This is a genomic window from Cellulomonas sp. URHB0016 (assembly GCF_054057935.1).
Genome location: NZ_JBSRZU010000001.1, coordinates 2,577,378 through 2,633,846, shown reverse-complemented (window position 1 = coordinate 2,633,846; position 56,469 = coordinate 2,577,378). Strand labels below are relative to the sequence as shown.

50 protein-coding genes, 1 pseudogene and 2 riboswitches (2 of these 53 running past the window's edge) are annotated in these 56,469 nt (G+C 74.0%); of the genes and pseudogenes, 19 read left to right on the top strand and 32 right to left on the bottom strand.

The window, feature by feature from the left end; genetic code table 11:
- On the bottom strand, positions 1-289 hold the 5' portion of the coding sequence (locus ACVW07_RS12080; RefSeq protein WP_456819486.1) for a hypothetical protein. It extends 347 nt beyond the left edge of the window; the window shows 289 of its 636 coding nt (coding positions 1-289); its start codon is at positions 287-289; its stop codon lies beyond the left edge, outside the window.
- A 175-nt stretch (positions 290-464) separates the two neighbouring features.
- On the opposite strand from ACVW07_RS12080, the gene ACVW07_RS12075 reads away from it, so the two are divergent.
- Complete coding sequence (locus ACVW07_RS12075; RefSeq protein WP_456819485.1) at positions 465-914, top strand: nitroreductase family deazaflavin-dependent oxidoreductase; 450 nt, start codon at positions 465-467, stop codon at positions 912-914.
- 3 nt (positions 915-917) lie between these two features.
- Here the strand turns inward: ACVW07_RS12075 and ACVW07_RS12070 are convergent, their stop codons facing one another.
- The 5 genes and pseudogenes from ACVW07_RS12070 to ACVW07_RS12050 all read right to left on the bottom strand — a co-directional run bounded on the left by ACVW07_RS12070 (position 918) and on the right by ACVW07_RS12050 (position 5,210).
- Positions 918-1,655: an MIP/aquaporin family protein gene (locus ACVW07_RS12070; protein WP_456819484.1), complete on the bottom strand. Its 738-nt coding sequence runs from the start codon at positions 1,653-1,655 to the stop codon at positions 918-920.
- Positions 1,656-1,667: 12 nt separating this feature from the next.
- On the bottom strand, positions 1,668-3,143 hold the full coding sequence (locus ACVW07_RS12065) for an amino acid permease (protein WP_456819483.1): 1,476 nt from the start codon (positions 3,141-3,143) through the stop codon (positions 1,668-1,670).
- Positions 3,144-3,245: 102 nt separating this feature from the next.
- Positions 3,246-3,692 (bottom strand): DUF2809 domain-containing protein, encoded by a 447-nt coding sequence (locus tag ACVW07_RS12060; protein ID WP_456819482.1) that lies wholly within the window; start codon positions 3,690-3,692, stop codon positions 3,246-3,248.
- Between the two features lie 55 nt (positions 3,693-3,747).
- Positions 3,748-4,140 (bottom strand): MerR family transcriptional regulator, encoded by a 393-nt coding sequence (locus ACVW07_RS12055; RefSeq protein ID WP_456819481.1) that lies wholly within the window; start codon positions 4,138-4,140, stop codon positions 3,748-3,750.
- Positions 4,141-4,195: 55 nt separating this feature from the next.
- Positions 4,196-5,210, bottom strand: a pseudogene (locus ACVW07_RS12050) (aldo/keto reductase).
- A gap of 340 nt (positions 5,211-5,550) precedes the next feature.
- On the opposite strand from ACVW07_RS12050, the gene ACVW07_RS12045 reads away from it, so the two are divergent.
- The gene (locus ACVW07_RS12045) at positions 5,551-6,315 is read left to right on the top strand and encodes an HNH endonuclease family protein (protein ID WP_456819480.1); all 765 of its coding nucleotides are present in this window, start codon (positions 5,551-5,553) and stop codon (positions 6,313-6,315) included.
- 3 nt (positions 6,316-6,318) lie between these two features.
- Here ACVW07_RS12045 and ACVW07_RS12040 read toward each other — a convergent pair whose 3' ends face one another.
- The 3 genes from ACVW07_RS12040 to ACVW07_RS12030 all read right to left on the bottom strand — a co-directional run bounded on the left by ACVW07_RS12040 (position 6,319) and on the right by ACVW07_RS12030 (position 8,949).
- Entirely contained in the window at positions 6,319-7,041 is a 723-nt protein-coding gene (locus ACVW07_RS12040; protein WP_456819479.1) for a M50 family metallopeptidase, read from the bottom strand.
- Between the two features lie 56 nt (positions 7,042-7,097).
- Positions 7,098-7,784 (bottom strand): LmeA family phospholipid-binding protein, encoded by a 687-nt coding sequence (locus tag ACVW07_RS12035; protein ID WP_456819478.1) that lies wholly within the window; start codon positions 7,782-7,784, stop codon positions 7,098-7,100.
- A 61-nt stretch (positions 7,785-7,845) separates the two neighbouring features.
- Entirely contained in the window at positions 7,846-8,949 is a 1,104-nt protein-coding gene (locus ACVW07_RS12030; RefSeq protein WP_456819477.1) for a GmrSD restriction endonuclease domain-containing protein, read from the bottom strand.
- Between the two features lie 171 nt (positions 8,950-9,120).
- Here ACVW07_RS12030 and ACVW07_RS12025 point away from each other — a divergent pair, with 171 nt between their 5' ends.
- Positions 9,121-9,537, top strand: coding sequence for a hypothetical protein (locus tag ACVW07_RS12025; RefSeq protein ID WP_456819476.1), 417 nt, complete (start codon positions 9,121-9,123; stop codon positions 9,535-9,537).
- A gap of 126 nt (positions 9,538-9,663) precedes the next feature.
- On the opposite strand, the gene ACVW07_RS12020 is transcribed toward ACVW07_RS12025, so the two are convergent.
- From ACVW07_RS12020 to ACVW07_RS12010, 3 genes are all read right to left on the bottom strand, one after another.
- A complete protein-coding gene (locus ACVW07_RS12020) occupies positions 9,664-12,837 on the bottom strand; it encodes an AAA family ATPase (protein WP_456819475.1) in 3,174 nt (1,057 codons plus the stop codon).
- The gene (locus ACVW07_RS12015; RefSeq protein WP_456819474.1) at positions 12,837-14,003 is read right to left on the bottom strand and encodes an exonuclease SbcCD subunit D; all 1,167 of its coding nucleotides are present in this window, start codon (positions 14,001-14,003) and stop codon (positions 12,837-12,839) included. Before ACVW07_RS12015 ends, ACVW07_RS12020 begins: the two co-directional genes overlap by 1 nt.
- Before the next feature lie 123 nt (positions 14,004-14,126).
- A complete protein-coding gene (locus ACVW07_RS12010) occupies positions 14,127-14,477 on the bottom strand; it encodes an STAS domain-containing protein (protein WP_456819473.1) in 351 nt (116 codons plus the stop codon).
- A gap of 163 nt (positions 14,478-14,640) precedes the next feature.
- Here ACVW07_RS12010 and ACVW07_RS12005 point away from each other — a divergent pair, with 163 nt between their 5' ends.
- The gene (locus ACVW07_RS12005; RefSeq protein WP_456819472.1) at positions 14,641-15,036 is read left to right on the top strand and encodes a PPOX class F420-dependent oxidoreductase; all 396 of its coding nucleotides are present in this window, start codon (positions 14,641-14,643) and stop codon (positions 15,034-15,036) included.
- Positions 15,037-15,039: 3 nt separating this feature from the next.
- On the opposite strand, the gene ACVW07_RS12000 is transcribed toward ACVW07_RS12005, so the two are convergent.
- A complete protein-coding gene (locus tag ACVW07_RS12000) occupies positions 15,040-15,537 on the bottom strand; it encodes an aminoacyl-tRNA deacylase (protein ID WP_456819471.1) in 498 nt (165 codons plus the stop codon).
- A gap of 116 nt (positions 15,538-15,653) precedes the next feature.
- Between ACVW07_RS12000 and ACVW07_RS11995 the strand changes: the two genes are divergently transcribed.
- From ACVW07_RS11995 to ACVW07_RS11985, 3 genes are all read left to right on the top strand, one after another.
- The gene (locus ACVW07_RS11995; protein ID WP_456819470.1) at positions 15,654-15,962 is read left to right on the top strand and encodes a hypothetical protein; all 309 of its coding nucleotides are present in this window, start codon (positions 15,654-15,656) and stop codon (positions 15,960-15,962) included.
- A gap of 125 nt (positions 15,963-16,087) precedes the next feature.
- The gene (gene hrpA, locus ACVW07_RS11990) at positions 16,088-20,872 is read left to right on the top strand and encodes an ATP-dependent RNA helicase HrpA (RefSeq protein WP_456821073.1); all 4,785 of its coding nucleotides are present in this window, start codon (positions 16,088-16,090) and stop codon (positions 20,870-20,872) included.
- A 34-nt stretch (positions 20,873-20,906) separates the two neighbouring features.
- Positions 20,907-21,071, top strand: coding sequence for a hypothetical protein (locus ACVW07_RS11985; protein WP_456819469.1), 165 nt, complete (start codon positions 20,907-20,909; stop codon positions 21,069-21,071).
- A gap of 136 nt (positions 21,072-21,207) precedes the next feature.
- Here ACVW07_RS11985 and ACVW07_RS11980 read toward each other — a convergent pair whose 3' ends face one another.
- Together ACVW07_RS11980 and ACVW07_RS11975 are read right to left on the bottom strand one after the other, a co-directional pair.
- Positions 21,208-22,008, bottom strand: a complete 801-nt coding sequence (locus ACVW07_RS11980; RefSeq protein WP_456819468.1) for an ABC transporter permease — start codon at positions 22,006-22,008, stop codon at positions 21,208-21,210.
- Positions 22,008-22,958, bottom strand: coding sequence for an ATP-binding cassette domain-containing protein (locus tag ACVW07_RS11975; RefSeq protein WP_456819467.1), 951 nt, complete (start codon positions 22,956-22,958; stop codon positions 22,008-22,010). Before ACVW07_RS11975 ends, ACVW07_RS11980 begins: the two co-directional genes overlap by 1 nt.
- Positions 22,959-23,053: 95 nt before the next feature.
- Between ACVW07_RS11975 and ACVW07_RS11970 the strand changes: the two genes are divergently transcribed.
- From ACVW07_RS11970 to ACVW07_RS11960, 3 genes are all read left to right on the top strand, one after another.
- Positions 23,054-24,481, top strand: a complete 1,428-nt coding sequence (locus ACVW07_RS11970; RefSeq protein ID WP_456819466.1) for a TetR/AcrR family transcriptional regulator C-terminal domain-containing protein — start codon at positions 23,054-23,056, stop codon at positions 24,479-24,481.
- Positions 24,478-25,095 (top strand): DNA-3-methyladenine glycosylase I, encoded by a 618-nt coding sequence (locus ACVW07_RS11965; RefSeq protein WP_456819465.1) that lies wholly within the window; start codon positions 24,478-24,480, stop codon positions 25,093-25,095. Before ACVW07_RS11970 ends, ACVW07_RS11965 begins: the two co-directional genes overlap by 4 nt.
- A 63-nt stretch (positions 25,096-25,158) precedes the next feature.
- Positions 25,159-25,377 (top strand): hypothetical protein, encoded by a 219-nt coding sequence (locus ACVW07_RS11960; RefSeq protein ID WP_456819464.1) that lies wholly within the window; start codon positions 25,159-25,161, stop codon positions 25,375-25,377.
- Positions 25,378-25,389: 12 nt separating this feature from the next.
- Here ACVW07_RS11960 and ACVW07_RS11955 read toward each other — a convergent pair whose 3' ends face one another.
- Together ACVW07_RS11955 and ACVW07_RS11950 are read right to left on the bottom strand one after the other, a co-directional pair.
- Positions 25,390-27,036, bottom strand: a complete 1,647-nt coding sequence (locus tag ACVW07_RS11955) for an ABC-F family ATP-binding cassette domain-containing protein (RefSeq protein ID WP_456819463.1) — start codon at positions 27,034-27,036, stop codon at positions 25,390-25,392.
- 164 nt (positions 27,037-27,200) lie between these two features.
- Positions 27,201-28,508 (bottom strand): hypothetical protein, encoded by a 1,308-nt coding sequence (locus tag ACVW07_RS11950; protein WP_456819462.1) that lies wholly within the window; start codon positions 28,506-28,508, stop codon positions 27,201-27,203.
- A 397-nt stretch (positions 28,509-28,905) separates the two neighbouring features.
- Positions 28,906-29,002: riboswitch (SAM riboswitch) on the top strand.
- 70 nt (positions 29,003-29,072) lie between these two features.
- Here ACVW07_RS11950 and ACVW07_RS11945 point away from each other — a divergent pair.
- Entirely contained in the window at positions 29,073-30,098 is a 1,026-nt protein-coding gene (locus ACVW07_RS11945; RefSeq protein ID WP_456819461.1) for a methylenetetrahydrofolate reductase, read from the top strand.
- A 14-nt stretch (positions 30,099-30,112) separates the two neighbouring features.
- Positions 30,113-32,437 carry a 5-methyltetrahydropteroyltriglutamate--homocysteine S-methyltransferase gene (gene metE / locus ACVW07_RS11940; RefSeq protein ID WP_456819460.1) on the top strand — a complete coding sequence of 775 codons (2,325 nt, stop codon included), beginning with the start codon at positions 30,113-30,115 and terminating at the stop codon, positions 32,435-32,437.
- Positions 32,438-32,899: 462 nt separating this feature from the next.
- Here metE and ACVW07_RS11935 read toward each other — a convergent pair whose 3' ends face one another.
- From ACVW07_RS11935 to gcvP, 5 genes are all read right to left on the bottom strand, one after another.
- The gene (locus tag ACVW07_RS11935; RefSeq protein ID WP_456819459.1) at positions 32,900-33,334 is read right to left on the bottom strand and encodes a (deoxy)nucleoside triphosphate pyrophosphohydrolase; all 435 of its coding nucleotides are present in this window, start codon (positions 33,332-33,334) and stop codon (positions 32,900-32,902) included.
- A 125-nt stretch (positions 33,335-33,459) separates the two neighbouring features.
- Positions 33,460-33,693: a LuxR C-terminal-related transcriptional regulator gene (locus ACVW07_RS11930; protein ID WP_456819458.1), complete on the bottom strand. Its 234-nt coding sequence runs from the start codon at positions 33,691-33,693 to the stop codon at positions 33,460-33,462.
- Positions 33,694-33,954: 261 nt separating this feature from the next.
- Positions 33,955-34,323, bottom strand: coding sequence for a glycine cleavage system protein GcvH (gene gcvH, locus ACVW07_RS11925; protein WP_456819457.1), 369 nt, complete (start codon positions 34,321-34,323; stop codon positions 33,955-33,957).
- 40 nt (positions 34,324-34,363) lie between these two features.
- Positions 34,364-35,596 (bottom strand): glycine cleavage system aminomethyltransferase GcvT, encoded by a 1,233-nt coding sequence (gcvT, locus tag ACVW07_RS11920; RefSeq protein WP_456819456.1) that lies wholly within the window; start codon positions 35,594-35,596, stop codon positions 34,364-34,366.
- A 29-nt stretch (positions 35,597-35,625) separates the two neighbouring features.
- Positions 35,626-38,595: an aminomethyl-transferring glycine dehydrogenase gene (gcvP, locus tag ACVW07_RS11915; protein ID WP_456821072.1), complete on the bottom strand. Its 2,970-nt coding sequence runs from the start codon at positions 38,593-38,595 to the stop codon at positions 35,626-35,628.
- A 247-nt stretch (positions 38,596-38,842) separates the two neighbouring features.
- Positions 38,843-38,942, bottom strand: a riboswitch (glycine riboswitch).
- A gap of 530 nt (positions 38,943-39,472) precedes the next feature.
- Here gcvP and ACVW07_RS11910 point away from each other — a divergent pair.
- From ACVW07_RS11910 to ACVW07_RS11890, 5 genes are all read left to right on the top strand, one after another.
- On the top strand, positions 39,473-39,961 hold the full coding sequence (locus ACVW07_RS11910; RefSeq protein ID WP_456819455.1) for a MogA/MoaB family molybdenum cofactor biosynthesis protein: 489 nt from the start codon (positions 39,473-39,475) through the stop codon (positions 39,959-39,961).
- Complete coding sequence (locus tag ACVW07_RS11905; RefSeq protein ID WP_456819454.1) at positions 39,958-40,380, top strand: molybdenum cofactor biosynthesis protein MoaE; 423 nt, start codon at positions 39,958-39,960, stop codon at positions 40,378-40,380. The genes ACVW07_RS11910 and ACVW07_RS11905 overlap by 4 nt, the downstream gene beginning before the upstream one ends.
- Complete coding sequence (moaA, locus tag ACVW07_RS11900; RefSeq protein ID WP_456819453.1) at positions 40,377-41,384, top strand: GTP 3',8-cyclase MoaA; 1,008 nt, start codon at positions 40,377-40,379, stop codon at positions 41,382-41,384. The genes ACVW07_RS11905 and moaA overlap by 4 nt, the downstream gene beginning before the upstream one ends.
- 137 nt (positions 41,385-41,521) lie before the next feature.
- Complete coding sequence (locus tag ACVW07_RS11895; protein ID WP_456819452.1) at positions 41,522-43,261, top strand: hypothetical protein; 1,740 nt, start codon at positions 41,522-41,524, stop codon at positions 43,259-43,261.
- Positions 43,255-44,583 carry a hypothetical protein gene (locus ACVW07_RS11890; RefSeq protein WP_456819451.1) on the top strand — a complete coding sequence of 443 codons (1,329 nt, stop codon included), beginning with the start codon at positions 43,255-43,257 and terminating at the stop codon, positions 44,581-44,583. The genes ACVW07_RS11895 and ACVW07_RS11890 overlap by 7 nt, the downstream gene beginning before the upstream one ends.
- Before the next feature lie 117 nt (positions 44,584-44,700).
- On the opposite strand, the gene ACVW07_RS11885 is transcribed toward ACVW07_RS11890, so the two are convergent.
- From ACVW07_RS11885 to ACVW07_RS11845, 9 genes are all read right to left on the bottom strand, one after another.
- Positions 44,701-45,462, bottom strand: a complete 762-nt coding sequence (locus tag ACVW07_RS11885) for a hypothetical protein (RefSeq protein ID WP_456819450.1) — start codon at positions 45,460-45,462, stop codon at positions 44,701-44,703.
- 104 nt (positions 45,463-45,566) lie between these two features.
- A complete protein-coding gene (locus tag ACVW07_RS11880) occupies positions 45,567-46,202 on the bottom strand; it encodes a DUF6318 family protein (protein WP_456819449.1) in 636 nt (211 codons plus the stop codon).
- Between the two features lie 193 nt (positions 46,203-46,395).
- A complete protein-coding gene (locus ACVW07_RS11875) occupies positions 46,396-46,635 on the bottom strand; it encodes a MoaD/ThiS family protein (protein WP_456819448.1) in 240 nt (79 codons plus the stop codon).
- Complete coding sequence (locus tag ACVW07_RS11870) at positions 46,632-47,651, bottom strand: NTP transferase domain-containing protein (protein WP_456819447.1); 1,020 nt, start codon at positions 47,649-47,651, stop codon at positions 46,632-46,634. Before ACVW07_RS11870 ends, ACVW07_RS11875 begins: the two co-directional genes overlap by 4 nt.
- Complete coding sequence (gene moaC / locus ACVW07_RS11865; protein ID WP_456819446.1) at positions 47,651-48,136, bottom strand: cyclic pyranopterin monophosphate synthase MoaC; 486 nt, start codon at positions 48,134-48,136, stop codon at positions 47,651-47,653. Before moaC ends, ACVW07_RS11870 begins: the two co-directional genes overlap by 1 nt.
- Positions 48,133-49,359 carry a molybdopterin molybdotransferase MoeA gene (locus tag ACVW07_RS11860; RefSeq protein WP_456819445.1) on the bottom strand — a complete coding sequence of 409 codons (1,227 nt, stop codon included), beginning with the start codon at positions 49,357-49,359 and terminating at the stop codon, positions 48,133-48,135. The genes moaC and ACVW07_RS11860 overlap by 4 nt, the downstream gene beginning before the upstream one ends.
- A gap of 113 nt (positions 49,360-49,472) precedes the next feature.
- Positions 49,473-50,747 (bottom strand): ThiF family adenylyltransferase, encoded by a 1,275-nt coding sequence (locus tag ACVW07_RS11855; protein WP_456819444.1) that lies wholly within the window; start codon positions 50,745-50,747, stop codon positions 49,473-49,475.
- 171 nt (positions 50,748-50,918) lie between these two features.
- The gene (locus tag ACVW07_RS11850) at positions 50,919-52,727 is read right to left on the bottom strand and encodes an MSCRAMM family protein (RefSeq protein ID WP_456819443.1); all 1,809 of its coding nucleotides are present in this window, start codon (positions 52,725-52,727) and stop codon (positions 50,919-50,921) included.
- A 172-nt stretch (positions 52,728-52,899) separates the two neighbouring features.
- Entirely contained in the window at positions 52,900-54,060 is a 1,161-nt protein-coding gene (locus ACVW07_RS11845) for a pyridoxal phosphate-dependent aminotransferase (RefSeq protein WP_456819442.1), read from the bottom strand.
- 408 nt (positions 54,061-54,468) lie between these two features.
- Between ACVW07_RS11845 and ACVW07_RS11840 the strand changes: the two genes are divergently transcribed.
- Complete coding sequence (locus ACVW07_RS11840) at positions 54,469-55,464, top strand: magnesium and cobalt transport protein CorA (RefSeq protein ID WP_456819441.1); 996 nt, start codon at positions 54,469-54,471, stop codon at positions 55,462-55,464.
- An 18-nt stretch (positions 55,465-55,482) separates the two neighbouring features.
- On the opposite strand, the gene ACVW07_RS11835 is transcribed toward ACVW07_RS11840, so the two are convergent.
- Positions 55,483-56,001, bottom strand: a complete 519-nt coding sequence (locus ACVW07_RS11835; RefSeq protein WP_456821071.1) for a low molecular weight protein-tyrosine-phosphatase — start codon at positions 55,999-56,001, stop codon at positions 55,483-55,485.
- 346 nt (positions 56,002-56,347) lie between these two features.
- Here ACVW07_RS11835 and ACVW07_RS11830 point away from each other — a divergent pair, with 346 nt between their 5' ends.
- Positions 56,348-56,469, top strand: the start of a protein-coding gene (locus ACVW07_RS11830; protein ID WP_456819440.1) for a PadR family transcriptional regulator. 559 nt of this gene lie beyond the right edge of the window; only the first 122 of its 681 coding nucleotides appear in the window; it begins with the start codon at positions 56,348-56,350; its stop codon lies off the right edge, out of view.

Genomic DNA, 56,469 nt, shown 5'->3' with positions numbered 1-56,469 from the left:
TGCCGAAGATCATGCCGCCGTACCAGATGATCCCGCCGTTGGCGCCGGACGCGATGATCGTCGAGATCGCACCGCCGAGGAACAGGGCGATGCCGAACCAGAACGTGCCGACGGCCTGACGGTGGTTGCGGCGCGCCTCCGTGGCCTCACCGGCGACCGGGGCGTCGTCGTCGACCCACAGCTGCCAGCCCGGGGGCGGCTCGGGCAGCGTCGGGTCCGGGGTCCAGGACGGGTCGGTGGGCCAGCCGTCGGCGGGGGTGGGCCAGTTCGGGGGCGGGTTGAGCTTCATGCGGCGAGGTCCTTCGGGGCTTTTGCGTACGGGGGTCGATGGAGGTTAGCCGCGACCATGAACCTGTGTCCCCGCTTTGAGCCTCCTGTGGATGACCGCTTCGAGCCCGGCTCGTGCGACACCGGTGAGCGACCGCGGCGGGAATGCCGGTCCGCAGCGGACAGTTGCCACCGACATGCCCCTCACCGGTGAGTACGAACCCAGCACGCAGGCCTGGGCCCGCACGCAGGCGGAGACCTACGAGCGGTCCGACGGCCGCGAGGCCAACACCCTGAACGGGAAGCCCGTCATCGTCCTGACCACGGTGGGCGCCCGCAGCGGCAAGCTCCGCAAGACGGCCCTCATGCGGGTCGAGCACGACGGGCGCTACGCCGTCGTCGCGTCGAAGGGCGGGGCACCCGAGCATCCGAGCTGGTACCACAACCTCGTCGCGCACCCGCACGTGGAGCTGCAGGACGGCGCCGTGAAGAAGGACTACCGGGCTCGGGAGCTCGACGGTGACGAACGGGCGACGTGGTGGGAACGGTCCCTGGAGACCTGGCCCGCCTACGCCGACTACCAGACGAAGACGGACCGCCTGATCCCCGTGTTCGTGCTGGAGCCGTTCGACCCCGACGAGGGCTGAGCCTCAGCCGAGCAGCAGCTTCCAGCCGCCCACACCGACGAGCCCGCCGAGGATCGGCGCCACCACCGGGACCCACGAGTAGCGCCAGTCCGACGGGCCCTTGTGGCGCAGCGGGATCAGCGAGTGCACGATGCGCGGTCCGAGGTCGCGGGCGGGGTTGAGCGCGGGGCCCGTCGGGCCGCCGAGCCCGGCGACGAGCCCCCACACCAGGAACCCGATCGTCACGTGCGCCAGCCCGGGCTCCGTCGCGGTGAGCGGCGAGTGCACGATCCCGAGCGCGCAGGAGAACAGGACCACGGACCCGAGCAGCTCGTTGAGGAAGCCGTTGAGCCTCGACCGGGCGGCGTTGACCGTGGAGAACGTCGCCAGGATGTCGTCGGGGTTCGTCGTCAGGTCGTAGTACGGCTTGTGGGTCGCGACGATCGCGAGCTGCCCGGCCATCGCGCCGAGCATCTGCGCCGCGATGTACGGCGCGACCTCCGACCACGGGAACAGCCCCCACGCCGCGAGCCCGATCGTGAACGCCGGGTTGATCTGGTTGCCGCTGATGCCGCCGAACATGACGGCCGGGATCATCACACCGAACCCGTACCCCATGGCGATGAGCGACCAGCCGCCGCCGAAGCCCTTCGAGCCTTTGAGATGGACGTTCGCGACGGTCCCGTTGCCGAGGATGAGCAGGATCGCCGTGCCGATGAACTCGCAGGCCAGGCGCACGGCGAGCGAGTACGACGGGTCCATGGGCACACCCTGTCAGTCGGCGGCCCGCCTGGCCAAGCTGTGCCGGTAGGAGTACGTCGCGTAGATGACGCCGCCCACCACGAGCCACGCCGCGAACCGCAGCCAGGTCAGCGTGGTGAGGTTGAGCATCAGCCACAGGCAGGCGGTCCCGGCGAGGACGGGAAGCCACGGCGACCACGGCACCCGGAACCCCCGAGGCAGCTCCGGGTGGCTCCGGCGCAGCAGCGGGATCCCGAAGCTGACCAGCACGAACGCCGACAGCGTCCCGATGTTGATCATCTCCTCGAGGAGCTCCACCCTCGACAGGCCGGCGATGAGCGCCACCACGACGCCCGCGCCGATCTGCAGCCGCACCGGGGTGTGGAACCGGGGCGACGTGCGGGACAGGCCGCGCGGCAGGAGCCCGTCGCGGGACATCGCGAACACCACCCGGGTCAGGCCGAGCAGCAGCACCATGAGCACGGACGTGAGCCCCACGAGGATCCCGACGCTGATGATCTTCCCCGCCCAGTCGGCTCCCACCAGCACGAACGCCGTGGCCAGCGACGGCGAGTCGGACGCCGCGAGGTCCTGGTACGACACCATCCCGGTGACCACGATCGTCACGAGGATGTAGAGCACCGTGACGACGGCGAGGCCGCCCAGGATGCCGCGCGGGATGGTCCGCTGCGGGTCGCGCGCCTCCTCCGCGGTGGTCGCGACCACGTCGAACCCGATGAACGCGAAGAACACCAGCGACGCCCCGGACAGGATGCCGATCACGCCGTAGGTGCTGGGCTCCAGGCCGGACAGGAACGCGAACAGCGGCTGGTCCAGGGCGGTCGTCCCCGGCGGCGCCGGCTGCGACGGGGGGACGAACGGCGTGTAGTTGGCCTTGTCGACGTAGAAGAAGCCCGCCACGATCACGAACACCGTGATGGCGACCTTGAGGATGGTGAACACGCTGTTCACCTCGGCGCTGAGCTTGGTGCCGACCACCAGCAGGGTGGTGAAGACGGCGACGATCACCACCGGCCCCCACTCGACGTCCACGGGGCCGACGTGCACGGTGGTGGCGATGTCGACGCCGAACAGCCCGAACGCGTCGGACAGGTACACGCCCCAGAACTTCGCGATGACGGCCGACGCGAGCAGCATCTCGAGGATGAGGTCCCACCCGATGACCCACGCGACCAGCTCGCCCATCGTCGCGTAGGAGAACGTGTACGCCGAGCCCGCGACCGGCAGGGTGGACGCGAACTCGGCGTAGCACATGATCGCCAGGCCGCACACGACCGAGGCGATGACGAACGACAGGATCACGGCCGGTCCCGCGTAGTTCGCGGCGGCCGTGGCGCCCACCGAGAAGATGCCGGCGCCGACCGCGACCGCGACCCCCAGCACCGCCAGGTCCCACGCGGACAGGGTGCGGGTCAGTGACCGCTCGGCCTCGTCGACGGACGCGAGCGAGTCCTCCACGGACTTGCGGCGGAACACGCTGGACGACATCGGACCCCCCGAGGCTCGTTCCCGGTCCGAGCATGCCGGTCACAGGGGCGCCGGGCACGTCGGGCCCCGGTCCGGCGGGCCAGCCGGGCCGTCGGACCGAGGTCAGCCGGCGTGCCGGCCGGTGGCGGCCGGGTCAACGGCGCCCGCGTCGTCACCGCGGGGCCGGACCGTCCCCGGACGCCGGGCCACGCGGTCGACGAGCGCCGCGAGGGCGGCCGCGACCGCGTAGACGACGAGGTCCACGGCGTTGAACGTCGTGCCCGTCACGTACCGCAGGGCCGGAAGCCGGTCGACGAGCGCCGCCGGGACGCCCGTGAGCTGCAGCAGCTCGACGCCCACGCAGAGCACGGTGGCCACCGCGGCGGCCGCCCACGGCGCGAGCCGGGGCGCCACCACGAGCACGAGCACGTACACCAGCACCGCGTACAGCGCGTCCCCCGCCGGGTCGGCCCAGAGCCCGGCACCCAGCGTGGCCACGGCCAGCCCTGCCGCGACGACCGCGGCAGCGACGGCCGCCAGGACGGCACGGGATCGGGGAACGACGGTCACGCCCCCGACGGTACGTGGCGGGCGGCCACGCCCCGACGGTGCGTGGCGCGAGCGCTCAGGCAGTGCAGCTCTGTGCCCGCTCCTCGTAGAGGGCGATCTTGAGGTCGATCGCGTCGAGGTGCGAGGCGACCTCGGCGAGCTGCCGCCGGACCCGGTCGCGGTGCGCGCGCAGCAGCGCGAGCCGGGCCTCCTCGTTGCCGTCGCCGGCCCGGACGAGGTCCGCGTACGCGCGCACCTCACGGATGGGCATGCCCGTACCCCGCAGGCGCGAGACCATCCGGATCCAGCCGAGGTCCTGCTCGGTGTACCGGCGGTGGCCCGACGGCGCCCGGTCGACGGCCAGCATCAGCCCGTCACGCTCGTAGTAGCGCAGCGTGTGGGTGGTGAGGCCGGTGACCTCCGCCGCCTCGGCGATCGTGAGGCTGGTGTCCGCGATCGCGAGGCTCATGGTCCCGATGATGGCTCGCCGGGCACGCCCGCCGTCAACACCGTCTCGCCACCCGTCACGACTGCACGAGGCTCATGTCGAGGTACCGGTCGCCTTCCGCCGCGCCCGCGGGGACGGCGTCCGCCAGCGCGGCGAGGTCGTCGGGCGTCAGGACCAGGCTCGCCGCGACGACGTTCTCCTCGAGGCGGTGCACGCGGCGCGTCCCCGGGATCGGCACGACGTCGTCGCCCTGTGCCAGCACCCAGGCGAGAGCGAGCTGCGCGGCGGTGACCCCCCGGTCGGCCGCGAGGGTCCGGATCCGGTCGACGAGGCGCAGGTTGGCCTCCGCCGCGTCGCCCGTGAACCGCGGGAGGGTGCGACGCCAGTCGTCCGCCGCCAGGTCGTCGGTCGACGCGATCGCGCCCGTGAGGAACCCGCGGCCCAGCGGCGAGTAGGGCACCAGCCCGATACCGAGCTCGCGCAGGGTGGGCAGGATCGTCGCCTCGATGTGGCGGGTGAACAGCGAGTACTCGGTCTGCAACGCCGTCACCGGGTGCACCGCGTGCGCGCGCCGGATCGTGTCCGCGGACGCCTCCGACAGCCCGTAGTGCCGGATCTTGCCCGCCGCGACCAGCTCCGCGAGCGCCCCGACCGTCTCCTCGACGGGAACCTTCGGGTCCATCCGGTGCTGGTAGATAGAGGTCGATGTGGTCCACGCCGAGCCGCTGCAGGCTGCCGTCCACCGATGACCGGACGTTCTCGGGGCTGCCGTCGACGAAGGTCCGTGTCGGGTCGGCGGAGTCGCGGGTGATGCCGAACTTGGTCGCGAGGACCACCTCGTCGCGCCGTCCCCGCAGGGCCTTGCCGACGAGGCGCTCGTTGGTGTGGGGGCCGTACATCTCGGCCGTGTCGAAGAAGGTGACGCCGAGGTCCACGGCCCGGTGCAGGGTCGCGATGGACTCCTGCTCGTCGGCCGTGCCCTCGTCGGAGCGGGCGCCGTAGAAGGCGGACATGCCCATGCAGCCGAGGCCGAGGGCGGAGACGTCGAGTGCCGTGCCGTGCGCGGCGCTGCCGAGGGTGCGGGTGGGGATGCTCATGCGTCGAGCCTCGGGGTTGGAGCGCGCTCGAAGTCAAGCGGTGAGGCGACCACAGCCTCGACGGCAGGGGTTCGTACGCGCAGGTGCCGGGTCGGCGTGAGGTTGCCGGGCGGCCGATGGGCAAGAGTCGCGGGGCGGCCGGGAGCGGGTCACGGGGCGGCGCCGTGTCGCCCGGTGTCTCGGCATCGCTCCGTGTCTCGTCGCAGGTCGGTGTCCCGTCGCAGGTCGGTGTCCCGTCGCAGGTCGGTGCCTCGTCGCAGGTCGGTGCCTCGTCGCAGGTCTCGTCGCAGCTCGGTGTCTCGTCGCATCGACCCGCGAGAAGGGAGGAGCTCTGGTGGTCGGCAGTCCTTGGACGGACGATGGAGCGCGCCACGGGCCGGCACGCCGGACGGACGACGGAGCGGGCCACGGGCCGGCACGCCGTGCAGCGACCGGCTGGGCCGTGCTGCTCGTCGGGTGCCTGGTGGTCGGCCTTGGCGCTCCCGTGTGGTCCCGGAGCCGGGCCGCCGCCCGGTACCCGGTCGACGCCCGGGACGTGGCCGACGGTGCGGTAGCGCTCGGGACGCTCGACGTCCGTCCCCTCGCGCCGGACGCCGGCTACGACCGCTCCCGTTTCGGCACCGCCTGGGCGGACGTCGACCACAACGGCTGCGACACCCGCAACGACGTGCTCCGTCGCGACCTCACCGCCGTGGTGGTGGACCCGACGACGCGCGGCTGCGTGGTGCTGCGGGGCACGCTCGACGACCCGTACACGGGCGCCACGATCCCGTTCGTGCGCGGCCCCGGCTCGGCGGCCGTGCAGATCGACCACGTCGTGGCGCTCGACGCCGCATGGCGGAGCGGCGCCCGGCAGTGGAGCGCCACGCGCCGGGAGGCGTTCGCCAACGACCCGGCGAACCTGCTGGCCGTCGACGGCCCCGCCAACCAGGACAAGGGCGCCGCGGACGCCGCCGGCTGGCTTCCGCCCGACCCGGGCTACCGGTGCGTCTACGCCCTGCGGCAGGTCCGGGTGAAGGCGGCCTACGGGCTGTGGGTGACCGGCGCGGAGCAGGAGGCTCTTCGCGGTGCGATCGACGGCTGCGCGGTGGCGCGGTGAGCCTCAGCCGACCTGGAGCCCCACCAGCCACACAGTGCCCACCGCCAGCGCACCGACACAGAGGAGCAGCAGGACCCCCACCCAGAACAGCGCAGGCAGGTGCGTGAGGCGGGCGAGCAGACCGGCGTCCGACGTGTCGGCGGCTCCGCGGCGGCGGCGGCGCTGCGCCTGCATCTCGAGCACGGCCCGCGGCGCCCCGAGCAGGAAGAACCAGGTCACCGCGTACGCGAACGTCGACTGCACCGCCGACGACCCCCACACAGTCACAGCCAGCACGACGGCGGCGCTGACCAGCACCGACCACAGGCCGTACCAGTTGCGGATCTGCACCAGCACGAGCGCGACGACCACGAGCAGCAGCCACAGCAGCGCCACCGCATACCCGTGCGACAACAGCCAGGCGGCCCCCACACCGAGGACGGCCGGCCCGAGGTAGCCCGCAGCAGCCGTCGCGACCATCCCCGGCCCGCGCGGCTTCCCGACCGACACCGTCAGCCCGGAGGTGTCCGAGTGCACGCGGATGCCGGACAGTCGCCGCCCCACCAGCACCGCGACACCGGCGTGCGACGCCTCGTGCACGATCGTCAGGCCGTGCCGGGTGAGGTGCCAGAGCACCGGGACGGAGAGGCACACGAGCACACCCGCGGCGGTGAGGAGCACGACCGTCGTCGACGGCACGGGCTGTGCGGTCGTCACGTCGTGCCAGGCGTCGGTCAACCAGTCCACGGGGCGTCCTTCGTCGGTCGGCACCCGCCGTCCGTGCGGCGCGGTGGGGAGGAACCCTACCGACCGGCGTCGGCCGCCACGGGCAAAGTCACGTCCGTTCCGATGGCCGTGATCCGCACCCCGTCCGCCACCACCGTCGCCTTGCTGAGCACCAGACCCTCCGGCAGGCCGCTGACCGGGACCTCCAGGTCCGTGAGCCTGCTACGGACGCTCGACGGCAGGTCGTCGACCGTGATCGTCAGCCCCGCGAGACGCAGCCCGCCCACGTCGACGAGCAGCCGACCGTCCTCGACGCGCGGCGTGAGCGTCGCCGAGAGCTTCAGCCCCAACACCTGACCCGACGCCGTCAGCGCGTCGCCCTCGACGGCCACCTGCACGTCGAGGTCCGTCCGGTCCGCGACCACCTGCTCGATCGACGCGGTCGGCAGCGTCGCCGCGATCGAGCCGGACCCGACGGTGTACGGCTCGGTCGTCGACACGTCCTGCGCCTCGACCTGGACGTCCACCGCGTCGATCCCCTCGAGCGTCATGCCGTCGACGTGACCGCTGACCTCCTCGAGCGACCCCCGCAGCAGCTGGGTCAGGAACGGGAACCCGCCGATCGTCACGTCCGGGGTCCCCTGCACGCCGTCGAGGTTCAGGTCGATCGTCTCGACCGCACGGTTCTCCGCCTCGGCGGCGGCGACACGGTCGGCGACCACCACCCCGGCACCGAGCACGACCAGGACGATCAGCCCGATCATCGGGCCACGGGCACTCACGGTCGCGCTGCCTGCGTCGGAGTCACGGGCCCCACCGTAGGGCTCACGGACGGTCCTCACATCCGATGCCGTCGCCGTTGCCGTCCAGGTGGGCCGCGTATCCGGGGTCCCCGACGTGCACCGGGGCGGCGCCGGCCGCCCAGGCCTGCGCGCAGTCGGCGAAGACGACCGCCGGAGGTGCGGGCGGATCAGGCACCGGGGTGGCCTGGGCGGTCGGAGCGGGGACGCCCGGGGCCGGGGAGGCCGGCGGAACTGGCGACGGGACCGTCGAGCCGGGTGGGACCGTCGAGCCGGGTGGGACCGTAGAACCGGGCGGGACCGTTGAACCGGGCGGCAGCGGCTCGTCCGGACAGGTCGACAGGACCGAGACCATCGCGTCCCGCTCCGCGGCGGTGACCCACAAGCCGTAGGCGTACTTCACGGCGACCTGCCGGGCGACGTACGCGCACCTGAACGCCTTGTTTGGCGGGAGCCAGGTCGCCGCGTCCCCGTCGCCCTTCTGCGCGTTGAGCGGGCCGTCGGCGGCGAGGAGGTTGAGCGGGTCGTTGCCGAGAGCCGCGCGGCGGCCGGCGTCCCACTGCTGCGCACCCTTCTGCCAGGCGTCGGACAACGCCACCACGTGGTCGATCTGCACGGCCGACGAGGTGTCCTGACCGCGCACGAACGCGATCGACCTCCCCGAGTAGGGATCTGCCAGCACGCCGGCCAGGACCACGCAGTCGTGCGTGCCGGGCTTGAGGACCGCACCCGTCAGGTCGCGCCGCAGCACGTCGTTCCGGGTGTCGCAGCCGTTGCGGTCGAGGTCCTGCCACGGCGGGCCGAACTGGTCCCGCGTGTACCCGGTCTTGGGCGCCCGGCCCTTGACGGGCAGCAGCGCCAGGGACCCCAGCGCCGACGCGGGGCTCGCGCCCGCAGCCGTGGCGGCGACGGCCGCCGCGGCGTCACCGGCCACCGTGACCTCGGGAGTCGTGGCGGGGGCGAGGTTTCCAGCACCGGCCGCGTCCGACGGTGGGACGACGAGCTCCTGACACCCGGTGGCCAACCCGATGACGGCGAGCAGCGCGACCACGAGCGCCGTGCCCCGACCCCACCGTCCGGGGTAGCACGACGCCGGCCCACGACGGCCCGGCCCCTTCGGTGCGGTCATCGGTCGGCCGGTGTCGGCGCAGGACGCGTGCGCAGGGAGCCGAGAACCTGCGACCGGACCCGAGTGGCACGCGGCGGATGGGAGGTGCAACCCGACCGAGACCCTATTTTGTGGCGCGCGTCACACCCCCGACCTAGCCTGGAGCCACGCGCTCGAACGAGGGACCGCACGATGGCGTCGCTACTTCTCCTGGTTGTGCTCTTCACCCCAGCGCTCGTGTTCAGCGCGCTGTGGGCGCTGTTCCCGAGCGTCGACGATCCGCCCCGGTGGCGGGTCGCGCTCGCGACGCGGCTGGAGCAGTGGGCGAGCCGGCTGCGCCGCCAGAAGGCACCTGTGTACGACCCGTTCGCCACCCTGCGCGTGCAGGAGCGGCTCGGCGCCGTGGCGGACCACGTCCGTGCCCTGGAGCTGGAACCACGGACGTTCGCCCGGGCGGAACGGATCATCGCGTCCCAGCTCGCGTACGACGACCTGCTCGCGGAGGCCTGCCACCTCGCGGGCGTCGAGGTCGAGGCCCGGCCCAAGGGAGACCCGGCCGAGCGCTTCCGCGAGGAGGTCGAGCTCGCGTCCCGCGGCTGGACGTGGTGAGTCCGGCTGGCACGAGCTCGCCCGCCACGAGGGCGGCCGGCAACAGCGCAGCTCGCACGGGCCCGGCCGGCACGGGCCCGGCTGGCACCGGCGCGACTGGCCCAGGCGCGCCTGGCACGAGCGTGGTCAGCCGGCACGGACGACGAGGGTGCTCGGACCCTGGGGGGTCGGACGGACCTCGACGCGGTCGGCGATCGACTGCTTGAGCGCCTCGACATGGCTGACGACCCCGACCATCCGGCCGCCCGCGCGGAGCCGCCCGAGCTCGGCGAGCACCTGGTCGAGCGTGTGCGGGTCGAGCGACCCGAAGCCCTCGTCGACGAACAGCGTGCCGAGGTCGACTCCCCCCGCCTCGGCAGTCACGACATCGGCCATGCCGAGCGCGAGACACAGCGACACGTAGAACGTCTCACCGCCGGACAAGGTGCGCGGGTCGCGTGACTGCTCGGTGTGGTGGTCCAGGACCCGCATCGCGAGCCCGGTGTTCCGGGAGCGGACGTCCTCCTTCTCGTCGGACCGTTCGAGCTCGTAGCGGCCGTCGGACATGACGAGCAGCCGGTCGTTCGCGGCCGCGACCACGTCCTCGAACCGCCGCATCAGCACGAACGTGGCGAGCGAGAGCCCCGTGCCGTTGTCCCCGCCCGCCCCCGCCGCGAGCCCGGCCATGCGGGTGACCGGGGCGGCGTCGCGCAGGCGCCGGGCCAGCGTCTCGGCGGTGGACCGCACGGTGGCCCCGGCCCGGTCGGCTGCGGTGGCGCGGTCAGCGGCGAGCGACGCCGCCCGCGCTGCGCCGTCGGCGACGGCCGCGGCGTCGCGCTCGGCCGCACGTGCGCCGTCGAGGTCCACGGTGGCGTGCTCGGTGAGGACCGCGAGCTCGGGTTCGGCCAGGGCCGCCGCGGTCCGGTCGGCCGCCGAGCGGTACGCGGTGACGAGACGGTCGAGGTCGGTGAGCACCTCGGCGGGGACCAGGGCGTCACGGGCGGCGTCAGCCGACGCGAAGCCGGCCTCGGCCAGGCCGGTCACGAGCTCGTCGTGCCGCCGAGCAGCCTCCTCGTCGGCCGCTTCCCGGTCGGCCAGCGCCGTGAGCAGGTCGGCGGTGACCTCGACCCGCTCCTCGAGCGCCGCATGCCGGGCGGCGACCGTGGGATGGTCGGCGCGCGCCGCGATCACCTCCGTCTCGGCAGTGCTGAGCAGTGCGCGCTCGGCGTCGAGCGTCGCCGCCCGCGACGCACGGTCCTGCTCCACGAGCGCCCGGGCGTGCTCGCGGCTCCGGGTCGCCTCGTCGAAGCCGTCCAGCTCCGGTGCAAGGCGCGCCACGGCCGTGACGTGCGCGCGGCACTCGTCCAGGAGCCCGGTGGCCGACGTGACTGCGAGCGTCGCGGACTCCTCGGTCGCAGCAGCCACCTGCGAGGCCAGTCCCGCCATCCGCTCGGTGAGCACGTCCACCTGCGAGCGCGCGGCGCTCAGCGCCGACTCCGCGGCCGCCCTCGCCCGCTCGGCGTCCTCGACCTGCGCCCCCGACACGTGGTCGGCCGACAGCACCGCCTTGTCGGGGTGCTCGACGCCGCCGCACACCGGGCAGGCCTGTCCGCCGGTCAGCGACGCCGCCAGCTCGCCCGCGAGCCCGGCGATCCGCGCCTGCCGCAGGTCCCGCTCGTGCTCGACCGCGAGCGCTGCCACCCGAGCGGCGTCCGTGCGCCCACGCTCCGCGACGGCCAGGGACTTGTGGGCCGCCCCGAGCGCTCGCACGGCGTCCAGCTGGTCCTCGGCGACCCGCAACGCGGCCTCGTGTTCTCCGAGCCGCGCCGCAGCGGCCCGAGCAGCGTCGAGCCGGGCCACGAGCGCCTCACGCTCGGCAGGTCGACCGGCGAGCCACACGTCGTGCGCGGCCAGCTCGGCCGCCAGGTCGTCGAGCTCGTCGAGCCCGGCACGCAGCGCGCGGCGGCGGTCCTCGAGCCCTTCCTCGACCTCGACCACGCGGACCAGCACCGCGGCGTCGGCGACCGCCTGCCTGTGGGCGTCCTGGAGCCGGACACGAAGGCCGGCCACGTCGGGCCACCATCCACGAGACCCGGGCGAGTCGCCCGACCTCGCCGTACCGGACCCCGAGCCGGCCGTACCGGACCCCGACTCTGCGCCCACCAAACGGTCAGCGGGCTCGACCAGGTCCGCAGGTGCGACGTCGAGCGCCGCCGACAGGGCCTTCCGCGCGCCCGCGGCCGCGACCTCGGCCGCATCAGAAGCCACGAGCAGCGGACGGACCGACCTGGCGGCACGACCCGCCGTCAGCCGTGCGACCGCCTCGGCCTGGACGTCCTCCTGCGCCACGAGCGCAGCCCGCTCCGCGCGGAGCCGGTCCCGCCGCTCGAGCAACGCCGCCGTCGCGGTCGCGGTCTCGAGCGCCGTCCGGGCTGTCCGGCGCGCCTGCTCGGCCGCGGCGGCCACCGTCCTGCCGGAGGTGGCGAGGGCCGCCAGGCGCTCCGCGTGACGGCCGACCGCGTGGGCCACGTCGGCCGCGAGCGACTCCGCGGCACGACCCTGTCGCGACGCCTCGTCGACGGCGGCCCGCAGCTCGTCGCCCTCGGTCACGTCGAGCCGGGCCGCGCCGACGAGGTGCGCGACCGCCTCGTCGAGCGACCCGCGCGCGTCCTTGACCGCCTGCGCCGACTGGGCCCGCATCTCTGCCAGCCGCACCTGCAGGCGCTCGTACACCTCGGTGCCGAAGATCTTCTGCAGCAGGACCCGGCGCTCCTTGTCCGGGTCGGACCGCAGGAAGCGCGCGAACTCGCCCTGGGGCAGCACGACGGTCTGCACGAACTGCGTCCGGTCGAGCCCGACGGCCCGCTGGAGCTCGGCACCGACCTCGTCGAGCCGGTTGCCGAGCGGGACACCGACGGCGTCGAGCGCGGCCGGCCCGGCGTGCACGGCGGCGTCGGCGGGCAGCCGCCACGCCTTCACGGTGGCCTGCGCCGTGGTCGTGCCGCTGCCACGCTTCTTGGCGCGCTGGAACGCGGGTGTCCGGCGGACGCGGTACAGCCCCGACGACACCTCGAACACCAGGTCGACGACGCTCTCCACGTGGTCCGGCGCGAAGGCCGACCGCAGGCGGTCGTCGCTCGCGTCGCTGGAGGCGACCTTGCCGTACAGCGCGAAGACGATCGCGTCGATGAGGGTCGACTTGCCGGAGCCGGTCGGCCCCTCGAGCAGGAACAGTCCTGAGGCGCCGAGCTCGTCGAAGTCGATGGTGTGGCTGGCGGCGAACGGCCCGATCGCCTGCAGGGTGAGCGAGCGGATCTGCATCAGGCGCTCCGTTCCACGTCGGCGACCTGCTCGTACGCACGGCGCAGGACGGCGAGCTCGTCGGCCAGGGGCGCCGAGCCGGTGACGTGGTGCACGAAGCCGGCGGCGACGTCCACCGGGTCGTGCGCCGACGTGACCTCGGTGGCGCGGCTCGCCCGCGGCCCACCGTCGGCGGCACGGTGCTGCACCACGAGGGCGTGCGGGAACCGGTGCCGGACCCGGCGCACGAGGTCCTGCGGCCGGTGCGCGTCGGTCACGGTGACGCGGACCCAGTCGTCGACGTGCGCCTCGCCGGGAGCCCCCAGCAGGTCGTCGAGCAGACCCGTTACGTCGGCCAGCCGGCGCGGCACGGGCGCGGGGACGAGCTCCACGGCCACCTCACCGGTCCCGGACAGGTCGACGAGCACGGTCGACTTGGCGTGCTGCTGCTCGGAGAAGGAGTACGCGAGCGGCGACCCGCTGTAGCGCAGCACGGTCCCGTCCGACCCGCCCACGCGCTGCGGCCCGTGCAGGTGCCCGAGCGCCACGTAGTCCACTCCGGCGAACACCCCGGCGGGCACGTGGTCGACGCCGCCCACCCGGATGTCCCGCTCCGACTCGCTCGCGAGCCCCCCGACGACGAAGGCGTGCGCGGCGACGACGGTGCGTGACCCGCCGGGCCGACCGGCCACGTCCGCCCGGATCCGGCGCATCGCCGCAGCCGTGACCGCCTCGTGGGACCGCGCCAGCGGCGGGGCGCCCGCGTCCGCGAGGGACGCCCGCGCGAAGTCCGGGTCGAGGTACGGCACGCCGTAGACGAGGACGTCGCCCTCGTCGTCGGGCAGCACCACCGGCTGGGCGAGGTCCGCGACACACGTCCGCAGGCGCACCCGGTCCCGCATCAGCGCGGACCCGAAGCCCAGGCGGGTCGCCGAGTCGTGGTTGCCCGACGTGACGACGACCGTGGCGTGCTCGGTCAGCCGCGCGAGCACGTCGGAGAGCAGGGTGACGGCCTCGACCGGCGGGATGGCGCGGTCGTAGACGTCCCCGGCGACCACGACGACGCCGACGGACTCGGCGCGCACCACATCGACCAGGTGGTCCAGGTACGCCGCCTGGTGGTCGAGCAGGTCGACCCCGTGCAGCGACCGGCCCAGGTGCCAGTCCGACGTGTGCAGCATCCGCATGCCCCGGACCGTAGCCGAGGGGTCCGACACTCCCCGAGAGGCCGCCCGGCCTGTCCCCGACTCGCCGTTGCCACGCCGGTCCCGAGCGGCTCAGCGGGCCGCCCGGGGTCGCGTCACCAGGGGTCAGTGCGAGGCGGCGGGCTCCGGCTCGTGCGGGAGCTCGCCCGACAGGCCGACCATCTCCAGCACGTCCCTCAGCACGCGCCCGGGGTCGTGCAGGCTGACGGGGATGCCCGCCTCCTGTGCGGCGAGGTGCAGCTGCAGCACGAACGCCAGGCCCGACGAGTCGATGAACGTGGCCTGCGACGAGTCGACGACGACCGGCAGCCCGCTCATGAGCGTCAGGCCCATGGACTGGCTGGCCTCCTCGCGGAGCGCCGCGTCGATCTCTCCCGCCAGGACGACGACCGTCCGGACCTCCTGCGCTTCCACCCGGATGGTCCCGGCGGCTGCAGAATGCTCGATCAGCTCCATAGCTCCTCGGCTCGTGACACCAGCGCGTCCGGTACCTGTTTCACGGAAGCCGGCGCCATGACGGTACCCGTAAGTATCGATCGCGCGACCCGAATCCGCCCGATTCCTCCGATTCCCACAGGATCGGGCGGCGCCTGTGGGTGCTCCCCGCTAGCGTCGGCGCATGGCACGCACCGACCTCCCCGAGAGCCACGCCGACCTGCTGGAGCGGCCGCTGTACGCCCACCTGGCCACGGTCGGCCCGGACGGCGCCCCGCACTCGAGCGTCATGTGGTTCGTCCGGGACGGCGACCTCATCCGGTTCACGCACACGACCACGCGCCAGAAGTACCGCAACGTCCGGGCCGACCCCCGCGTGTCGATCTCGATCCACGACCCGGACAACCCGTACCGGGCGCTCGAGGTGCGCGGGGTCGTCGAGAGCATCGAGCCCGACGACGGCCGCGCCCGGTTCTACCAGAGCCTGATGGAGCGCTACGGCGCTCCTGTCCACGACCCGGAGGACGCCCCCACTCGCGTGATCATCTCCGTGCGACCCACGGGCTACCTCGCCCGCTGACCGTCACTCCGGGTCGGTCACGTCCGCCACCGTCGCGGAGAGCGCCTTCGCCAGGTCCGCCCCCTCGACGGTCGCCGCGACCCCGAACGCACCGGCACCGATCGACACCGGCCTGCCGGGGATGCGCGAGTCGGCGACCACCGGCCACTCCCGCAGGGAGCCGAACGGGGTGATCGTGCCCCGCTCGTACCCGGTGACGTCCTTCGCGGTCGCCGCGTCGGGCATCGACAGCCGGCTCACGCCCAGCAGGGACCGGAGCTTCGGCCACGAGATGGTGCGGTCACCGGGCACGAGCACGAACAGGAAGTCGTCGTCCCCGCGGCGCACCACGATCGTCTTGACGATGCCCGACGGCTCGATGCCGCGCGCCTGCGCCGCCTCGGCGAGCGAGCCGACCCGGCCGTGCCGACTGAGGCGGAAGCCGACGGCTGAGGCCTCGAGGGCCGCGACGGCGCGACGCTCACCGTCGGAAGCGGGCTGGGCGAGGTCGTCGTCGCTCATGGCCGCCACTGTAGGCACGGTGGGCGCGCCCGTCCGGGTGGACTGTGGACGAACGGCCACGCGTCGGTGGCGTTCCTCGCTACGGTCCGACCGTCCACACCATCTCGACCCGACGGGTGCCTGACGTGATCTTCTTCGGCTGGGGGCGCAACGCCAAGCGCCAGGCGCTCTCCGACCAGCACGTGCTGCTGCTGCACTACCAGTACCTGCACGTCTTCTGGCTGTTCCGGATCACGCTGCCGCGCGGCTACAGCCTCGCGACGCTCGGCGAGCACGGCTGGGCGACACGGAGCCTGACGGCCCAGGAGATCGCGCACGGTGGCTACGACGGCCTCACGGTGCACTGGTGGTGGCGCTGGGGACTGCTGATCGGGCTGGCCTGCGTGGCGCTGATCGGCCTCGCGTCCTCCCTGGCAGGCAGCTGACGGTCCGGCGGACACCTGGCAGTGGTCGGCCGGACGCGAAACAGCGCGCGACCTGATCGGGGCACCTGGGAGAATCGGTCGTCGTGACCTCCTCCGCCGCCCCACCCGCCGAACCGTCCGGTCCGGTGGACGGTCGTGCCCGGGGCGCGGGTGCGGGTACCGGTCGCGGTAGCGGGACCAGCGCCGGAAGCGGAGCGGGCGCCGGTGGCCGGACGGGTGCCGGTAGCGGAGCGGACGCCGGAACCGGAGCGGACGCCGGAACCGGAGCGGGTGCCAGTGGCGGGACGGGTGCCGGTAGCGGAGCGGGCGCCGGTGGCCGGACGGGTGCCGGTAGCGAAGCGGACGCCGAGACCGGGACGAGTGCCGGTACCGGGGCAAGGGCGGGTGCCGAGGCGGACGGCGCCCCCGGTGCCCCGCGCCGGCGCGGGCCCGGGCGGCGCGGTCGCGGCGGCCAGGGTTCGCGACGACGCCCTGACGACGGCGCTGCTCCCCGCACCGCGCAGCGTGAGCCCGGCGACCGAGGCACCCGCCGTCAGGCGGACGACCGGACGACCCGGCGCCAGGCCGACGACCGCAGCACCGCCCGCCGCGCTCGGGCCGCCGCGCACCGGGCAGCTGTGGTGCTCCCGCCGATCGTCTACCCCGAGCAGCTCCCGGTCAGCGCCCGGCGCGACGAGATCGCGGCGGCGATCCGCGACCACCAGGTGGTCGTCGTCGCCGGTGAGACGGGCTCCGGCAAGACGACGCAGCTCCCGAAGATCGCCCTCGACCTGGGCCGTGGCCGGGCGGGCCAGATCGGTCACACCCAGCCCCGACGGATCGCCGCCAGGTCGGTGGCGGAGCGGATCGCCGAGGAGATCGGCACGACGCTCGGTGAGCTGGTCGGCTACCAGGTCCGGTTCACGGACGAGTCGAGCGAGAACACGCTCGTCAAGGTCATGACGGACGGCATCCTGCTGGCGCAGATCCAGCGGGACCCGATGCTGTGGTCGTACGACACGCTGATCATCGACGAGGCGCACGAGCGCTCGCTCAACATCGACTTCATCCTCGGCTACCTCACGCGGCTGCTGCCTCGCCGGCCGGACCTCAAGGTCGTCATCACGTCGGCGACGATCGACTCCGCCCGGTTCGCCCGGCACTTCGCCGGCCCGCCCACGGACGAGCACCCGGACGGCGTCCCGGCCCCGGTCGTCGAGGTCACGGGCCGCACCTACCCGGTGGAGGTCCGGTACCGGCCGCTGTCCCCGGACGTCGAGGTCCCCGAGGGCGACGCTCCCCGGCGCACGCGGCAGAAGGCCACCGAGGACCGTGACCTCATGACGGCCCTGACGGAGGCCGTCGACGAGCTCGCCGCCGAGGGTCCGGGCGACATCCTCGTGTTCCTGTCGGGCGAGCGGGAGATCCGCGACGCGGAGGAGGCACTGCGGACGTCGCTCGGCGCGCGCGTGACGGACCCGCGGCACCCCCAGCCCGTCGAGCTCCTCCCCCTGTACAGCCGGCTGTCGGCCGCCGAGCAGCACCGGGTGTTCGAGCGGCACCCCCACCGCCGGGTGGTGCTGTCGACGAACGTCGCGGAGACGTCGCTGACGGTGCCGGGCATCCGGTACGTCATCGACCCGGGCACGGCGCGCATCTCGCGGTACTCGAAGGCGACGAAGGTCCAGCGCCTGCCCATCGAGCCGATCTCGCAGGCGTCCGCGAACCAGCGCTCCGGACGCTGCGGCCGTGTCGCGGACGGGATCGCGATCCGGCTGTACTCGGAGGACGACTTCGCGTCGCGCCCGATGTACACGGAGCCGGAGATCCTCCGCACGTCGCTCGCGTCGGTGATCCTGCAGATGATCGCGGTCGGGGTCGCGGCCTCGCCCGACGACGTCACGAGCTTCCCGTTCGTCGACCCGCCCGACGTCCGCGCGGTCCGGGACGGCGTGCAGCTCCTCACCGAGCTCGCCGCGCTGGAGACCGTCGACGGCACGACCCGCCTGACGGAGACCGGCCGTGCTCTCGCCCAGCTCCCGATGGACCCCCGGCTGGCCCGGATGATCGTCGAGGCCGGGCACCGCGGCGTCGCCCGCGAGGTCATGGTGATCGCCGCGGCGCTGTCGATCCAGGACCCCCGCGAGCGGCCCGCCGAGGAGCGGGACAAGGCGGACCAGCTGCACTCCCGGTTCGCCGACCCGACGTCCGACCTGCTCGCCTACCTCAACCTCTGGATGTACCTGCGCGAGCAGCAGCGGGACCTGTCGGGCAACGCGTTCCGCCGGATGTGCCGGTCCGAGCACCTCAACTACCTGCGCGTCCGCGAGTGGCAGGACGTGGTGACGCAGCTGCGCGAGCTGGCGAAGCCGCTGGGCATCCGGGTCGCGCCGCCGCACCCGAGCATGCCGGCCGAGGGAGCGCCCGAGCCCTCCGACCAGCCCGTCCGCGGCGCCCTGCGCCTGGAGTGGGACGCCGACCGCATCCACGTCGCGGTCCTGTCGGGCCTGCTCTCGCAGATCGGCATGCAGGAGGCCACGGAGGTCGCGGCCCCCGCCCGTGGCCCGGCCCGGGGCGGTGGGAGGACGGACCGGCGGGCCCGCAACGAGTACCTGGGCGCGCGCGGTGCCCGGTTCGCGATCTTCCCGGGATCGGGCCTGGCGAAGCGCCCCCCGGCGTGGATCATGGCGGCCGAGCTCGTGGAGACGTCCCGCCTGTGGGCCCGCGACGCGGCGCGCATCCAGCCCGAGTGGGCCGAGGAGGTGGGCGCCCACCTGGTGAGGCGCACCTACTCGGAGCCGGCGTGGTCGACGAAGCAGGGCGCAGCGGTCGCCTTCGAGAAGGTGCTCCTGTACGGCGTGCCGATCGTGGCCCAGCGTCGCGTGCTGTACGCGAAGGTCGACCCGGAGCACGCCCGCGAGCTGTTCCTGCGGCACGCCCTCGTGCAGGGCGAGTGGACCACGCACCACGCGTTCTTCCACGAGAACCGGCGGCTGCTCGCGGAGGCGGAAGGGCTGGAGGCACGGGCCCGACGACGCGACCTGGTGGTGGACGACGACGTGCTGTTCGCGTTCTACGACGAGCGTGTGCCCGACGACGTGGTCTCCGCCCGGCACTTCGACCAGTGGTGGAAGACGGCCCGACGCACCCATCCTGACCTGCTCACGTTCACGCGTGAGCTCATCGTCGGCGGGGACGCCCACGCGATCGACGAGTCGGCGTTCCCGTCCCAGTGGCTCCAGGGCGACCTGAGCCTGCCGCTGACCTACCAGTTCCAGCCTGGTACGGAAGCGGACGGCGTCACGGTCCACATCCCGCTGACCGCACTGGCGCGGCTCACCCCGGACGGGTTCGGGTGGATGGTCCCGGGCGTGCGCGAGGAGCTGGTCACCGCCACGATCCGTTCCCTTCCCAAGCCCGTGCGCGTCCAGCTCGTGCCCGCCCCGGACGTCGCCCGCGGCGTCGAGGCGTGGCTCGCCGCGCACACCGCGTCCTGGGAGGACACCGTGCGTGCCGGGGATGCGGCACCGTCGTTCCGGGACATGTTCCACCGCGCCGTCCGCGAGTTGCGCGACGTCGACGTGCCCGAGGACGCCTTCGACGACGAGCGGCTCCCCGCCCACCTCCGGATGACGTTCCGGGTGGTCGGCGACCGTGGTGGTGTGGTCGACGAGGGCAAGGACCTGCAGGTGCTGCAGCGCCGGCTCGCCGCCCGCACGCAGGAGGCCGTCGACTCCGCGGTGCGGACGGCCGTCCGGGCGGCGATGGAGGAGGCGCGCGCGGCGGGGACGTCGGCGAGGCCGGCGGCGGGTTCGTCGCCGGTCGGCGCCGGTTCGGCCGGCACCGGCCCGTCCGGCTCAGGGTCGTCGGGTACAGGCCCGTCCGGCACAGACCCGTCCGGCACAGGGTCGTCCGGCACAGGGTCGTCCGGCACAGGATGGTCGGGCACGGGGTCGTCGGGCGCAGGCCCGTCCGGCGTGCGCGCGGGCGCCGACGGCCAGCCCGCCGGCCCTTCGTCGAGCCCGCACCCGGTACCCCTGGTGACCTTGGAGCGCACCGGCCTGCGCGCCTGGCCCGCCGATCTCCCCGACGGCCGCCTCCCCGAGGTTCTCGACGCCGCGCCGCAGGTCCGCGCGTACCCGTCCCTGGTCGACGAGGGCACGTCGGTCGCGGTCCGCGCGCTCGCCGACGAGAGCACCCGCCCGGAGGCGTCCCGCCGTGGCCTGCGCCGCCTGCTCCTGCTGGACGTCGGGCTGCAGCCGGCCCGCATCACGTCCCGCTGGACCGGCACGCAGGCCCTCACCCTCGCAGCGAGCCCGTACCCGAGCACGGACGCGCTGGTCACGGACGTGCAGCTTGCCGCGATCGAGCGCCTGGTCCGCGAGCAGCTCGGCGACCGCACCCCCGCGGACGTCCGCGACACCGACACGTACACGACCCTCCGCGCTGCGGTCCGCGACCGCCTGGAGGACACGGTGCACGCGGTCGTCACCGACCTCGTCGCAGTACTCACCGCCTGGCGCGAGCTCGACGCGGACCTGCGCCGCTCCGCGAGCCTGGCCCTGCTCGCGACGGTCCAGGACCTGCGCGACCAGTCCGTCCGCCTCGTCCACGACGGGTTCGTCTCGGAGGTCGGCGCCGACCGGCTCCCCCATCTGGCCCGCTACCTGCGCGCCGCGCGCGTCCGGCTGGAGAAGGCGTCGGCGAACCCGCAGCGGGACGCCGACCTCGCGTGGCAGGTCCACGACGTCGAACAGCTCGTCGACGACGCCGCGACCGCCGCCCGCCCGGGCACGGACCGGGCGGCGGCCGTCGACGACCTCCGCTGGTTGGTGGAGGAGCTCCGCGTCAGCCTGTTCGCCCAACAGGTCGGCACACCCGTCCCGGTCTCCGCGACCCGCATCCGCAAGGCCCTGGCCGCTCTGCCGTGACCTCGTGTTCAGAGGTGCCTCGGGGCCGTCAACCGTGAACATCGTCGAGGGTGATTCTCCGACCGGCACGCGCGGCACCGCCACCGACGTCCCCGTAGGCCGCCTGTGGCTCGATCGGCCGACCTTCGGGTCCTGGGAGCAGCTCGCCGACCCGGACTACGGCCTGCCCACCGACGCGGACTACGCCGCCCGCCGCTGACGCGTCACACCGGTGACGCCCCCGCTGGCCACCCGGCACGTCGACGCCCACGGGACCACCCGCCGTGCTGCTGTTCCGCTCGCCGGCGTGGGAGCAGAAGAGGGCGGCGGCGGCCGACCGTGCGGGCGCGGGGGCGTCAGGCGGCCCGGCGGAACAGCACTCCGGACGCGACCCGGCTCACCAGGAGGATCCCGACGAGCCAGGCGAGGGCCTGCCACGCCGCGGACCCGACGGGCATCCCGAGCAGCAGCCCCCGCACGGTGTCGGTGACGGGCGTGATCGGGTTGTGCTCGGCGATGGTCGAGAGCGCGGACGGCATGGTGTCGATCGGCACGAACGCGCTGGACAGGTACGGCACGAACAGGATCACGAACGTGAACCCGCTGGCCGCCTCGGGCCCGGACACGACGAGCCCGATGGCGACGCCGACCCAGGTGAGGGCCAGGGCGTACAGGGCGATCATCCCGAGCGCGCCGAGCCACTCCAGGGGCGACGCCTGCGGGCTGAACCCGACGAGGAACGCGACACCGAGCACGAGCGCGGTGGACACCGCGTTGCGGACCATGCTCGCGACGACGTGCCCGGTGAGCACCCCGGTGGCCCGGATCGGCATCGACCGGAATCGGTCCATGATGCCGTTGGTCTTGTCCGTCGCGACCTCGACGGCGGTGTTCGCGGCGGCGTACCCGGCGGTGAGCAGGACGATGCCGGGCACCACGAAGTCGACGTAGTCGCCGCCGGAGTCGATCGCCCCGCCGAACACGTAGACGAACATCAGCAGGAGCATCACCGGCAGCAGCACGGAGATGAACACCGCGTCGACCTGCCGGGTCGAGCGGCGCACGCACCGCCAGATCAGGGCGTAGGTGTCCCGGACGTGCAGGCTGCGCGGCTGCGAGGACAAGAGGAGGTCGGGCGCGAGCGCGGTGGTGGTCATCAGGACTCCCGGGCGGCGGAGGGGGTGGTCGGGTCGGGCGTGGCGGCGCCCGCCGGCACGAGCGCGTCGGCGCCCTCCGGCTCGACGGGCCGCCCGGTGAGGTGGAGGAACACGTCGTCGAGCGTGGGCGAGCGGACCTGCCAGCTCTCCACGTCGACGCCGCGCCGCTCGATGTCGGCGAGGATCCGCCGCACGTCGGGCACGGACCCGTCGGTGGGCAGCAGCTCGGCGGCGCCGGACCGCAGCACGACCTCGACGTGCGCGGACCCGACCGACCGCTTGAGCTCCGCGGCTGTCCCGTCGGCGATGACCCGCCCGTGGTCCATGACGGAGATCCGGTCGGCGAGCTGGTCGGCCTCCTCCAGGTACTGCGTGGTGAGCAGCACCGTCGCACCGTCCGCCACCACGCCGCGGATGACGTCCCACAGGTCGTTGCGGCTGCGCGGGTCCAGCCCGGTGGTCGGCTCGTCGAGGAACACGACCTGTGGGCGGCTCAGCAGGCTGACGGCGAGGTCGAGCCGGCGCCGCATGCCGCCCGAGTAGGTCTTGACCACGCGACGGGCGGCGTCGCCCAGGTCGAACAGGTCGAGCAGCTCGGCGCAGCGGGTGCGGATCTGCCGCGACGGCAGGTGCCCGAGCCGCGCCATGAGGCGAAGGTTCTCCTGACCGGTGAGCAGCTCGTCGACCGCCGCGTACTGGCCGGTGAGGCTGATGGCCGCCCGGACCCGCGCCGGGTCGCGGAGCACGTCGGCGCCGGCGACGTGCGCGGTGCCGGCGTCGGGCCGGAGCAGGGTGGACAGGATGCGGACGGTCGTCGTCTTGCCGGCGCCGTTGGGGCCGAGCAGGGCGAGCACCTCGCCGCGGCCGACGTCGAGGTCGACGCCGTCGAGCACGGTCACGTCGCCGTAGGCCTTGCGCAGGCCGCGGGCGACGACGACGGGAGCGGTCATCTCGGGTCTCCTTCTCGAAGGACAGTTCTGTGTACGACATAAACTGTGTGTGTAAGTCATACACAGTTATAGGATCGGCCGTCAAGGGAGGTCCCGTGGACGAGCAGCAGGATCCGGACGCACGCCGAGAGACCGAGGCGCTGCGCCGCGACCGCGTGAAGGCCGAGCGCGTGGCCCGGCGCGAGGCCGACAGGGCCCGGAAGGACACGGAGAAGGCCGCCCGCGCCGCCGAGCGTGATGAAGCGCGTCGCCGCCAGGACGCCGAGCGGCTCGAGCGCGACCTGGCGAAGGCCGATGACGACATCCAGCGCGAGCGGGCGAAGGCGGAGCAGGACCTCGAGCGTGAGCGGGCGAAGGCCGACCAGGACATGCAGCGCGACCTGGCCAAGGCCGAGCAGGACATCCAGCGCGACCTGGCCAAGGCCGAGCAGGACACCCTGCGTGAGCGTGAGCGTGCCGAGCGGGAGCAGGTCAAGGAGGCCGAGCGCCGCAAGGCCGAGAGGGAGCGGGACGCGCGGGACGCCGCCCGCGAGGCCGGCCGGGCCCTGCGGGAGGCGGAGAAGGCGGCCCGTGCGGCGGCGCTCGCCCAGCAGAGGGCCGCCCGGGAGGCCGAGAACGCCCGCCGGCAGGCGCTGCGCGCGGAGCAGGAAGGCGCGCACGAGGGTGCGCGGGCCGGCGCTGAACCCGCTGCTCCCCTCGACCTCACGAGGCTGCCCGCCGACATCGCCGTCCTGTGGCGCACCCCGGAGCCCGCCCGACGAGGGCCCCGACCCAGCCTCACGCTCGAGCAGATCGCCGACGCCGGCATCGCCCTGGCCGATGCGGAGGGGATCGGTGCCGTGTCGATGGCCCGCCTCGCCGAGTCGCTCGGCTTCACCACGATGTCGCTCTACCGGTACGTCGCCTCGAAGGACGAGGTGCTCGCCCTCATGACCGACCGGGCGGGCGGTCGCGCACCGTCCGTCGGTCCCGAGGTCGGCGGCTGGCGCGCGCGGCTGGAGCTGCTCCTCGGGCTGTCGCAGCCCGTGGTGCGGGCGCACCCGTGGATGGCGCAGACGTCGTCGGTGCTGCACTCTCTCGGGCCGAACCGACTCACCTGGATGGAGGCGATGCTCGCGGCGCTCGACGACGTGCCCCTGTCCGAGGCCGAGAAGCTGCAGGCGGTCGGGGCGCTGTCGGGGCACCTGCTCGAGGAGCTGCGGATCGTCGACGCCCTCACCGAGCGGGCCCGTGAGACCTCGTCCTCCGAGGTCGCGGTGACGGGCGACGTGATCCGCATGCTGGCCGGCGCCGACGAGCACCCGGCGCTGCTGCGGGCCGTCGACGCCGGCGCGTTCGACGTGTCCCCGGTCCCGGCCGACGACGAGACGCTGGGGTTCGGCATGGTGCTGCTGCTCGACGGCATCGAGCGGCTCATCGAGCGGGCGTCGAGCCGTCCACAGGCCACGGCCGAGGGGACGGACGCACCGGGCGACGACGAGACCACCATCGTGTCGGACAGCGCAGGCACACTCGCCTCATGACCACGGACGTCCCGCCGCCTCCGGCCGGCCGCTGCTTCGGCGACGGCAACCCGCTCTACGAGCAGTACCACGACGAGGAGTGGGGCAGGCCGGTCCACGGCGAGCACGCGCTGTTCGAGCGGCTCGTCCTCGAAGGCTTCCAGTCGGGCCTGGCCTGGATCACCGTGCTGCGCAAGCGGCCCGCGTTCCGGGAGGCGTTCGCCGGCTTCGACGCCGAGGTCGTCGCACGGTTCGGGGAGGACGACGTCGCCCGGCTCATGGCGGACGCAGGCATCGTCCGCAACCGCGCGAAGATCGACGCCACCATCGCCAACGCCCGCGCGTTGCGCGCCCTGCACCAGACCGGCCGGACGCTGGACGCGGTGATGTGGTCGCATGCGCCCGACCGGGCCGAGCACGTCCGGCCTGCCACCTGGGTCGAGGTCCCCGCGTCCACGCCCGAGTCGAAGGAGCTCGCCAAGGAGCTCAAGTCGCTCGGCTTCCGCTTCGTCGGGCCCGTCACCGCCTACGCCGCGATGCAGGCGTGCGGGCTGGTCGACGACCACCTGGCCACCTGCCCCGCCGCCGTCGTGGCGGACGGCTGCTCCGTCCGGGCGGCTACTCCCACGGGGTGACGGGTTGGGTGAAGCAATGAGCCGGATGTCCGCAGGTCAGGGCGACAGGACTACAGTCCCCGCATGAGCGAGATGCCCGAACGTGAGGGGCGACTCGACGCCATCCGTGCGGCCGAGGACGCCCTGCGGGTCCCTGCGGACCCCGACCCCCTGATCCTTGCTGCCGTCCGGGAGGGGCTCGACGCCGTGCCGGCCGGGTCCCCGACCTCCTGGTTCGACGTCCCGAGCCAGCGCAACCGCGCCCGTCCGGCAGGCACGCTGCACAACCGCCGGAGCCGCTGAGCCGTCAGCGGCTCACTCCGGCGTGACCTCCGTGACCTGGCCGTCCTCGACGTGCCAGCGCCGGGTCAGCCGCACGGTCTCCAGCATCCGGCGGTCGTGCGTGACGAGCAGGATGGTTCCCTCGAACGAGTCCATCGCTGCCTCGAGCTGCTCGATCGCGGGCAGGTCGAGGTGGTTCGTCGGCTCGTCGAGCACCAGCAGGTTCACACCGCGCGCCTGCAGCAGCGCCAGCGCCGCCCGGGTGCGCTCACCGGGCGACTGTGACGCCGCCGGCCGGTCCACGTGGTACCCGCCGAGCCCGAACTTCGCGAGCAAGGTCCGCACGTCGGCGGTCGTCCACTCGGGGACCTCGCGCGCGAACGCCGTCACCAGCGACTCGTCACCCTCGAAGGCCCGCCGGGCCTGGTCCACCTCGCCGACGAGCACCCCGGCACCCTGGTCCACGACGCCCGACGTCGGCGCCAGCCGGCCGAGCAGCAGCGCGAGCAACGTCGACTTGCCGGCGCCGTTCGGACCGGTGACGGCCACGCGGTCCTTCCAGTCGAGCTGCAGGTCCACCGGCCCGAGGACGAAGTCGCCGCGACGGACGACCGCGTTCCGCGCCACCGCGACGACGGCACCGGACCGGGGTGCCGTCGCGATGGACATCTGGAGCTGCCACTCCTTGCGCGGCTCCTCCACGACCTCCAGGCGGTTGATGAGGTTCTCCGTCTGCCGGGCCTTGGCCGCCTGCTTCTCGGAGGTCTCGCCGCGGAAGCTCTTGACGTGCTTGTCGTTGTCGGACGCCTTGCGGCGCGCGTTCCGGACGCCCTTCTCCATCCAGGCCCGCTGCATCCGGGCCCGCGCCTGCAGCGACCCGAGCCGGGCGGAGTAGTCGTCGTACGCCTCCCGCGCACGGCGGCGGGCGATCGAGCGTTCCTCCAGGTAGGCGTCGTAGGTGCCGCCGTAGGCCGTGACGCGCTGCAGGCTGCGGTCGATCTCGACGACCGTCGTGACGGTGCGGGACAGGAACTCGCGGTCGTGGCTGACCACCACGATCGGCGCCTCGGACCGCTGCACGAACTCCTCCAGCCGGTCGAGGCCGGCGGCGTCGAGGTCGTTCGTCGGCTCGTCGAGCAGGTACACGTCGTAGCGGGACAGCAGGAGCGCCGCCAGCCCGACCCGGGCCGCCTGCCCACCGGACAGCGCGGTCATCGGCAGGTCGAGGTCGACCGCGAGGCCGAGGTCGTCGGCCACCGACCCGAGGCGCGACTCGAGGTCGGCGCCGCCGAGGGCCAGCCAGCGTTCGAGCGCCTCGGAGAACTCGTCGTCGGCACCGGGCGCCCCGCGGCCCAGCGCGTCCGCGGCGGCGTCCATCTCCTCCTGGGCCCGCGTGACGCCGGTGCGCCGCCCGAGGTGCTCGCGGACCGACTCACCGTCGACGCGCTCGACCTCCTGGGCGAGGTAGCCGAGCTGGGCGTGCGCGGGCGAGACCGCCACCGAGCCGGCGTCGGGGGTGCGCAGGCCGCCGAGGATCCTCAGGAGGGTCGACTTGCCGGCCCCGTTGGGTCCCACGAGCCCGATGACGTCGCCCGGGGCGACGACGAGGTCGAGGTTCGAGAAGAGCTCACGATCGCCGAACCCGGCACCGATCCCCTTGGCCTGGACGGTCGCTGACATGGGCCCATCCTCTCCCGCGGAGCCCACCACCCGACGACCGTGTCACCCGGCTGCTGTGTGACGAGCGATCACCCCGCGTCCTGCCGGACCAGCTCACGGTCAGCAGGAACCGCCGACCGGGGTGCCGGACCCGGTGGCGGAGACGTCATCACCTGGTCGAGCCGCTACCTGACGATGAACCGATGGATCGGCGTGGGGCTCGTGTTGCCTGCCCTGTCGACGGACTCCACGTACAGGACGTGCGGGCCTGCCGTCGTCGGCGTGTACGAGATCGTCGCGCTGCCACCGAGCGACACGGCCGCGGTCTGGTCCATGGCGTCGCCGTCGAACGAGTACTTGTACGCGACGACGTCGCTCGAGGAGCCCGGCGACAGGGTGAACTGGCCGGTCAGCCCGATGCCGCCGCCGGCGACGTCCTTGTCGTACACACCTGGCTGGCCCTGGACCGGCGTGATCGACGGCGAGTCGGGGGCGACGAGGTCCACGGTGAGCTCGCAGGGGACCGTCGAGATGCCCACACCGGACCGTGCGTCGAACGCAAGGGCGCGCCAGCGGTACGTGTGCCCGTCCCGCAGGACCTCGGCGTTCACGGTGACCTTGTGCTCCGCGCCCGAACCCTGAGGAGCGGTGCTCCCGGTCCAGACGACACCCCGCGCCGCGCCGTCGATCACGTCGAACACGTCGAACCGGCCGTAGAGCGAGGTGCCGTCCGGGTGGGCAAGCGTCGCCACCAGTGTCGGCGTCTCCGAGCGCATGAACGGCCGGCCCTCCCCCATCACGCACGCAGTGCGCGGATTCTCCGTACGCAGACCGGCCGGCGGGTACGGTCCGTGCTTGGTCTCCGCCCTGGTGCCCCCGCGCCACGGGAAAGGCCGCAGCTGCGTCGTGACGGTGTCACCGCACGAGGAGCCGGCGGCGTCCGCCGTGCTGCACAGCCCGACGCCCTCGGCGTACGCCGACCCCGCCGTCGCGTCCTGCTGCAGCGAGGCGCTCACGCCCGGGTCGACGGAGACCGGCCGGACGGTGTCCGGGTCGGTGAGCAGCATGTCGCCGAGCGTGGCCACGACCGCCCTGTCGGACACCTCGACGGGTGCCGCCGCGACGGTCTCGGCACCGACCGGTGCCGACGCGAGGCGCGCACGGCCGCCGGTCGCCTCGGCCGCGCGCTGGACAGCCGGCTCGTCGGCGAGACGCTGCCGCGCACCGGTGCGGAGGCGGGGCCCGGCCGACGGAGGGCTCGAGGCGTCCCACGAGGTCGACGGCGGACTGGTCCGAGCCGTCTCGCCCGACGCGCTGAGCGCGTCGAAGCCGGCGCCGTCCGGGTCGCATGCGAGCGCGTCCACTGCCGCGTCGGTCTCGACCGATCCCGGGCAGCCCGGGAGAGGGGCCGTCGCCCCGCTCGTCAGGGGCGCGGCCGACGCCGTCGTCCCCACGAGGACCAGGGCCAGCAGCGGCACGAGTCCCTTCCTCACGACTGCACCCGGCACGATGACCTCCTCGACGACACGCGGCCGGGACGTGACCGCACCGTCCGCCGGCAGGACGACCCACCGCGCAGCGGAACATCTTCGGTGCGGATACTAGGAGGTACTGGACGCCCGTATGGGTCGCTTGCCGATGTTCCATGTCCCAGCGGTCCGGGGTGCCGACGCCGATCGGGCCCGTGGCCTCGGCGCCTGGCGCCGCCACAGACCGGAGCGCTTCGTTACCCTGGGCCGGGACGGCCGCCGTCATCCTGCCCGGGCCGGCGAGCGGAGTGCGGCGGCTGGCGGGCAGACGGCCGCATCGGCGGAGGGACACGCAGCGGACACCTCCGTCTCACAGAGCGAACATGGTTGCTCAGCATGTGGTCGTCGCGTAGCATCGCGGCAACCATCCAGAGCGGCCGAGAGACCTGGCTCGACGACGCCGCAGCAACCCCCCTCCTCGTCGAGGGTGTGGGTGCTTCCGCCAGGGTCGATGGAGAGCGACATGTCTGTGCCTGACCCCCGACCCCGCACCCGCCGGTGTCACCACCGGTGCGCCCGGGCTGCCCTGTGAGTGCGACGACGACCGCCGCGACCGCGAGCGAGCGTGTGACCGGCGTCCACGTCGCCGAGTCGCCGCGCCCGCGCGCTGCCGTGGACCGGCCGACGGTGTCGTTCGAGCTGTTCCCGCCGCGCAACCCCGACGCCGCACCGCGGCTGTGGGCGACCATCCAGGCGCTCGAGGCGGTGCACCCCGACTTCGTGTCCGTCACCTACGGGGCCGCCGGCAAGACACGGCTCACCACGCGCGCGTTCGTCAGACGGCTGCTGCGCGAGACGTCGCTGAACCCGATCGCCCACCTGACCTGCGTCGGGACCTCTCGCGAGGAGATCACCACGATCGTCGAGGAGTTCCTCGACGAGGGAGTCCGGTCGTTCCTCGCGCTGCGCGGCGACCCGCCCACCGACCAGGACGACTGGCAGCCGCACCCCGACGGCCTCAACACGGCGAGCGAGCTCGTGGAGCTGCTCCGCGACCTCGAGCAGCAGCGGTGCGCCGACAGCCCCTCCCAGGCGGTCCGTGCCCGCGTCCGGCCGCTGTCGGTCGCCGTCGCCGCCTTCCCGCGCGGCAACGCGGCCACCGGCGGCACCCGCGCGCAGGACGTCGCGAGCCTGCTCGCCAAGCAGCAGGCCGGCGCGGACTTCGCGATCACGCAGGTGTTCTTCGACGCCGACGCCTACCTCGGTCTCGTCGCTGAGGCACGGGACGCGGGCGTCACCATCCCGATCATCCCGGGCATCATCCCGACCACCGACCCGGCCCGCCTGCTGCGCGTGCAGGAGCTCACCGGGGTGCCGGTGCCGCCCGACCTGCTGGACCTGCTGGGCTCGGCCGACGACGAGCTCGACCGGCACCGCCGGGGCATCCGCGCCAGCGTCGACCTGGTCCACGGCGTCCTCGACGGCGGGGCACCCGGCATCCACGTCTACACGTACAACCAGCACCACGCCGCGCTCGACCTGCTCGAGGGCGCCGACCTCGACGGAGGAGCTCGGACCCGCCGTCACCCCAATCCGTCAACGACCGACCTCTGAGGGACCGACACACCATGACCAGCACCCCCACGTTCCCCGCCGGCTCCGTCCTGGGATACCCCCGCATCGGGCCGCGCCGTGAGCTCAAGAAGGCCATCGAGTCGTTCTGGGCCGGCCGTTCCACCGCGGACGAGGTCGAGGCCGTCGCCGCCGACCTGCGCCGCCGCACGCGCACCCGCCTGGCCGAGCTGGGCCTGCGGACCGACGTCCCCGCCATCCCGAGCGCCTTCTCGTTCTACGACCACGTGCTCGACGCGTCGGCCGTGGTCGGCGCCGTGCCGGCCCGCTTCGCCGACCTGGTCGACGAGAACGGCCGCCTGGACCTCGCGGGCTACTCGACGGTGGCCCGTGGCCGCGGCGACGACCTGCCGCTCGAGATGACGAAGTGGTTCGACACGAACTACCACTACCTGGTGCCCGAGATCGGCCCGGACACCGCGTTCCGCTACGCGAGCGACCGCCCGGTGCGCGAGTTCACCGAGGCACTGGCCGACGGCGTGCTGACCCGCCCGGTCATCGTCGGCCCGGTCACCTACCTGGCGCTGGCCAAGGCCGCCGAGGGCTCGCCGGAGGGCTTCGCACCCATCGACCGCCTGCAGGACCTCCTGCCGGTGTACGCCGAGCTGCTGCGCGACCTCAAGGCCGCCGGTGCGACGTGGGTCCAGCTCGACGAGCCGGCCCTGGTGTCCGACTCCATCGAGGTGCCGGCCGACCAGCTGCTCGCCGCGGTCGTCGAGGCCTACCGCGCACTCGCCACCGACCTCACCGACCGCCCGGCGATCTTCGTCGCGGCCCCCTACGGCGACCTGGGCCCGGCGCTTCCGGTGCTCGCCGCCACCGACGTCGAGGCCATCGGCATCGACCTGGTCCGCGGCCACGCGCCGTCGGAGAAGGTCCCCGGCCTGGAGACGAAGACGCTGGTCGCCGGCGTGATCGACGGCCACAACATCTGGCGCGCGGACCTCGACGCCAAGCTCCAGGTCCTCGAGCAGCTCGAGGGTCTCGGCGCCGCGGCCGTCGCGGTCGGGTCGTCGACGTCGCTGTTCCACGTCCCGCACGACACGGCCGACGAGCCGAACCTCGACGCGACGCTGAAGAGCTGGCTCGCGTTCGCCGACCAGAAGGTCGGCGAGGTCGTCACGCTCGCCGAGGGCCTCACCGAGGGCCGCGAGGCGATCCACGAGCAGCTCCTCGCCGCCACGGACGCCGTGAACTCGCGCCGCACCGCCCCCGGCGTCGTGCGCCCCGAGGTGCGCGAGCGCGCCGCCGCCCTCACCGAGGACGCGTTCACCCGCGGCACGTGGGAGTCCCGCAAGGAGCAGCAGGCCAAGCGCCTCGACCTGCCGCCGCTGCCGACGACCACCATCGGCTCGTTCCCCCAGACCACCGAGATCCGCGTGGCCCGTGCCGCGTTCGGCCGGGGCGAGCTCACCGCCGAGCAGTACGAGGACGAGATGAAGGCGGAGATCCGCCGCGTCGTCGAGCTGCAGGAGAAGATCGGCCTCGACGTGCTGGTGCACGGCGAGCCGGAGCGCAACGACATGGTCCAGTACTTCGCGGAGAACCTCGACGGGTTCGCCGTGACGCAGAACGGCTGGGTCCAGTCCTACGGCTCGCGCTGCACGCGCCCGTCGATCCTCTGGGGCGACGTGTCCCGCCCGGCGCCGATCACGGTGGCGTGGGCGCAGTACGCGCAGTCGCTGACCCACAAGCACATGAAGGGCATGCTCACGGGCCCTGTGACGATCCTCGCGTGGTCCTTCGTCCGCGACGACCAGCCGCTCGGCGACACGGCCAACCAGGTCGGCCTGGCGCTGCGCGACGAGATCGCCGACCTCGAGGCCGCCGGCATCGCGGTCATCCAGGTCGACGAGCCCGCCCTGCGCGAGCTGCTCCCCCTGCGCGTCGAGGACCACGCGGCCTACCTCGACTGGTCGGTCCGCTCGTTCCGCCTGGCGACGGCCGGCGTCCGCGACGACACGCAGATCCACACGCACCTGTGCTACTCGGAGTTCGGCGAGATCATCGGCGCCATCGACGGCCTCGACGCGGACGTCACGTCCATCGAGGCGGCCCGCTCGAAGATGGAGATCCTCGGCGACATCTCCGCGGCCGGCTACCCCCGTGCGGTCGGCCCGGGCGTCTACGACATCCACTCGCCGCGCGTGCCGTCCGAGGGCGAGGTCGAGGAGCTCCTCACGGAAGCCGTCAAGGCGATCGCGATCGACCAGCTCTGGGTGAACCCGGACTGCGGCCTCAAGACCCGCCGCTACGAGGAGGTCGCCCCCTCGCTCGAGCACATCATCGAGGCGACGAAGGCGGTCCGCGCGACGCTCTGACACCCCTCCTGACGACGACGAAGGCCCCGGCTGCGCGATGCGGCCGGGGCCTTCGTCATCCCCGCGACGAGCTCCGCCACCGCGGCGCGCCTCGGCCGAACGGGTGACATCGAGAGTGAACGGGCAAGGAAAACGGGCGATCTCGGGCCCCGAGGGCCGAATCCGACCGGTCGGCGGCCCTTACCTGGCGGCGACGGCTCATCTTTCGGGCGGCGATGCCGATGAGTCAGTCACGACGCATGGACAGGGGCCACACGGCGGTCCACGCGGTGTCCGGCAACGACGCACGACGGAAGAGGGCCGCCGATATGGCGAAGTGTGAGGAGTGCAGCTCCAACGTTCAGCAGTGCACGAAGTGCGAGGGTGCCGGCCGCATCCGCTGGAAGGGCGAGTGCACGCTGTGCAAGGGCACCGGGTCCGTCTGCTCGGGCAACTCGAACCACCGCTGGTGACGACGCGCGCTCAGCCGAGGAGATCGACGTCGGCAGCGCGCCCCGCCAGCATCTCGACGATGCGGACGTCCGCATCCAGCCAGGGCACGTCCAGCCACTGGCCCCGAGGAAGCCACCGCAGCTCGTCGTGCTCGACGAGCGGTGCCGGCGTGCCCTCGACGAGCTCCGCGAGCCACAGCCTCATCACGTAGTCGTCGGTCAGGCGCCACGCGCCGTCGTCCGGCCCGGCCAGCTCGGCGCCCAGGGCGATCCGCACCCCGAGCTCCTCACGGATCTCGCGGTGCAACGCCTCCTCCGCCGTCTCACCGGCGTCGACCTTGCCGCCGGGGAACTCCCACCGCCCGGCGAGCCGAGCCGGGACGGCACGGCGGGCGGCGAGCAGCACGGACGGGTCATCCAGGTCGTCGACGATCGCTGCCGCCACGACGAGAACGGGTGCGGTCATGCCGCGAGTATCCCAGTCGACGACGACGAGGATGCGGGGGCATGACGACGGCCCGGTCGCCCGGGCCGTCCCAGAAGAGCCTGCCGGCGGATCAGACGGAGGTTCAGCGCATGCTCAGCGGACGTTCAGCGGATTCCGTGGGCCACGGCCCAGGCCACCGCCTCGGTCCGCGTGGAGACACCGATCTTGCGGTAGACGCTGCGCACCTGCGACTTCACGGTGTTGCGCGTCACGAACAGCCGCGTGGCGATCTCCTCGAGCGTCACGTCCTCGGCCAGCTCTGCCAGGACCACCCGTTCGCGGCGCGTGAGCGCCTCAGTCACGGTCCCGACGGTCCCAGTCGTCTCCAGCATGGTCATCGTGTCCTCCGGTTGCGCGTGGATGCCGTCTTCTCCGGCTCCGCTGTGGGCGGCGTACCGGATGAGAGGTGACATCCCGGGCGTCATGACGCCGGTTTGGTCATCTCGTCAACACGAACTTGGTGGAACCCGATCTCGCTGCCTCCCACAATGAACGAGGCACCGGCACAGAGATACATCAGCCGTGCTACGGACATGTGTCGTTCACCCGTTCGGTGCGCGTCGATGTCGGGAACATCCGTGTGTGCGAGAACCCGGGCGTCAGGCCGGGGACTGGGCGGCGTACTCCTCGGAGGTCAGGAGCGGGCCCGTGCCGGACACCTCGACCTTGAGCAGCCAACCGGCCCCGAACGGGTCGGAGTTCACGACCGACGGGTCGTCGATCGCCGCCTGGTTCACCTCGACCACGGTGCCCGTGACGGGGGAGAAGAGCTCGGACACCGACTTCGTCGACTCGATCTCGCCGACCACCGATCCCGCGGTCAGCTCCTCGCCCACGGCCGGCAGCTCGAGGTAGACGATGTCCCCGAGCGCGTCGGCGGCGGTCGACGTGATCCCGACCTTCGCGGGCGACCCGTCCTCGAGCCACTCGTGCTCGACGGTGTAGTGCAGGTGGGTGGGCAGGCTCATCGGGTGCTCCAGTGCTCGGGTGCCGGCGGCGACGTGATCGTCAACGAGGACGACGGTAGAAGGGAAGGGCCACGACGCGCACGGGTTCGGGCCGGCCGCGGACGTCGACGGTCAGCTCGGTGCCGGGCTCTGCGAACGCCGGGGCGACGTACGCCATCGCGACGGGGTGGCCCAGCGTCGGGCTCGGTGCGCCGGAGGTGACGGTCCCGACGACCACGGTGCCGGCCGACGTGCCCGCCGCCGTGTCGGCCCCCGCACCCGCAGTGTCGGCCCCCGTGCCCGCCGTGCCGGGCCCGGTGCCGGGCCGGGTGCCCGGCTCCGACGGTGCGAGGACCGGGTAGCCGTGCCGCGCGGCCCGGCGGCCGAGGCCCTCCAGGCCGACGAGCGTGCGGGTCGGCTCGGCCTGCGCGCGTGCCTCCAGCGCTGCCCGGCCGACGAACGGGAGCGGGTGACCCGCGTCGTCCACCTTGTCCAGCCGGACCACGCGGCCGAGGCCCGCGTCGTGCGGGGTCGTGGAGCGGTCCAGCTCGTTGCCGTACAGCGGCATGCCCGCCTCCAGGCGGAGGCTGTCGCGTGCCGAGAGGCCGGCCGGGACCAGGCCGTGCGGCGCGCCGGCCGCCAGCAGGGCCCGCCAGAGGGCCGGCGCCTCCCCGGCCGGGACGAACAGCTCGAAGCCGTCCTCGCCGGTGTAGCCGGTGCGGGCGACGAGCGCGTCGACGCCGGCGACCGTCGCGTCGGTGGCCGTGTAGTACTTCAGGGCGGAGACGGCCTCGACCTGGCCCGCCTCGGTCAGCGAGGTGACGATCGCCTCGGCGTGGGGTCCCTGCACGGCGATGAGCGCGGTGCGCAGCGAGGCGTCGTCGAGGGCCGCGTCGAAGCCGACCATCCGGTCCTGCAGCGCCTCGCGGACCACCACGACGTTCGACGCGTTGGCGACGACCACGAACCGCTCGTCGGCCAGGCGGTACACCACGAGGTCGTCGAGCACCCCGCCGTCCTCGGCGACGACCATCGTGTAGCGCGCCCTGCCCGTCGCGAGCGCCGAGAGGTTACCGACCAGCGCGGCGTCCAGCGCCGCCGCCGCCTGCGGGCCGGTGACCTCGAGCTCGCCCATGTGGGAGAGGTCGAACAGGCCGGCGGCCGTGCGGACCGCCGTGTGCTCGGCGATGTCCGAGGTGTAGCGCAGCGGCATCTGCCACCCCGCGAAGCTGGTCAGCGCGGCGCCGAGCGCCACGTGCTCGTCGTGCAGCGGGGAGCGGACGTCGTCGGGCACGGGGGTTCCGTTCGTCGGAGGGGCGGCGTTCACTCGGCGTAGGCCTCGACCGGAGGGCACGAGCAGACCAGGTTCCGGTCGCCACGGGCGCCGTCGATGCGGCGGACCGGCGGCCAGTACTTGCCGGCGCGGAGTGCCGGGACCGGGAACGCGGCGAGCTCGCGGCCGTAGGGGTGGTCCCACGTGTCCGTCGAGACGCTCGCGGCCGTGTGCGGGGCGTGGCGCAGCGGCGAGTCGTCGACGGTCCAGGTGCCCGCCGCGACGGCGTCGATCTCGCCACGGATCGCGAGCAGCGCGTCGACGAAGCGGTCGAGCTCGGCGAGGTCCTCGCTCTCCGTCGGCTCGACCATGAGCGTCCCCGCGACCGGGAAGGACAGGGTCGGCGCGTGGAACCCGTAGTCCATGAGCCGCTTCGCGACGTCCTCCGCGGTGACGCCCGTCTGCTTGGTGATGTCACGGAGGTCGAGGATGCACTCGTGCGCGACCAGGCCGTTCGGGCCCGTGTAGAGGACCGGGTAGTGGTCGCGCAGCCGGGTGGCCAGGTAGTTCGCCGCCAGGACCGCGGTCTCCGTCGCCGTGCGCAGGCCGTCGGCGCCCATCAGCGCCACGTAGGCCCACGAGATCGGCAGGATGCCCGCCGAGCCGTACGGGGCCGCGGAGACGGGGGCGACCGCTCCGCCTCGCCTGCCGGGCGTCGGGTCGCCCGGCAGCCTGCCCGGCGTGGGGTCACCCGGCAGGTACGCGGCGAGGTGCGCCGCGACGGCGACCGGGCCGACGCCGGGCCCGCCGCCGCCGTGCGGGATGCAGAAGGTCTTGTGCAGGTTGAGGTGGCTCACGTCGCCGCCGATCTCGCCGGGCCTGGCGAGCCCGACGAGGGCGTTGAGGTTGGCGCCGTCGATGTACACCTGCCCGCCGGCCTCGTGGACGAGGTCGCAGACGGTGCGGACCCCCTCCTCGTAGACGCCGTGCGTGGAGGGGTACGTGATCATGATGGCGGCGACCCGAGGGCCGTGCTGGTCGAGCTTCGTGCGCAGGTCGTCGAGGTCCACGGAGCCGTCGTCGGCCGTCGCGACGACGACCACGCGCATGCCCGCGAGCGCCGCGCTGGCCGCGTTGGTGCCGTGCGCCGAGGCGGGGATCAGGCAGATGTCGCGCGCCGGCTCGCTCTCCTGGCGGTTCGCCGCGTGGTACGCGTGGATGGCCAGCAGGCCCGCGAACTCGCCCTGGGACCCGCCGTTGGGCTGCACCGAGACGGCGGCGTAGCCCGTGATCTCCGCGAGCCAGTCCTGCAGCTCGGTGACGAGATCGGCGTAGCCGGTGGTCTGGTCGGCCGGGGCGTACGGGTGGATGCTCGCGAAGCCCGGCCAGGAGATGGGCTCCATCTCGACCGTCGCGTTCAGCTTCATGGTGCACGAGCCCAGCGGGATCATCGTGCGGTCCAGCGCCAGGTCCTTGTCGGAGAGCCGCCGCAGGTAGCGGAGCATCGCCGTCTCCGAGCGGTGCAGGTGGAACACGGGATGCGTCAGGTACGGGGTGGTCCGGCGGAGGTCGGCGGGCAGCGGGCCCGTCGGGGCACCGGAGGCGGCTCGCAGCGCGGTGGCCCGGACGGCCTCCACGCCCACCTCGTCGGCGTCGACGCTCGTCGCGCCCGCGTGGGCGAACGCCAGCACGACCGTGAGGACGTGCTGGTCGGAGGTGCGCTCGTCGCACGCCACCTGCACGTGGTCGCCGTCGGGCGCCCAGAGGTTGATGTCGCCCCGGGCCGCGGCCTCGACGACCGCGCGGGCCCGGCCGGGGACGTGGGCCTGGACCGTGTCGAAGAACCGGTCGTGCGTGACGGTCACCCCGGCGGCGCGCAGCACCGTCGCGACGGCCTCCGCGCGGTTGTGCACGCGCTCCGCGATCGCACGCAGGCCGTCGGGCCCGTGGTACACGGCGTACATCGACGCGACGATCGCGAGCAGGGCCTGCGCGGTGCAGATGTTGCTCGTCGCCTTCTCGCGGCGGATGTGCTGCTCACGGGTCTGCAGGGCCAGCCGGTAGGCGCGCGCGCCGTCGGCGTCCACGGACACCCCGACGAGCCGGCCCGGCAGCATCCGCTCGAGCCCGGTGCGGACCGCCATGAACGCCGCGTGCGGGCCGCCGGCGAACAGCGGGACGCCGAACCGCTGCGCCGAGCCGACCGAGACGTCCGCGCCGAGCTCACCCGGGCTGGTGAGCAGCGTGAGCGCGAGCAGGTCGGCGGCGACCGTCACGAGCGCACCGCGCTCCTTCGCCTGGGCGACGACCGGCGCGAGGTCCCGGACCACGCCCGACGCGCCGACCTGCTGGACGACGACGCCGAGGAGCGGCCCGTCGACCTCCGGCAGCCCGCCCGTCAGGTCCGCGACCACGACCGGCAGGCCGATGGCCTCCGCCCGCCCGACCGTCACGGCGAGCGACTGGCCGAACAGCTCCGAGTCCAGGACGACCGTGCCGTCCTTGTTCTTCTGGGCACGCCACATCAGCGCGACCGCCTCCGCGACCGCCGTCGCCTCGTCGAGCAGGCTCGCGTTCGCGATGTCCAGGCCGGTGAGGTCCGTGACCATCGTCTGGAAGTTCAGCAGGGCCTCCAGGCGGCCCTGCGAGATCTCCGGCTGGTACGGCGTGTACGCGGTGTACCAGGCTGGGGACTCGAGCACGTTCCGGCGGATCACGGCCGGCGTGATCGTGTCGCTGTAGCCCTGGCCGATCATCTGCGTCATGACGCGGTTGCGGCCCGCAATCGCGCGCAGGTCCGTGAGGACCTCCTCCTCCGACCGGGCCGCCGGCAGGTCGAGCGGCCGCTCAGAGCGGATCGACGCCGGGACCGCTGCGTCGACGAGCGCGTCCAGGCTGTCGTAGCCCACGGCCGTGAGCATCCGGGCCGTCTCCTCGCCGCGCGGACCGATGTGGCGGTCGGCGAAGTCCCGTGCCGCGGGCGTGTGCTCCACCGCGGTGAACGGCACGACGTCGGGCATGACGTCGAGCGGCGGGATCACCGGGATCGTCGTCGGGACTGCGTGCAGGTCGGTCACGGCTGCTCCGGGGGCTCGCCCGGCAGGGTCGCCGGGACGGACGGGTGGGCTCCCCGCTCTGTCATCCGTGCGTCCGCACGTACCTGAGAGTTTTGCCGGTCCGCCATGGCTCGGTTCCGAGCCCGGGGCGCGCCGACTTGCACCGTCGGTGGGTCACCCGGTTCGTCGGGTGACCACTTTCCAGAGTTGCCTCGCCGTGGCGGTACAGGGGCCTGAGAGATTCCCGGGGAGGGTTGCTCCTTCGGCGTCCCGCTGTGCGTGCGTCGCGGGAGCTCTCCCGCCGCGGTTCGAGCAGCATGTTGAGTTGTGGGGCTCAGCGTACCCGGCCGACGGGGACGGTCCGCGGCTCGATGACCACCACGGAGGGCTCGTCCCGCGCTCCGGACCCCCACCCCGGCCGAGGCCCTGCCCGCTCCCCGCACGCCGCACCCTCGCCGCCGTACCGCGCACCTCACCCGGCCGAGGCCCTGCCCGCTCCCCGCACGCCGCACCCTCGCCGCCGTTCCGCGCACCTCACCCGGGCGAGGTCCCGCCGCTGCCCGCACGCCCCACCCTCACCGCCGTACCGCGCACCTCACCCGGCCGAGGTCCTGCCGCTCCCCGCACGCCCCACCCTCGCCGCCGTACCGCGCACCCCACCCCACCTTCGCCGCCGTTCCGGCCGGGCCGGCTCCCCGCGCCGCCGAGAACGTGTGCTGAGGGTGAGGACGGCACTGCAGACTGCCGGTCTCACCCCGTTCTGCCGCTCGGCAGGTCGGCCGAGGTGGCCGGGGGCGGACGGTCCCGGTCGAGGGCGTCCGAGGGCTCGTACGCTTGCCCGATGTCGTCTGGACGCCTGGCAGCGGTGGTCGTCGTGTCCGACCGGTCCGCCGCCGGCGTGCGGGAGGACCGGTCAGGACCTGCCGCCGTCCTGCGACTGCGGGACGCGGGGTTCGAGGTGAGCGCGCCGCACGTCGTGCCGGACGGTGCGCCGGGCGTGACCGAGGCGGTCCGGCTCGCCGTCGGCTCGGGTGCCGTCTTCGTGGTCACCTCCGGCGGGACGGGTGTCGGCCCTCGGGACCGGACGCCCGAAGGCACGCGCCCGTTGCTCGACCGGGAGCTGCCGGGGATCGCCGAGCTGCTGCGCCGGGAGGGCGCCCGGACGGTACCGACCGCGGTGCTTTCCCGCGGGCTCGCCGGCGTCACGGCGTCCGGGGCGGTGGTCGTGAACCTGCCCGGGTCGCCCGGCGGGGTCGTCGAAGGACTGGACGTGCTGCTGCCGCTCATCGATCATCTGCTGGACCAGCTGGGCGGAGGGGACCACGGATGACGGTGTTCACACGTCTCGACGAGGCGCCGCTTGACCTGCTGTTTCACGTGGAACACGTCAGCGGCCACCAGGCGGGTGCCGTCGCGACCTTCGTGGGTCTGGTCCGCGACCACGATCCGTCGGTCACGGGCGAGGTCGTCGCGCTCGACTACAGCGCGCACCCCGACGCCGCCGCCGTGCTGTCTCGTATCGCGTCGGAGGTCGCCGCCGACCCGGAGGTGCTCGGCCTCGCGGTCAGCCACCGCGTCGGGCACCTCGCCGTCGGGGAGGCGGCGATCGTCGCCGCCGTCGCCACCGCGCACCGGGCGCAGGCGTTCGACGTCTGCCGCACACTCGTCGAACGGGTCAAGGCGGAGCTGCCCGTGTGGAAGCGTGAGGTCCTCGCGGACGGGAGCCACGTATGGGTGGGGATGGCATGAGCGACCTGACGGACCGGTTCGGCCGGGTGCACCGCGACCTGCGGATCTCGTTGACCGACCGCTGCTCGCTGCGTTGCACGTACTGCATGCCCGCCGACGGCGTCCCGTGGCTGGCCCGGTCGACGATGCTCACCACGGACGAGATCGTGCGGGTCGCCCGTGTGGGCGTCGAGCACGGCATCACCGAGATCCGCCTCACGGGCGGGGAGCCGCTGCTCCGGGTCGACGTGGTCGACGTGGTGCGCCGCCTCACCGCGCTCACCGGTCCGGCCGGGAGCCCGGAGGTGTCGCTCACCACGAACGCCCTCCGGCTGCCCGCGCTGGCCTCGCCGCTGCGGGACGCCGGGCTGTCACGCGTCAACATCAGCCTCGACACCCTCGACCGTGCCCGCTTCATCGAGCTCACCCGACGCGACCGGCTCGTCGAGACGCTCGCCGGGATCGCCGCCGCCGAGGCCGCCGGCCTCACGCCCGTCAAGATCAACGCCGTCGCGATGCGTGGTGTGAACGACGACGAGGTGGTGGCCCTCACCCGGTTCGCCGTCGACCGCGGGTACCAGATGCGGTTCATCGAGCAGATGCCCCTCGACGGCGGCCACACCTGGGACCGCACGGCGATGGTCACGCAGGCCGAGATCCTGGCTCGGCTCACCGCCGAGTTCACGCTCACCGAGGTCCCGGGCCGCGGGTCGGCGCCCGCCGAGCTGTGGACCGTGGACGGCGGACCCGCGACCGTCGGCGTCATCGCGTCCGTGACCGCGCCCTTCTGCGGGGCCTGCGACCGGTTGCGGCTCACCGCCGACGGGCAGCTCCGGGCCTGCCTGTTCTCCCAGGGCGAGACCGACGTGCGTGACCTCGTGCGGTCCGAGGACCCGACGGTCGACGTGGACGCCGCGATCGCGGACGCCTACCGGCGGTGCCTCGCCGGCAAGAAGGCCGGGCACGACATCGACGACCCGACGTTCCTGCAGCCCAGGCGCCCGATGAGCGCGATCGGCGGCTGAGGCGGCCGACCCGCCCGTTGCCCCAACGGGCCACGCCGGCTTCCCTCACGGCTGGCCTGCCGGGCCGTCGACCTCGCGCGCGTCGCGTCCGATGCTGGGACCACCTGCTGGCCCACCGCGCGCATCGGGGAAGGTCGATGGAGCACCAGACCCCGGCCGCACGGACCTCCCGGACACCACGGCCCGATGCGCACGAGGCGCACGACGCGGCACCCGACCCGCGGGCCAGGGCGGCCGGGCCGGCGGAGCCCGTCGAGACCTCCGCCCTCACAGCCCTCCAGCGCTCCGCCGGGAACCGCGCGGTCCAACGCCTCGTCGCCGGCACCGCATCGCCGATCGTCGTCCAGCGGGACCCCGTCCGGGAGCGCCTCGCCGCCTACGTGTCGGCGGTGCGCGAGGAGCGCTGGAATGACGCCGCCACCTCGCTGCGCGGCTTCAACGACCAGAGCATGCGGCAGCGGGTCAACACCCTCGGCACGGAGCAGCGCGTCAAGCTGGTCCGTGCCAGCCTGCGGGGCCGGCCTGCGTGGTCCGCGCGGATCACCGCTGCCGTCACCGCGGCAGGGGACGCGGAGGCGGTGCGGCGGGGCCGTCTCCTCGCCGACTGGGACGATGCCCTCGCGGCGGGGACGTGGGGGCCCGCGACGACGGCCCTCGCCGGCCTCCCCGACCCGGACGTCCGCGCCTGCGTCACCCCGCTGACGGCGGCCCAGCGCCTGACCCTCGTGCGGACGAGCCTGCACGGCGCGCCCGCGTGGGGACCTCGGATCGTCGGTGTGATCGCGACCGTCGACCCCGAGGCGGACCGGGTGGGCCGGCTGTACGCCGACTGGGAGACCCAGGTCGCCGCCCCGGCGTGGGGGCCGGCGGCGGTCGTGCTCAACGGCTTCAACGACCGCGACATGCGCGACCTCGCGACCACGCTCACGCACGACCAGCGGGTGCTGCTCGTGAGGGCCGCGCTGCCGGGCAGGCGCGGGTGGGCGGCCCGGGTCGTCGCGGCGGTCCGGGCGGGCGACACCGAGGCCGCCCGGGTCGGCACGCTGTACGCCGACTGGGACGAGGCCGTCGCCGCCGGGACGTGGGGACCGGCCGCCACCACGCTCAACGGCTTCAACGACACCGACATCGCGGCGCTGGTGCAGCTGCTCCCCGTCGGCCAGCTGCGGGACCTGAAGGCAGGAGCCCGCGCGGCGCTCGGTGCCGGCGCGAACCGGGTGGTGGACCCGGTGGACGCGCGCATCGGCGGTGCCGTCATCGCCGCGGGGGACGCTCTGACCGGCAACCTGCGGTGGCGCGGAGGGCAGGGCCCAGGGCCGGGGCCCGGGTACCAGCTCCGCGACACCACGGCGTGGGGCCACCAGGACGACTTCGCGAGGTGGATCAACGGCATCGGTCCGGAGCCGGGGCCCGCCAGCACGATGAACTGCTGGGAGGCGGTGCTGTTCTTCGGGTTCAGGTCGGGCGTCATCCCCAAGACGTTCCTCGTCTCCATGCACCAGGACGCGTCGGCGGCGGCGGGGGCGGCCGCAACACCTGTCCAGGCCCGGGCCGCGTGGTACTCGACGCTGCAGGCGCGGATGCACACCGGTCCGCTGCTGACCTACACGATCAACTCGGGGACCGGGGTCGGCGCACCGGACATCCCTGCGGGCAATATCGTCTTCATCGACAACCTCAACCACGTGGTGCTGAGCCGGGGGTCCAGGGATGGCAGCGGTCGGATGCGCGTGCTGAGCCTGTGGGTGTTCCCTGCGGCCCTGCCGCCGGGGCCGATCCTTCCCGCTACCTCGTACGGCGTGGTCCAGGACACCTCCGTCGAAGAAGTCGTGCGCAACCCGGCCTCCGTCATCACGTACGGGAAGCCGCCATGGTGAGCGCTGCTGAGGACCGGCCCTCGCCGCGCCTCGTCACGCACCTGGGGTGGGGCAGCGGCGAGCGCGACCTCACGCTGCGGGACGTCGGCGAGCCGTCGCTCGGCGACATGCTCGACTCCCCGTCGGGTCGGGCGCTGCGTCCGCTGCCGCCGGTGCGGGCGGGCCTCGACGGGAGCATCGTGGTGCTGCTCGACGAGGACCCCGCCCAGGCCAGCCGACGCGTGCTCGTCGTCGACCCGCGCGACGGGTCCTCCGCGGTGGTCGTGGACGTCGACGGCGGCGGCAGCGTGGTCGTCGACCTCGCACCCGACGGGGAGGGTGGCGTCCACCTGCTCGAGTTCGTCCTCGGCGACACCGACGCCACCAACCGGCTGCGCCGGATCGACGCCCAGGGGCGCACCCTGTGGAGCCGGTCGGGCCCGGTGGACCACCGCACCACCGACCCTGAGCACCTCCGCGGTGTCTTCGTGCGCCTGCAGGTCGCCACCGACGCGCTGTGGGTCCTGCCGCGCGCGACGAGCGCGGGGCTGGCCCGCCTCGACCCGGCGACCGCTCGGACGGTGCAGGTCCGGCCCCTGCCCGCGGACGTGGCGACCCCCGTCGTCTCCGCGTCCGGCGTCGCGTACTACGCCCTGGTCGAGGCCGGCACCGGCTGGCCGCACCCCCGGCTGGCCGCGACCGACCTGGCCTCGGGCGAGACGTCCGTCGTGGACTGCGGCGAGGTGCCGCTCCTCGACCTCGCCGGGGTGGACCCCGACGGGCGCGTCTACGCGCGCACCGCCCGGGGCGTGCTCCGGCTCCGGCCGGACGGCGCACATGACGCCGACCTGCGTGTGGCCGGTGTCGTCGTCGGACCGGGCGGCAGCCCGGTCACGGTCGCCGAGCCGGGCGGGTCACCGGGCGCCCCCGGCCCGACAGGTGTCGTCCACGCCGGCGGTCCGACGGGTGCCGCGAGTGCTGCGAATGCCCCCGGTGCCGCGAGTACGGTCCGGGTCACGCAGCACGGAGCTGACGGCGCACGCTCGTGGTCCGTCCCCGTTCCCGACCGCACCGCCGTCCTCGTCGACGTCGAGCCCGGGCCTCGGTTCACGTTCCAGGTCGGGGGCTCCCGGCGAGAACCCGGGCAGATCATGGTCCTGGCCGAGGACGGCAGCGGCACCGGGCCGTCGCTGACCGGCGACGACGCCGCGGCCGAGCTCTTCCGCACGGAGTCCCGCACCGACCCGGCGACCTACCAGGTTGCCCCCGACGGGACGGTGCTCGTCACGGTCACCGGTCCACACGGGTACAGCGTCCTGGCGTGGGAGCCGTCGGCCCGCTGAGCCGGACCTGCTTCTGGGCCATCCCGCCGACCTCGGCGATCGCCACGAAGGACGGCAGGGTGACGACCAGCTCTCGTGCGTCGCCGATCGCTGGGCGTCCTCCCCTCATTCCGGCGGTCAGCAGTCGCGTTGCGTGGGGTCGGTGAGGCAGTCGGTCGGGACGAGGTGTGCCCGGCGCTCGACCACCTCGAACGGGGTCGAGTCGGCCGACGTCTGGGCGGTTCCCTCGACGTCCCGCCACTGCTCCTCACCGGCGACCCGGAAGCGGCCCGACCACGTGGTCGTCAGGGTCAGGTGCGCCGTCATGACCGACTCGTACACGTGGAAGACGTCCTTGGCGGGCCACGGCCTACCCGGGTCAGTGGTGGTGAGCGGTCGGCTGCCGTCGTGGAAGTCCCACGTGAACCGCGACGGCGTCGCCACCACCTCGACCGGGACTCCGAACAGCTCTGTCTGGAACGTCTGCTCGGCGTCCTCGGTGTAGACGATGGTCTCGATGTTGACCAGCACCCAACCCTGGTCCGGCTGGAAGTGCAGCGGCGACGGCGCGATCGGCAACCGACGGAAGTCCTCGCCGGTCATCACCGGCACCGGGCCTTCCGGGCACCGTCCGCCCGTCACGAACCGCCAGGGCGTCCAGGGCGCCTGCTCGGTGGCGCGGTGACGCACCCACAGCGGCAGCTCGGGCGTCACCCCGGGCGGGCAGACGACGGGCGGGACGGTGCCGTTCGGAGCGTCGCACTCGCCGTCCATGTTCGACGACAGCGTCGCCGAGGACACGTTGCACAGCTCCGCGTGCGCCCACCCGATCAGCACCGGCGCGTCCGCCACCTGCGGGTGCGCCGCCGCCTGCTGGGCATGGTCCGCGTACGCGTTCAAGACGTCGATGTTGCTGCCCTCAGCATGCGAGCGCGCTGAGGGATTCGTCGCCGGAGCGGGCGGGGAGACGGAGAGGATCAGGGCGACGGCCAAAGCCACGCCCCTCAATGTGCTGCGCCCGGGCTGCCGTCGACGTCGGCGGTGTTGACGCCACGGATGTACCAGCGTCCCTTGTCCCGGAGCACGAGCACGTTCACCTTGAACTCTTCTGGCTGGGTCCAGTCCGACACAGCCACGCCGGACGAGTTCACCATGCGCAAGGCGGCCTGAGTGGCGACGGCGTCGACGGAGAAGAGCTCCTGAGGCGTCACCTCCGTGGCCGTCTGGTCCCGCAACGAGAGTGCGCCCCCTTCGGTGTGCTGGCCCTCCATCGCCATGTCGTGGACACCGGTCCGAACGTCCGCGCAGTAGACGCACTCCGGGTGGCTCAACGCGATCCACTGCTCGGAGTCGGCTGTGGCATACGTGTAGCCGTACAGCTCCAGGAAGTACGTGGCCACTGCGATCGCCCCGTCGACGCTCACGTCGTCCCAGGCTGCGGGCCTTTCCGGCGGGACGCGGACGTCGTCCGTCGGTGTCGGCGTGGGGGCGGGTGTCACGGCGGCGGCACGGGTGCCGGCGACGGTCGGGTCGGGGGCGGACGAGGAGCCCGGGGTGCACCCGGCGACCAGTCCGACAGCCAGAGCCGCAAGGGTGGGCAGGGTCCGGCGTCGTACGGCCTTCCCGCGAGTTGTCGGCATGCCCGCGAACGTAGCGAACCAAGGCGAGCGGCAGGGCCGCGTCCGCCCATCTGTGGACAACCGTCAAGCATCCGTCCCGGCGCAGGGCACCCCGCCGTGCGCGGACCCTGGCATCACGAGGCGGCCGCCAGCGCTCAGCCGTCCGGGGGGCGGTGGTCGCAGGGACACGGCTCGGCGGGCCGCCCCGACGCGGTCAGCCGCCGGCGAACGGAGGCAGGACGTCGAGCGTCGCGCCTGCGGGGACCGGGTCCGCGGCCGAGACCCTGGTGCCGTCGGCGAGCAGCGCGCACCGGTCCAGCACACGGTCGAGGACCGCCCCGTGCCGGGCGACCAGCCGGGCACGCACCTCGGCGGCGGTACCGGCATCCACCTGCTCGGTGTCCAGGCCGGCCGCCTCGGCCGCGGCGGCGAAGTACCGGACCGTGACCGTCATCCGGCCGCCCAGGCCAACGCCTCGCGCTCGACCACGTCCAGCACGTCGGTCCGGCCGGCCGCGAGCGCGGCACCCGCGACGAGCATCGTGACCGGCACTGCCGGGCGGGCCACGGAGTGCGCGACATCCCCCGAGACACCCAGGATCCGGTCCACGTCGACGAGGGCCAGGTCCACGCCGAGCTCGGCGGCGATGTGCGCCACCCAGGCGGGCAGGTCGGCGCCGGGGGCGCGGCGAGGGTCCTCACTCATGGGGTGCTCCGTCCGTCGGTGGGTCCGCTGTCCGATGGTGCCACGGGTGAGCTCGGCGTCGAGACGGGCGACGTCCTCCCACGTGTCCGCGTCCGCGGAGGCGTCGGTGGCATCGGCGATCCCGACCAGCCGGAGTGGCTCGACGAGCGTGCGGACCGCGGCGTGCCGGACGGCCGGCAGCGCGGCGAGGGCGGACTCGAGGGCCGGCCGGCGGTAGGCCGCGACGAGGTGCTGCGGGCGCCCCTCGGCACTCACCAGGCGGGCACCGTCCACGCCCGGGGCGCTCGCGGCGGTGAGGAGGGAAGGCAGCGCCCGTGCGGCTCCCGGGACGTCGCAGGCGAGGACGACGACGAGGTCCGTGCCGGCAGCGCCGTCGGCGGGACGAACCGGGTCGGGCGACCGGGCCGGCTCGGCGTCGTCGGGCAGGGACCGCAGCGCGGCGAGACCGGCCGCGATCCCCGCGACCGGGCCGCCGTCCGGCGGGTCCTCGAGCACGGTCAGCACCCCGGGGCGGGCGACCTCGGGCGGGGCGACGAGCACCACCCGACGAGCACCCACCACGGCAGCGAGCGCATGGTCGACGAGGGCCGTCCCGCCGACGAGGACCTCCGGCTTGACCGCGTCGCCCAGCCGGCTGCCACGACCGCCCGCGAGGACGATCGCGTCGAACATCGGCGCCGTGAACGGCGGCACCCGGTCCGACTGCGCGTGGTCCGGCGCCAGCCCGTCCGGCGCCAGCCGCTCCGGCGGTGGCCCGTCCGGCATCAGCCGCGCCGCCAGTCGCCCGACTTCCCGCCGGTCTTCTCCTCGATCTGCACGTCGGCGATCCGCACGGACTTGTCGAGCCCTTTCAGCATGTCGACGACCGCCAGCGCGGTGACGGAGACGGCGGTGAGGGCCTCCATCTCGACGCCGGTGCGGTCGGCGGTGCGGACGGTCGCGGAGATGCTGACCCCGTCGTCGGTCACCTCCAGGTCGACGACCACGCCGTGCACCCCGATCACGTGTGCGAGCGGGAGCAGCTCGGGTGTGCGCTTGGCGGCGGCGATCCCGGCGACCCGGGCGACGGCGAGCACGTCGCCCTTGGGCACGGTGCCGTCGCGGAGCGCGGCGACCACGTCCGGCCCGCACTCGACCCGGCCCGACGCGCGCGCCGAGCGGACGGTGGGCTGCTTGGCGGTCACGTCGACCATGCGAGCGTGCCCGGCGTGGTCGAGGTGGGTGAACGGCTGGGACGGGCGGTCGGTCATGGGGACACCTTCAGGATGGTCAGGAGGTCGCCGGCGTTGACCTCGTCGACGTCGGCGGGGATCACGGCGAGACCCTGGGCGAGGGCGAGGCGCGCGACGAGGTGCGAGCCGGAGCCGCGCGCGCTGGCCCGGACGACGACGGGCCCGGACGCAGGGTCGGTCTCGGGCTCCCATCGCACCGGCATGAGCTGGGCGCGGCCGGGCGGGGTGCGCCAGGACTCCCCGGCACGGGCGACGACGGCGGGCCGCTGCACGTCGGTGAGGCCACGCATGCGCAGGAGGGCCGGGCGGACGAACATCTCGAACGACGCGAACGAGCTGACAGGGTTGCCGGGAAGCGCGAACACGGGGGTGCCTCCCGGCAGCCGTCCGAGGCCCTGCGGCTTGCCCGGCTGGACCGCGACCGGCACGAACTCGACGCCCGGCTCGTCGCGCAGCGCGGCCTTCACCACGTCGTACGCACCGACGCTCACCCCGCCCGACGTGACGATCGCGTCCACCGACCCGTCGAGCTCGCCCAGGAGCGCCCGGAGCGCCTGCTCGTCGTCGCCCACCGGTCCGAGGCGCACCGGGTCGGCTCCGGCCTCGCGGACCGCCGCCGCGAGCAGCCACGAGTTGGAGTCGGGGATCTGGCCGTGGCCGAGCGGCTCACCGGGTGGCACCAGCTCGTCGCCCGTCGAGACCACCGCGACGCGCGGACGCCGGTGGACGCGCACGGTCGCTGCCGAGACCGACGCGAGCGCGGACACGTGGGCGGCGCCGAGGAGGGTGCCCGCGCCGACGACGAGGTCGCCCTCGACGGCGTCCTCACCTGCCCGTCGCACATGGGCACCGACCGGGGCGGCGGCCCGGATCTCGACCGTCGTCGTCCCCGCGTCCGTGTCCTCGACCGGGACGACCGCGTCCGCCCCCGGCGGCACCGGCGCACCCGTCATGATCCGGGCGGCGGTGCCGGCCACGAGCTGCGGCCTGCCCGACGAGCCGGCCGGGAGGTCCGCCACGACGCGCAGCAGCACCGGCGTACCGGCTGCGGCGGTCATGACGTCGGACGCCCGCACGGCGTAGCCGTCCATCGCCGAGTTGTCCCAGCGCGGCAGAGGACCGTCGGTGCGGACGTCGTCGGCCAGCACCATGCCCCACGCGTCGCCGAGGCCGACCTCGACCGGGTCCAGGGGGCGCGCAAGCGCGAGCGCGGCGGCGCGGTGCTCGTCGAGCGGTCGCACGGGTGTCCTCTCGTCGGGCCCGCCCGCGCGGTCCGGCGGGCAGCATGATCCTGGCACCACCCCGACCGGCGGCACCCGGGACGTCAGGGCCTGGACCGTGGGTGGCCGGCCGGTCACCGGGCGTCGAGCCAGGCGGCGATCCCGCCCTCCACGTGCGTGGCGTCGAACCCGGCGTCGCGCAGCACCTCGGCCGCGACGAGGGAACGGGCACCGACGGCGCAGTGCACCAGGATCTCCCGGTCGCGCGGCAGGTCCGTGAGCGCCGAGCCGTCGAGGACCGTGCCCAGCGGGACGAGGTGCGCGCCCGGGATGGCGGCCAGCGCGGCCTCGCCGGGCTCGCGGACGTCGATCAGGTAGACGTCGCCGTCGCCGAGGAGGACCGCGAGCTCCTCGACGGTGACGCTGGGGACGGCGGGCGGGCGACGGCCGTCGGCACGGTCTGGGTCGGTCGCCTGCGGGGCGGTCGCGTGGCGGTCGGCCATGCCCGCGGTCGTCGCGTGCCGGTCGCCCATGCCCGCGGTCGTGGCGTGCCGGTCGCCCGTGTCCGCGGCGGTCGCGTGGACGGCGGTGCCGTCCACGGCAGTGCGGTCCGCGGCAGTCCGGTCCGCGGCGGGCGTGCCCGACGAGCGCAGGGGGACCTCCTGCCACCGGCCGCGCAGCGCGTCGACCACGAGCACCCGGCCGAGCAGCGGCTCCCCCAGCCCGGTCACGAGCTTGACCGCCTCGGTGGCCATCACCGACCCGACCTGCCCGCACAACGCACCGAGCACGCCCGCCTCGGCGCAGGACGGCACCTCGTCGGGCGGTGACGGCGACGGGAACAGGTCGCGGAGCTGGACGGCCGGGACACCGGCGGGCGGCCGGCCCCAGAACACGGTGGTCTGCGCGTCGAACCGCAGCACCGATCCCCACACCTCGGGGAGCCCGAGCCGGACGCACGCGTCGTTGACGAGGTAGCGGGTCGGGAAGTTGTCGGTGCCGTCGACGACGAGGTCGTAGCGGCCGAGGATGTCGTCGACGTTGTCGCTGGTCAGGCGCGTGCGATGCACCTCGCAGACGATCGACGGGTCCAGGTCGAGCACCGCGTCGCGCGCGCTGTCGACCTTGGCCCGCCCGACGTCGGACGTGCCGTGGACCACCTGACGCTGCAGGTTCGAGACGTCGACCACGTCGTCGTCCACGATGCCGAGCGTGCCGACGCCCGCCGCCGCGAGGTACTGCAGGACGGGCGCCCCGAGGCCACCGGCCCCGACGACGCAGACCCGGGCGGCGCGCAGCCGGCGCTGGCCGTCGGCGCCGAGACCGGGGAGCAGCAGATGCCGGGAGCCGCGGGCGAGCTGGTCCGCGGTGAGCGGCGGCCCGGGGTCGACGAGGGGCGGGATCGGCACGGTCCCAACCTACGTCGCCACTCCTCCGTCCCGGTGCGCGGGGCGCACACCGTGGTCCGGGTCCATGTCACGGAGCCGTCGGGCCGTCGCGGTCGGGCAGTCCATCTCGGAGAGGGTGCCGACCAGGCCTCACGCCCTCCGTTCGACGGCCGACGGCCGACGCCCGACGGCTCAGTCGGTGCCGGTCGCCTGATGGACCAGGTACGCCATCTCCCCGCGCCGCAGCGGCTCCCCGGAGGTGAGCGGGGCGGGGGGACCGGCCGACGAGCGCACCGCACGCGCGCCCTCGGCGCGGGTCACCCAGCGCGTCGGCAGGAACGAGAGCGTGCGGCCGGTCGCCCGCGCGGGCAGCCCGTGCGTCGAGGCCCAGACCATCTCGGCCAGGTGGGGGGCGCCGTCGGCGACGTCCGCGAACGGGGACCGGGTGGGCGTGGGCACGGCCGGCGAGCCCGCCGCCCGGTAGAGGACGACCGCCAGCGCCTCGCGGGACACCCGACCGCCGGCGTCGAACACGGCCAGACCGTCGGCGGTGGTCGTGCCCTCGTCGATGCCCCGCGCGGCGATCCACTCGATGTCGGCGGCGAACGGCGCGGTCGGCTGCACGTCGGCGAACCGGGTACCGATCGTGATGTCGATGCCGGACGCCTGCGCCGTGCCGGTGACCCGGACGTTCGGCTCGGCGGGCTTGGTGCCCGTGCCGTAGTACGCCGTCGTGTCCCCCTCGTACGCGTAGACGCCGTAGCGGCCCGGCGTCAGCCCGCGCAGGGTGTAGGTGCCGTCCTCGGCCGACATCGCGGTGCGGAACACGCTCCCGTCCTCGTTGTACGCCCCGAGGTAGGCCGCGACCGGTGTCCCGTCCGGGCGGCGCACGGTGCCAGTGATCGTCGCGCCGGTGCGCAGCGTCGCGCCGACCTCCGTCGTGACGCCGGGGGCGATCGTGACGTCGCTCGCCTGCGCGGCCTTCGTCGTGGTGCCGTGCGGCGCCCTGAACCACTGCGGCACGAAGGGCTGGTCGGTGCCGTCCATGCCGAAGCCGACGCGCCCGGTCCCCGCGGGCACCGGGCCCACCTCGACCACACCCTCATCGCCCGTCACGCCGGTGGACGACAGGACCGACCCGTCGGACAGCGTCAGCTGGACCGGCACCCCCACGGCCGGCGCCCCCGACGCGTCCCTGGCCACGACGCGGAGCGTCCCGGCGTCGAGCAGCGTCACGTCGAGCCCGTCCACCTGCTGCCCCGGGGCGAGGTCGATCGGGCTGGCCTGCGCCCCGTCCGGGACACCGGGGTAGTACGACGGCATGTACCGCTCGCCCCACGTGGTGAACGAGACCGTGTAGGTGCCGGGCGGCAGGTTCTCCGAGATGGTCCACGTGCCGTCCGCCGCGGTGTCCGCGTACCCGGAGGACTCCGAGGCACCGGTGAACGCGGAGACCCTGACGCCCTCCACCGGGTCGCCCGCCGGGTCCGTGACCCGGCCCGAGAGGCGTGCGCTGCGGGCGAGCTCGGCGTCGACGACCGTGGTCCCGCCCAGCTCGACCCGGACCGGCGTGGCAGCAGGACGGGATGAGGCGTCGGCGTAGTACTCGGTCACCAGGCCCGAGCCGGCCGGTGCGTCGAACCGGAGCACGTACTCGGCGGGGGCCAGGTGGTCGATGGTGAACGTGCCGTCGGCGGACGTGAGCCCCGACCCGGAGGGTGCCGTCGAGCTCGACGCGGAGATGTGCGCGCCCGCGACGGGGCCGTCGGGGCCGGTCAGGGTGCCGGTGATCCGGCCTTCCACGCCGGGTGTCACCGTGGGCTCCGGATAGGGCACGGGGTTCCCGGCAAAGGGGTTCGCGGCAAAGGGGTTCGCGGCAAGGGGGTTCGCGGCAAAGGGGTTCGCGGCAAGGGGGTTCGCGGCCACGGGCGCGAACCCGAGGGCGACGGCCAGGACGGCCACCGGGACCAGGACTGCCAGACGGCCGATCAGAGGTCGCACGGTCGCTCCTTCATGGGCTCGCCGCCGCCGCCCCGGCACGGCCGGGACCACGGCACAGGCCGAGCGGGTCGCAGGGGTCGGCCGATCATGACCCGCTCGACGAGCCGGGCTCGACGGTCGAATGGATTCACCGCGCCCCGCGTCGTGTACGGCCGTGCGATCGTGCGCCCGGCTACAGCGTCTGCTGCCACCGGACGACGCGGTCGGCCGCCTCGCGCACCACGTCGACCGACGACGCGAACGACAGCCGCACCCACCGATCACCGTCGACCGGGTCGAAGTCCGTGCCGGGGGTCAGCGCCACGCCGGCCTCGTCGAGCAGCCGCGCGCACCACGTCACCGAGTCCAGCCCCGACCCGGACACGTCGGCGTACAGGTAGAACGCGCCGTCGGCGGGTGCGACGCGCGTCCAGCCGAGCTCGGGCAGCCGCGACAGGAGGTGCTCCCGCGCGGCCGCGTACCGCACCACGTTCTCCCGGGCGGCCGCGTACCCGGCCTCGCTGAACGCGGCGACGCCCGCGTGCTGGGCCAGCGCCGGCGGGCACAGGGCCACGTTCCCGGCGAGCGCGTCGACCGGCCTGACCAGGTCGTCGGGCAGCACGAGCCACCCCAGCCGCCAGCCCGTCATCGCCCAGTACTTCGAGAACGAGTTGACGACGACCGCGCCCGTGCCGAGGTAGCTGGCAGCGGTCGGCACGTCGTGGGTGTCGTAGGTGATGCCGTGGTAGATCTCGTCGCTGACCAGCCGGACGCCGCGCTCCCCGCACCACGCGGCCAGTGCGGCGAGCTCGGCGGGGTCGATCATGGTGCCGGTCGGGTTCGCCGGGCTCGCCACCACCAGGCCCTCGACGGGCGCGTCGAGCGCCTCGAGCTGCGCGACCGTCGGCTGGTAGCGGGTCTGCGGACCGCACGGGATCTCGACGACGTCGCACCCGAGCGCCGCCAGGATGTTCGCGTACGCCGGGTAGCCCGGGACGGCGAGCGCCACCCGGTCGCCCACGTCGAACGCCGCGAGGAACGCGAGCAGGAACCCGCCCGACGAGCCCGTGGTCACCGCGATCCGGGACGGCTCGACGTCCACGTCGTACCAGGCCCGGTAGTGCGCGGCGATGGCAGCGCGCAGCCCGGGGGCGCCGAGGGCCTCCGTGTAGCCGAGGTCGCCGCGGGTGAGCAGCTCGATGGCGCGCTGCCGCACGACGTCCGACGCACCGGTGGACGGCTCGCCCGCGCACAGGTTGAGCACGTGCTCACCTGCCGCGCGGCGGGCGTTGGCCGCGGCGAGGATCTCCATCACGGCGAACGGGGGGACGTCGGCGCGTCGGGCGACCTTCATGCGGCCATCCTGCCGTGACCTGCGGCGGGCTGGGCGCCGGGCGCGCGGCCGGGCGGGCGCGGCGGGCGGCGGTCCCGGTGCCGTGGGTGCGTCGGTCCGGTACCGAGCGGGGCGGCGGTCCCGGTGCCGTGGGTGCGTCGGTCCGGTACCGAGCGGGGCGGCGGTCCCGGTGCCGCGGGTGCGTCGGTCCGGTACCGAGCGGGGCGGCGGTCCCGGTGCCGCGGGTGCGTCGGTCCGGTACCGAGCGGGGCGGCGGTCCCGGTGCCGCGGGTGCGTCGGTCCGGTACCGAGCGGGGCGGCGGTCCAGGTACCGCCGGTGCGGCAGCCCTCATCGACGGGGCACACTTCGCCCGGTCGAGGCACGGTTCCTCGGCCCGAGGGGCGCCCGCAGCCCGTACCGTCGGCGCCGTGATCGTGGACTGCGCCCTCTACACCGGCGGTGTGCGCCGGCACCGGCTCGACGACCTGTTCGTCGCCGTGCGGGAGGCCGAGAAGGACGACGGCTTCGTGTGGGTCGGCCTGCACGAGCCGACGGCCGACGAGTTCGACGCCCTGGCGGCCGGCTTCGCCCTGCCCGCGCTCGCCATCGACGACGCCGTCCGCGCCCACCAGAGGCCGAAGCTCGAGCGGTACGGGGACGTCACGTTCGTCGTCATCAAGCCCGTGCGGTACGTGGACCACGTCGAGGTGGTGGAGGTCGGGGAGATCGCGGTGTTCCTCGGCGAACGGTTCGTCATCGTGGTCCGGCACGGTGACTCCACGGTCCCCGCGCGGACGCGCGCCGGTCTGGAGGCCGAGCCCGAGGTGCTGGTCCACGGCCCCGCGGCGGTGCTGCACCGCATGCTCGACCTCACCGTCGACGACTACCTCGAGGTGACCGTCGCCGTGGACACCGACATCGACGAGATCGAGGACCAGGTGTTCGGCGACGAGCCGGGCCGCGACCACGCCGAGCGGATCTACAAGCTCAAGCGGGAGGTGATGATGTTCCGCCGGGCCGTCGTGCCGCTCGTGGGGCCGCTCGCCCGGCTGGTCAACGACGACATCCCGTGGGTGCACCCGGTGATGCGGCCGCACTTCCGGGACGTCGAGGACCACGCCCTGCGCGCCGCCGAGCACATCGAGGGGCAGGACGCGCTGCTCACCACCGTGATGCAGGCCGACATCGCGCAGGTGTCCGTGGCGCAGACGCGCGTCGGCGTCCGGCAGAACGAGGACATGCGCCGGATCTCCGCGTGGGCGGCGATCGGGCTCGTGCCGACCGCCGTGGCGGGGGTGTACGGGATGAACGTCGACCACCTGCCCGTCGCGCACACCGCGTACGGGTTCTGGGTGGTGCTCGGCGCGATCAGCCTGATGTGCGCCGGCCTGTGGCGGGCGTTCCGCCACAACGGCTGGCTCTGACCACACCGACGCACGGGCTCACTCCTGCCCCCGCCGCTCGGCCCCGGCCACGGCAGCCCGGACGTGCGCGACCACCCCGTCGGCCGCCGCCTCCACCTCCGCGAGGCACCGCTCGAAGTCGGCCGGCCCGCCGTACCAGGGGTCGTCGACGTCGAGCACGTGCTCGGGACCGCCCGCCACGACCACAGGCGCAGCAGGGTCGAACGACCGGTACATGACGACCCTGTCGGCGACCTCGGGCGAGCCCGCGAGGCGGCGCAGCGCGCGGGCGTGCGCGCTCGTCATAGCCAGCACCAGGTCACGGCCGGGCAGGTCGGTGGCCCGGACCTGCCGGGCCCGGTGGCCCTCCCCCGCCGGGTAGCCGTGCTCGACGAGCACCGCGCGAGCCCGACGGTCCACCGGACGACCGTGCTCCTCGTCGCTGATGCCCGACGAGTCGACGACCACGGCGTCCCCCAGGCCGGCGGCGGCGAGCCGCTCCCGCAGCACGATCTCGGCCATCGGTGACCGGCAGATGTTGCCGGTGCACACGGTCATCACCCGGAACGGTCCCGTCACGCCGCCCATCGTGCCGCCTGCTCCGTGGCTCGCGCCCGCGAGACCACCATCGGGGACGGCCGCGGCCTTCCGTCGCCCGCCTCGGTGGTCTCACCGTCGCCCGCGCGCCCGAGACCAACATCGGCGACGGTCAGCGGCCTTCCGTCGACCGCCTCGTTGGTCTCGCCGTCGCTCACACGCGCGAGACCAACATCGGCGACGGTCAGCGGCCTTCCGTCGACCGGGTCGTTGGTCTCGCCGCCCTGCAGGGCTTGAACGCGACATACTCGCGATATACTCTGGCTAGAGCATTCGGGATCGGACGATACGCGTATGGAGGTTGGACGTGGCCCAGAGGAGCCGGAACAACCCGCTCGCCCTGGCCGTGCTCGCGCTGCTGTGGGAGCGGCCGATGCACCCCTACGAGATGTCGATGACCCTCCGCGAGCGCCGCAAGGACGAGTCGGT

What these genes read in the sequence shown, in the direction of transcription:
- ACVW07_RS12015 (WP_456819474.1), bottom strand. Translation starts at nt 14,003, where the DNA reads ATGCGGATGCTGCACACGTCGGACTGGCACCTGGGCCGGTCGCTGCAC.
- ACVW07_RS11905 (WP_456819454.1), top strand. Translation starts at nt 39,958, where the DNA reads ATGACGGTGTTCACACGTCTCGACGAGGCGCCGCTTGACCTGCTGTTT.
- ACVW07_RS12030 (WP_456819477.1), bottom strand. Translation starts at nt 8,949, where the DNA reads ATGACCGCACCGAAGGGGCCGGGCCGTCGTGGGCCGGCGTCGTGCTAC.
- ACVW07_RS11875 (WP_456819448.1), bottom strand. Translation starts at nt 46,635, where the DNA reads ATGACGGTCACGGTCCGGTACTTCGCCGCCGCGGCCGAGGCGGCCGGC.
- ACVW07_RS11910 (WP_456819455.1), top strand. Translation starts at nt 39,473, where the DNA reads ATGTCGTCTGGACGCCTGGCAGCGGTGGTCGTCGTGTCCGACCGGTCC.
- ACVW07_RS11975 (WP_456819467.1), bottom strand. Translation starts at nt 22,958, where the DNA reads ATGACCGCTCCCGTCGTCGTCGCCCGCGGCCTGCGCAAGGCCTACGGC.
- ACVW07_RS11965 (WP_456819465.1), top strand. Translation starts at nt 24,478, where the DNA reads ATGACCACGGACGTCCCGCCGCCTCCGGCCGGCCGCTGCTTCGGCGAC.
- ACVW07_RS11960 (WP_456819464.1), top strand. Translation starts at nt 25,159, where the DNA reads ATGAGCGAGATGCCCGAACGTGAGGGGCGACTCGACGCCATCCGTGCG.
- ACVW07_RS12065 (WP_456819483.1), bottom strand. Translation starts at nt 3,143, where the DNA reads ATGTCGTCCAGCGTGTTCCGCCGCAAGTCCGTGGAGGACTCGCTCGCG.
- ACVW07_RS11930 (WP_456819458.1), bottom strand. Translation starts at nt 33,693, where the DNA reads ATGACCATGCTGGAGACGACTGGGACCGTCGGGACCGTGACTGAGGCG.
- ACVW07_RS11870 (WP_456819447.1), bottom strand. Translation starts at nt 47,651, where the DNA reads ATGCCGGACGGGCCACCGCCGGAGCGGCTGGCGCCGGACGGGCTGGCG.
- ACVW07_RS12005 (WP_456819472.1), top strand. Translation starts at nt 14,641, where the DNA reads ATGGCACGCACCGACCTCCCCGAGAGCCACGCCGACCTGCTGGAGCGG.
- ACVW07_RS12070 (WP_456819484.1), bottom strand. Translation starts at nt 1,655, where the DNA reads ATGGACCCGTCGTACTCGCTCGCCGTGCGCCTGGCCTGCGAGTTCATC.
- gcvP (WP_456821072.1), bottom strand. Translation starts at nt 38,595, where the DNA reads ATGCCCGACGTCGTGCCGTTCACCGCGGTGGAGCACACGCCCGCGGCA.
- ACVW07_RS12025 (WP_456819476.1), top strand. Translation starts at nt 9,121, where the DNA reads ATGGCGTCGCTACTTCTCCTGGTTGTGCTCTTCACCCCAGCGCTCGTG.
- ACVW07_RS11890 (WP_456819451.1), top strand. Translation starts at nt 43,255, where the DNA reads ATGGTGAGCGCTGCTGAGGACCGGCCCTCGCCGCGCCTCGTCACGCAC.
- ACVW07_RS12035 (WP_456819478.1), bottom strand. Translation starts at nt 7,784, where the DNA reads ATGATCGGGCTGATCGTCCTGGTCGTGCTCGGTGCCGGGGTGGTGGTC.
- moaA (WP_456819453.1), top strand. Translation starts at nt 40,377, where the DNA reads ATGAGCGACCTGACGGACCGGTTCGGCCGGGTGCACCGCGACCTGCGG.
- ACVW07_RS11955 (WP_456819463.1), bottom strand. Translation starts at nt 27,036, where the DNA reads ATGTCAGCGACCGTCCAGGCCAAGGGGATCGGTGCCGGGTTCGGCGAT.
- gcvH (WP_456819457.1), bottom strand. Translation starts at nt 34,323, where the DNA reads ATGAGCCTGCCCACCCACCTGCACTACACCGTCGAGCACGAGTGGCTC.
- ACVW07_RS11935 (WP_456819459.1), bottom strand. Translation starts at nt 33,334, where the DNA reads ATGACCGCACCCGTTCTCGTCGTGGCGGCAGCGATCGTCGACGACCTG.
- ACVW07_RS12000 (WP_456819471.1), bottom strand. Translation starts at nt 15,537, where the DNA reads ATGAGCGACGACGACCTCGCCCAGCCCGCTTCCGACGGTGAGCGTCGC.
- moaC (WP_456819446.1), bottom strand. Translation starts at nt 48,136, where the DNA reads ATGACCGACCGCCCGTCCCAGCCGTTCACCCACCTCGACCACGCCGGG.
- ACVW07_RS11895 (WP_456819452.1), top strand. Translation starts at nt 41,522, where the DNA reads ATGGAGCACCAGACCCCGGCCGCACGGACCTCCCGGACACCACGGCCC.
- ACVW07_RS11835 (WP_456821071.1), bottom strand. Translation starts at nt 56,001, where the DNA reads ATGACCGTGTGCACCGGCAACATCTGCCGGTCACCGATGGCCGAGATC.
- ACVW07_RS11980 (WP_456819468.1), bottom strand. Translation starts at nt 22,008, where the DNA reads ATGACCACCACCGCGCTCGCGCCCGACCTCCTCTTGTCCTCGCAGCCG.
- ACVW07_RS11880 (WP_456819449.1), bottom strand. Translation starts at nt 46,202, where the DNA reads ATGCCGACAACTCGCGGGAAGGCCGTACGACGCCGGACCCTGCCCACC.
- ACVW07_RS12010 (WP_456819473.1), bottom strand. Translation starts at nt 14,477, where the DNA reads ATGGAGCTGATCGAGCATTCTGCAGCCGCCGGGACCATCCGGGTGGAA.
- ACVW07_RS12075 (WP_456819485.1), top strand. Translation starts at nt 465, where the DNA reads ATGCCCCTCACCGGTGAGTACGAACCCAGCACGCAGGCCTGGGCCCGC.
- ACVW07_RS11845 (WP_456819442.1), bottom strand. Translation starts at nt 54,060, where the DNA reads ATGAAGGTCGCCCGACGCGCCGACGTCCCCCCGTTCGCCGTGATGGAG.
- ACVW07_RS12020 (WP_456819475.1), bottom strand. Translation starts at nt 12,837, where the DNA reads ATGCAGATCCGCTCGCTCACCCTGCAGGCGATCGGGCCGTTCGCCGCC.
- ACVW07_RS12055 (WP_456819481.1), bottom strand. Translation starts at nt 4,140, where the DNA reads ATGAGCCTCGCGATCGCGGACACCAGCCTCACGATCGCCGAGGCGGCG.
- metE (WP_456819460.1), top strand. Translation starts at nt 30,113, where the DNA reads ATGACCAGCACCCCCACGTTCCCCGCCGGCTCCGTCCTGGGATACCCC.